Source organism: Photobacterium satsumensis, assembly GCF_050336935.1.
GTDB lineage: Bacteria > Pseudomonadota > Gammaproteobacteria > Enterobacterales > Vibrionaceae > Photobacterium > Photobacterium satsumensis.
The window spans coordinates 1,036,505-1,094,175 of record NZ_JAKJSK010000006.1 but is presented as its reverse complement, the minus strand read 5'-3'; the positions used below and the strand labels follow the sequence as shown (position 1 = coordinate 1,094,175).

The window sequence follows — 57,671 nt, the reverse complement described above, 5'->3', positions numbered from 1 at the left end:
GCCAATTAACCCCATCATTTCAACGTGGGCAGGTACAGAGGATGAGCCAGCAAACTGCGCATCGCTGTGCATTCTTCCCATAGTGTCTGTCATGCCATATGAGGCTGGCCCCGCAGCCACATTATCCGGATGCAGAGTGCGCCCGGTGCCACCACCAGAAGCGACAGAGAAGTAAGGTTGGCTTTGCTCTAGTCGCTCTTTCTTATATGTGCCAGCGACAGGGTGCTGGAAGCGGGTTGGGTTGGTTGAGTTACCGGTAATGGATATATCGACGTTCTCATGGTGCATGATAGCGACGCCTTCTTGTACATCATCGGCACCATAACAATTTATCTCGCCGCGAGGTCCTTGAGAGAAACGACGTTCAGAGGCAATATCTAAAGCCCCAGTATCGTAGTCATACTGGGTTTGGACATAGTTGAAGCCATTAATGCGAGAGATTAAATATGCAGCGTCTTTGCCCAAGCCATTTAAGAYCACTCGAAGAGGCTGTTGACGGACTTTGTTGGCATTGAGGGCGATTTTAATCGCCCCTTCGGCAGCGGCATAAGATTCATGGCCAGCAAGGAAGCAGAAGCACTGGGTTTGTTCACTCAACAGGCGAGCAGCAAGTTTTCCGTGCCCCAAGCCAACTTGGCGTTGTTCCGCAACAGAACCCGGGATGCAGAACGCCTGTAAACCTTCTCCAATATGTTCTGCGGCCCGCGCGGCATTTTGGCTTTCCTCTTTTAATGCGATGGCTGCGCCAAGTACGTAGGCCCAAGCGGCATTTTCAAACGCGATGGGTTGGGTTTCTTTGACGATATCGTATGGGTTAACGTTATGCTCTTTACAGAAGCGAAAGGCGTCTTCTAATGAACTGAATCCGTACTGCTCAAGTAGAGGCTGGACTTGGTTGATGCGGCGATCATAGTTTTCGAATAAAGCAGCCATAATGATGTCCTCGGAGTTTTGTTAATGCTTTGGCTTTAAATTTATAGTGACACTGTCACTCTTCGTGCTAATACAGAGACAACAATTATTGATGGCGAGGGTCTATCGTTTTGACCGCCTCATCAAAACGGCCGTATTGACCCGTTGCTAGTTGCATTGCCTCTTCGGCAGGAGTCCCCTTACCGATTAACTCCATCATTTTTCCAATATTAACAAAACGATAGCCGATGATTTCATCGTTTTCGTCAAGGGCTAGCAGGGTCACATAGCCTTCGGCCATTTCCATATATCGAGGGCCTTTGGCGCGAGTGCCATAGTGTGTGCCCACTTGACTGCGAAGTCCTTTACCTAGATCTTCAAGCCCGGCACCAACTGGTAAACCATCTAGAGAAAACGCCGTTTGGGTGCGGCCATACACATATTGCAAAAAGATCTCGCGCATTGCGACGTTGATGGCATCACATACAAGGTCGGTATTCAGTGCTTCAAGAATGGTTTTCCCCGTGATGAGCTCAGAGGCCATTGCCGCGGAATGGGTCATGCCCGAGCAGCCAATTGTTTCAATGAGCGCTTCTTCGATGATGCCATCTTTGACATTGAGGGTGAGTTTGGCTGCACCTTGCTGTGGAGCACAGGTACCTACGCCGTGACTGACACCAGAAATGGCGATGACATCTTTAGGGTGCACCCAACGGCCTTCGACAGGGATAGGGGATGACGCATGCTGTGGTCCCCTTTGAATTGGGCACATGTTTTGAATTTCGCTTGAATATTGCATATTTCTTGCTCACTGCTAACGGTTAAACGCTTGAGCAAAGAATGGAGGAGGAGTGATAAACACTAACAACATAGGTCTAGGACTATGCACAACATAGTTATCCTAGGCAATACCTCGGCCATTCATTGCCGTTGTTGTTAGACGCCATCATCCCAAAAGGGCAGTTAAAGGAGGGTCATCATCTCCCATCAACAAGAGTCTCTCGTTGATGGGATTACTATACGCTTCTGGTGATGAATTGAACGATCTTAATTACCAATCCTAGTTTTCATTTTTGGTTAGCTATTTTTACAATAGTGAAATGTAAACGGATTTTTCGATGTTTACTAACAGATCAATGAGTTAATTAATATCATTAATATCTTCGTGGTTTTTGACTGTCCGCTTGACGTAATTTTACAGAAATCGAACATTGTTTTTCATTGGGGGAGGTAATCTAGCGCCATAAAAGAGTGGAGTATAACCATGAAATTACAAATTAGAGCGGAATCAAAGCAATCAACAGTGGCAATAAAGCCTTGGAAAAAAACAATCGTTACCAGTATGGTCGCTGTAGCTATTATGTCTTTTGGCTTAGCTACACCTAGTGTGGCAGAAGCGAAAGGGCATAAGCATGGGCATCACCACCACAAGCACCATAAACATAAACACTATAAACACAAGCATCACAAACACCATGTTGTAGTTGTGAAGAAAAAGCCTAAAAAACATAAGAAGGTTGTGGTAGTACATAAGTACCCTAAGCACCGCCATTACCACCGTAGTCGCCTACCAGAAATTGCTACATTTGCAGTTATCGCTGGTGCTACCTATGCAATTATTGATAATCATTATTACAAACGTCGTGGTGATGGTTATGAGTATGTGACTAAGCCAAGATAAATAAGATAGGAGCCCTGACCCTCAGGGCTTCTTGGACTAGAATGGATTTTAAACGGTGTTCATAATTTTTTAGAGTGTGTTAACAACATTTTGTTTTTAATCTGTTATAGTCCACCCATCAAGCATTGAATTGCTCGCTATGTATAACCACTCGCTAAGAGTTGTGTTAGATAGCAAGGATAACAAAAATTTCGCCCATAAATCGAACGGTGTTTTATTGTGGGTGATGAAGAATAACTTTAAATTATTGGTGAAAGGATGAAAAAAATAGCGTTAATGGCTGTTGCTTCGATGTTCCTTTATGGTTGTGTAAACTCAAATGTTGATGAGCCTTCTTCTGTGATCCCTGTTGATCTGAAGAAGAGCGACTTGCTGCAAGTCCTGAGTGAGAAAGCGACAACGGATGTATTGGATATCCAGTACCTGCTTTCAGAAGCTGAGATGAACAATGAAGATATGGTTGAATTTAAAGAACAGCTAATTTTAGCGCTAGGGCAGGAGCAAATTAACAATAGCTTTATCTCGCAAGCTGAAATTGAGAATCTTTCAGCTATCGCGAAAGAAAAGCCTGATAACTGCTACGTTAAAGAAAATTATGAATACTATAGCCCTCAGTTGCAGGAGGATGTCATTTTCGTGGTAGAACACATGCGCTTGTGTTGGAAGGGTGATTATGTGGCATTAGATACCAGTATTGGCGATTATCAGATAGATGTTAAATATGGCGATACGGTGATGACAACGACACGCGACGCGTCTTATTACCATAGTTCTATCAAAGTTGGCGCTCACTCTTATGCTTCTCGTTCAGTCGGTAAGCTAACGTTGACCGAAGATGCACTGTCGTTTGAAACGCCAGCGGGAATGACTTATGACGTCGATAAGAAAGGTGTTGTAACCCGCAGTGATATTGGGTTGATTGGCGTTATTCATTAACCAGTGTTAGAAAAGGGAGGCGAAATGCCTCCCTATTCAGTATTGAACAGCTTTTACGCTTTATGAATTTGACGGTGCCAAGTTCTCACTATTCTTCTTCTCATATGACTTTATGAACAGATAACATCCACCAAGTACCAACAGTGGTAGCAATGGATCGATGAGAGAACCTTGAGAGCCGAATGCAAGGTTCAATACCATGACAAGAGTTCCACCTATAGCCCAAGCAATGGTTGTTGGAATGGTCCAGATAACAAGCTGCTTCTTGACTTCAGTGACCCCCATCAAGCGATTGACAATGTGGAACAAGGAGTCATTGAAGTAGCCTGCAAATAAGCTCCCCATGGTAGCTGCGGTTGCGGCGAAGAGTAGATTAACGTCCGGGATCTCCACCAGTACAGGTGCTGAAATAGAAGCCGCTGTGATCATAGAGACTGTTCCGCTACCTTGGATAATACGTACCAGCGTCGCAATAATGAATGGGATCATTACTGGCGATATCGGCAACGATGCAACTTGGTTGGCGATTTCAGCACCAGCCCCAGTTTCACGAAGTACAGCACCTAGTGCACCACCGGCACCTGTTACCAGTAAGATAATCCCACAGGTTGAAATCCCTTCTTCCATCTTGTCTGTTACATGCTCCTTACTTAGGTGATCACCTAATGTGTAAATAGCAAGTAATGTTGCAATTGAAAGAGCGATAACAGGACTACCGACGAAATCAATAAACTGGCCAATGACGCTTTGTGAGAGCCCTTCAAAGCCGAAATTACTTTCAAATAAAGCCATTAGAGATTTAAACAGGATCAGAACGATTGGAACAACAATTGGTGAAATTGAGCGAATTAGTGAAGGTAGATTTTTCTCTTCCTTGCTGGTCAGATAGTCTTTGTGATCTAGCTCAAGCTGTGCGCTAGATTTATTTAATTGTTCAACAGGTATGAATTCTGGGAAGTGCTTTTCAAGCCAGCGTGCGTACCAAACGATGCCAATGATACAAGGTGCTGCTACGGCAAGGCCTAAACCTAACATTGAAGCCAAATCAACACCGAAAATACTAGCGACACCCAGCGGACCTGGTGTTGGTGGGATAGCATGGTGCGCGACCACAAGGCCACCAGCAAGTGCAACAGTTAAGGTTAGAATTGAACGCTGGGACGTTTTCGATAAAGACTTAGCGATAGGGTAAAGGATAATCAGTGCGCTATCGACAAATACTGGGATAGACACGATATAGCCCGTAACAGCCAACGCCGTTTCTTCTTTCTTTTTACCGAGCCATTTTATGAAGTGGTAGGCAATGGATTCACCGGCGCCTGTTGTTTCTAAAATGGCGCCCATCATCACACCGAGGCCGATAACAATACCAATACTACCCAAGGTGCCACCAAAGCCTGCACTAATGGTCGACATAGTATCATTGACACTCAGCCCGCCGATAATACCGGCAATACACGCAGCAGCAATCATAGCGATAAGTACGTGTACTTTTGTTCGAAGCACTAGATATACCAGAACAGCAACGGCAATAATCAAGCCGATGACAGAAGTAGGAAGAATCATGATGTGGCCTCCGCTTGTTTTTGCTCTGAATGAATAAAGTGGGTGAGAACGTCAGTGAAGCTGCTGTCTGCTACAAAGCCCAAGCTAAGTTCGATATCGTTGTTGATGCTCTGTGGCCAACTGCTGACAATTCGATCGATCTGTAGATCGATATCAAACGAAATGTAATCAGATAAGTCCTTACCTGTTATCGCATTCATTGTTGCGATCATCTCTGACGGGGTGACTTGGATTCCCGGTAGGTTAAGCGTACGGAAACTAAGCTTGGCGAGTTTGTCTGCTGTAATGAGGCCGGCTTTTAGGATGTTTTCAACCACTTTATTTGGGCTAGAGATCCATAGTTTCAAGTTCGGGTCGACAGGGCAATTTGACTCTAGACCATTGAGTGGTTCTCGAATAATTCCACTGACAAATGAACTCGCGGCTTTATTAGGTTTTCCTGGTCGAATACAGATAGTTGGTAGTCTGACTGTTACTGCGTCGACATAACCTTTGCGAGAATAATCATTTACTAACAGCTCACCAATGGCTTTCTGGGTGCCATAACTTGATACTGGCTGCATGGCAGTCATTGGAAGTATTTCGTCTGGGAGTTTGCCCCCGAACACGGCGAGTGAGCTTGAGAAAACAAATCGGATATCAGGGTTGGTATGGCGGCATTTTTCAAGCAGTAATTGGGTGATGTTTAAGTTAACTGACATTCCGAGATCAAAGTCTGCCTCGGCATGGCTAGAAACAATCGCGGCCAAGTGAAAAACGTGTGTCACGTCATTGGTGATGATTTTGTCGATATTCTGTGGAAGGGTCATATCTATATTGATAGATTCGACCCTGGAATCACTGCCAGTTAACCGAGATTCTTGGATGTCGACAAGGGTGACTTTTTTAACATCATTGTTTTTAAGCAGAGATTCGGCAAGTAGGGTACCGATAAATCCAGCTCCGCCAGTAATCACTATATTCATTTTCATTCCCTGTTTTTTATTCACGTCGTTAGCATGGGTAGCCAATAAGTGGCTACCGATTATTTTTTATTGATTTAGAGATAAGGCTGAACCCATTTCAGACCTGTTTTAGTGCCGTTTTTAGGGTTATATTCGCAACCGATCCATCCGGTATAGCCTGACTCATCCAGCGCATTGAACAGGTGCGGGTAGTTCAATTCGCCTTCGCTTGGCTCGTGACGATCAGGTACTGAAGCAATTTGGATATGACCGGTGTAGTCAGCCAAATCGCGGATAAGTACCGTAAGATCACCGTCCATTATCTGGGCGTGGTAGAGGTCGAGTTGCAGTTTCACATTTGGGCGATCAACTTGTTTGATAAGTTCTACCGCATCTCGTTGGCCTGAGATAAAGTAGCCTGGTACATCGCGGTTGTTCAGAGGCTCAATCATCAGATCAATACCGTGCTCAGCAAACACATCTGCGGCGAAGCGAATATTGCTAATGAAAGTGTCTACGTGTTCTTGGTAGCCGAAGGTGTTATCAACAATGCCTGACATCGCATGGACTTTCTTACAGCCCAAGGTGAGGGCATAGTTCAGTGCAGTATCAACACTGGCACGAAACTTATCTTCACGGCCTGGGATTGCGGCAAAGCCACGCTCGCCAGCATCCCAATCACCCGGAGGCATATTAAATAGTGCTTGTTCGAAGCCATATTTCTCAAGCTCGGCAGCCAGTACTTCTGCGTCATAAGCATATGGGAAAAGGTATTCCACCGCTTTGAAACCGGCTTGGTGAGCTTGCGCGAAGCGCTCTAAAAACGGCACTTCAGTAAAAAGCATGGTGAGATTTGCTGCGAACTTAGCCATTATTTACCTCTCCCTTGTAGGTCTGTGATTTCTTCTTCGCTTAGGTATCGGATTGATTTGCCATCCAGCATCAGTGCGAGCTTTGCGGTTTCTTCAAGTTCCTCGGCATTGTCGACCGCATCGACCAAGTCACTACCTGTCACAACTGGACCGTGGTTAGCCAGCAAGAAGGCACGGTAGTCTGCGGCTCGCTTAGCTAATTCTTTGGCAATACGCGGATCGCCTGGGCGAAGGTACGGGATCACCGGTAGCTTACCTATACGCATAACGAAGTAAGGCGTGAACGGTCTAATCGCGTTGTCGGTATCCAGACCTTCCAAGCAGGACAGCGCCGTTAGGTAAGTTGAGTGCAAGTGGACGATTGCATTACAGTCACTGTTGTTACGGTAAATGGCCAAATGGAAGGCCACTTCTTTTGATGGGCGGTCTCCAGAAATATGGTTGCCATCGATATCCACGACAGATAAACGCTGTGCATCCAGTCGGCCAAACGAGGAGCCGGTCGGTGTGGCGAGAAAGTGCCCGCTAGGCAGTTTGAGAGAGAGGTTGCCCGCACCGCCGGTGGCGTAACCTCGCTCGAACATGGAGCGGGCAAGCGTTACCATTTGATCTCTGAGTTGTTGTTCAGTCATGGTAAAACCCTTGTGCCGTTTCGAAGAAGTTAACGTCACCAAAGTTGCCTGATTTCAGCGCCAATGACAGTTTGCTGTCGACGGCTTTTACCCAAGGCACACCCGGTGCGATCTGAGGGCCGATATGGAAACCTTTGACTCCAAGGCTTTGGGTAACAACCCCGGATGTTTCGCCGCCAGCCACAATGAAATTCTGTACGCCATTTTCTTTTAGCTGGTGTGCTAGCTGGCTGAAGAACTGCTCTACGGCATGGCTTGATGCTTGGGCGCCGTATTGTTCTTGGATCGCTTTCAGCACTTTCGGCTCGGCAGTGGCGTAAACCATAGGAGCGAAATCAGCATCTAGGTTCTCTACTACCCATTGGAATACGGATTCACAGTAATCGTCTTGCTCAAGGCAGGCTTTAACATCCAGTGCCAAGTGCGGTGCTTTTGTGGTGTAGTTAGCAACTTGCTGGTTGGTCATGACTGAGCATGAACCGGACAGCACAACGGTTTTGGCTTGTTGTGGCTTTCCTGATTCTTTCGCCAAAGACTGGTCGCTTAAATGTTCTGTCCAGTTTTTGGCAATACCCGAGGCTAGACCAGAACCGCCGGTTACCAGCTTGAGTGATTTCACCGCTGCACCCAATGTCTCAAGGTGTGACTGGTTGAATGCATCTACGACTGTGTATCGCTTACCTTCTTGAGCAATGGCGGTGAATCGCTCCGTTATTGCCTGGGCACCTTGTTCGATAGTTTGGTAGTTCACCAACCCCGTCGTGCCTTTTGATTGCGCATCCATAAGGCGCACAAGGCTCGAATCTGTCATTGGCGTAACAGGGTGGTTTCGCATGCCGGAATCAGAGAGCAGCTCACCCATCACAAACAGGTGACCATTGAACACAGTCCGGCCATTAACTGGCAGAGCAGGGCAGACGATAGTGAAATCTTCGTTTAGGGCTTCAAGTAGTGCATCTGTTACAGGGCCGATGTTGCCCTCGTTGGTACTGTCGAAGGTCGAGCAATATTTAAAGTAGAACTGCTGGCAACCTTGCTGCTGTAGCCAGTTAAGGGCTGCAACAGACGTATCGATTGCTTCGTCTACCGGGCAAGAGCGTGATTTCAGACTAATCACGACTGCATCGGCTTCTATATCGAGCTTGGTGGTCGGTACACCATTTAGCTGGATGGTACGCATGCCGTTCTCAACTAGAAAACCTGCAATGTCCGTTGCACCGGTAAAGTCGTCGGCGATAACTCCTAGTAGCATGATTTTTGCTCCTTGTTTGGCAGTTCGATGCCATCGAAAATCTTGATCACGGCACTGTCATCTTCTTGGCCAAAGCCAGCATTGCTTGCGCTGGTGAACATGTTTAGTGCTGTGGAGGCTAGCGGGAGTGGGAATTTAAGATCTTTGGCGGTATCGGATACCAAATTTAGATCCTTAACAAAAATGTCGACCATTGACGTTGGTGTGTAGTCACCATCTACAACATGTTTCATGCGGTTTTCGAACATCCACGAGTTACCTGCTGCATTGGTGACAACGTCGTACATCAAATCCAGTGGAATGTTGGCACGGGCGGCCAGTGCCATGGCTTCAGCGCCAGCGGCGATGTGAACACCGGCCAGCAGCTGGTGGATGATTTTTACTGTGGCACCCAAGCCGATCTCAGTGCCAATGTTGTAGACTTTGCCTGCTGTAGCATCGAGTACTGGCTTGAGTTTGGTAAAGGCTGCTTCTGAGCCTGACGCCATAATCGTCATTTCACCGGTGTCAGCTTTTGCTGCACCACCTGAAACTGGTGCATCTAGCATGATTAACTGATGCTCGTGTAATCCCGCTTCAATGTTTTTGGCATCTTCGGCTGAGATAGTCGCAGAGACCATAACGGCTGTACCGGGCTTGAGTTGCGCTGCAAGCTGGTTATCAAAAAGTACCGCTTTAGCCTGACGGGCATTCACAACCAGCAGCAAGACAGCGTCGAGTACTTGGGCGAAGTCAGCACAGTTGTGTGAAACACCTTTTGCACCAGCTTGTTCGAGTTCTTTTAGTGCATCGGTGCTTAGGTCGATACCATAAGTATCAAGGCCAGCACGGATACAAGATTTTGCCGCGCCCATGCCCATAGAACCTAGACCAATTACGGCAACTGATTGTAATTGTTCACTTTCCATTTGCCCCTCCATGTTAACTTTTGTGAATTTGTGTTCTTGTTTGTGATTCTATGATGCTTTTTTGTAAAGGTGAAGGCGTGACTTCACATTTTTTAACGTTATTAGTGATAAAAAATGTGAAAGTCTGATGTGAATATCTGGTTTTTTTAATGAGAAATGTGGAGTTGAATGGTTAACAAACTGAAAAAAGGGAGAATAATCAAACTATGCCCTACCAAATGCTCACATATATTCACATGCGTGGCTGAGTGGTGTTAAGATGCTCGCAAGATAACTATATAGAAGAGCCATTATGATTCCGGCAGAACGACAACGAACTATCCTCTCTTTGTTGGGTAATCAGGAAGTCATTAGCATAAGTGAATTGACTCACCAACTTGATGTATCACATATGACGATCCGTCGTGATATTGCCAAGCTAGAGTCTGACGGGCGAGTAATGTCAGTATCGGGCGGGGTGCAACTGACCGAGAGTATCCATACTGAACTGTCACATGATGTGAAGATTAACCAGCATCGAAATGAAAAGGCTGACATTGGTTTCTATGCCGCCCAACTGATTAAACCGAATATGACGGTTTATCTGGATGCAGGGACGACAACACTGGAAATTGCCCACCAGCTAAATCACCGAGATGATCTTTTGGTGATTACCAATGATTTTGCCATTGCCTGTTATCTGATGAACCATTCCGAGTGCAGTATTTATCATACTGGTGGCAAGGTTGATAAGGGGAACCAGTCTTGCGTAGGGCAGCAAGCGACCCATATATTAAGAGAGATGAACATTGATTTGGCTTTTGTGTCCACCTCCTCTTGGAATCAGCGCGGGATCTCAACCCCAAGTGAAGACAAGGTGTTGGTGAAAAAAGCCATTATTGCTTCATCGCAGCAAAGTTATCTGGTTAGTGATTCATCCAAATACGGAAAGGTGGCAATATTTCATGCCGTTGATATTGAGTGCTTTGATAAAGTGATCACCGACAGTGAGTTTCCTACCAGCTGTATTGAAGACTTCTATGAACGTGGTATTACGGTTGAGGTTGTCTAATGTCATTTATTTGCATCCCTTATATGCAAAAGGGATGCAAATAAATAATTAACTATTGTTACTTGCTTCAATAAAAGGTCGCTGAGCTTCAAACCCATTCATAAATAAGCACCGGTGCGTATATGCAGAAGTAAGTAGCATATGATGATCGACTTCAGTATAGCGTTTCTTCGCACGTTCAGCAAAATACAGATATTCACTGTCTGTACGATTCACAATGGACTCTGCGGCTTTCTCCGGCACATTGAACTCTGAAACTAGAGACTTGTAACTAGAAAGATGAACATTATATCTTTCATTTTCCAAGTACTTAGCTGCTGCTAGGCAGGTTGCTTCTTCATTCAGTTCAAACATCATCTCTTCAGGTGCAAGTTGGCGAGGTTGAGCTGTTTGACTTTTTTCTGCAAGAGCTGTGGTGCTGACTAAAGCACAAGACAGCGTCATAAATAGGAGAGTTACTGATTTCATATTCATAGCATTTAAGGAAATTTGCTAGAGAATATCGATAATCAATTACAGTTTAATTGAATTCGCCCTGCAACGATTGCAGAAAGAAAAACCAAATAGTGTCATCTTTTATTTGTAGATTACCCCCTGTTTGTTCTTAGCGATAATAATAGCAGTGGTAATCATGCAAAATAATACATGGAAGCGTTCACTTGTAGCGATGTCAATTATTGCAACGTTAGCGGGTTGTAATAGTTCTTCATCAGAAGATTCTGGTAAAACATCACCCAAACCGGATACAGCACTAAAAGTTGGCCTACTACCTGACACCCAAGGAGGTGGTTGGAATGTCGCCATTCATCCGATGGAAGCGGTTCTTGCAAAGCATCAGGAAGAGGGGGTAGGTGTCGTTATTCCTGTTGGAGATTTAACCGATAACGGTTCAACTAAAGAGTGGGAGCAATGGCGCTCTGTTGCTGATAAATATCGTGAAGCGGGTATGGAGTTCCTGCCGGTCATGGGCAACCATGAAACGAGCTGGGCATATACTGTCGAGTGGATCGATAACATGCGTCACTTCATTCCTGAAGACGCGGTTCATATGCCCTCAGCTGAGTGGCTGAATTACTATGTCATTCGTGACAACGTCTTAATGATCGGTTTGGCATACTACAACCTGCCCATTGCGTTTGGTTGGATCCAGGATGTTATTGCCGAAAATGAAGACCAGTTTGATCACGTGGTGATAGCCAGTCACGATGGCCTTGTCGGTGCCAAATATGGCCAAACTCGCGAGCAAATTGTCCAAGGGGTAAAAGATGACAACCGCTTGTTTGACATTCACAAGGATATTCGTGAACTTTTTGCTGAGTATGATGTGATTTGGGTCCAAGGTCATGAACACATGTATCAGCGCTCGCAAATTCATGCACGAGTATACGGTTCGAATGATCCGGGTGGCCGCAGTAATGTCGATACGCTTGCTTCGACCCCAAGCGGCGGTAACTACCGTATGCCTTCGTACACCCAGATTGTGAGTGGTAACGCTTCCTATAAAGGCTATGAATACCGCTATGGTGAGCGCGAACTTATTCAAGATGTCATCCAGCATAAGATGGCAACAATGAAGAGTGAATATGATTCGAACCATTTTGATGCCAATGCGGCGATCCTAAGCTTCGATGGTAACCGCGTTGATTACCATGCCTACTACGCGCCTCACAGCATTGGTAAAAATGAAGAAGGCATGAAGGAGCTTGAAAACCCAAACTGGACATTGATGGATACCTTCAGCCGTACGTTGGATCGCTGTGAAGCTTTGATTTACCCTAATTCTATCCCTGACGGCCAGCGCCCAATTCTGAACCATATCGTTGAGTATAAAACCAATGACTGCTTGGGTTACGATGGTTCTTCTGCTCGATTGGTAGGTGGAACCAATAATACTTTCAACCGTGTTGATACGACGGAACGCACTATGGGCTACAACGCAGGTTTGACCCGGGCTGAAACCATGAACGACATGATGCGCCTGACCTATCAATTCTTGTTTACTCAGAACAAAGCATGGGATCCAAACCTTAATAGTGCCGAGCGCGTTTATCCGGGTGAGCAAGGCACTGATGATACTGGTGCAGAGACCGGTAATGTTGTTGTGCCTGCAACAACAATCGATATGAAAAAACATGTCACCTTGAGTTGGTTGCCGAAGACAAATGAAACCCGCTCTGACATTTTGATTGTGAGTGGTATGCAAAACCATGGTGGCGTGTACCAAAATGCCTATGGCGGTGAAAAAAACCTACGAGTCAGCCCGGGGTTACCGGGCTCTCAGCCTGATGGTAGCACGAAGCTTGGGCATCGAGATTTACCAATAACAGCTACCCAAGATTGGGATGTTGAAGAAATCATCGCTGACAAATATGGTGTGCAGTTTACGGCTGATGCTGATTTAAATGCTAAGGGAATGGCCTTGGGTGAGCAAGTTAATGGCGTGTGGAAACCGTTGGTCACTGAAAACTGTGTTATTGATGCACCTTGGGATGAGTCTTTCTTGAGCAATGAACCCGTTCGCGATGCAGACTGTGCTGGCCAGGCGGTTGTGGGCTACGATAGCCAATATGGTAACCGCTGGTGGATGATTGCTGATCGCGATTTAGAGATCGCTTTAATTAAGCAATAAGTAACAAGCATAGTTCAAAAAAGCGAATCAAAAACACCTACATTAAGCCATCAGGTTATGTCTGATGGCTTTTCTTTTCGACTATCTGGATAAATGGAGCAAATGTCAAAAAATCACCTTAAGTTACTAACATAACAAGATCATTTCCTATAATCTAACTAATAGCATTTGCGTTAATTTCCACCCGTGTCCTTTCCATCACAGTTTTCATTAACCTTTTAATCATTTTAACTTTGTCGGAGCGTAAGCTCCATTGTGTCGATTTTGAGGGGATTATTATGCTTAATTTTGCAAATAGCAGAGCCTTGAAAACTAAACAGGCTAAAGTGACCACCGCTTCTAACATCATAAAAGATGTGGTCTTGGTTGATCTTGTAGAGCTGTATTCTTCGGCTGAAATTGAACTGCTACAACAATCGTTGCAACTTATTGATAGTGGAAAAACGCGCATTCAGTGCTTGAAAGAAAAGCGGAAACAAGAAGAAAAGCAAAGAGAAAGTGCCGAAAAAGCACTTCATGATGCAGCCTATGCTAAGGCTTTATTAGCCCTTGATTCTATGTCGCTGTCAGAACTCTATTTCTTGAGTGTGTGCTTCTCATATTCGTCTGCTACGGTGGTGGAGCTGGTTCAGGATTATGATCATCAACACTATTTATCATCTGTGCAGCGGTGGTTAGATACAGGTAGTAATGATGAAGTCCATTTCGAACAATCTCCTGAAGAGGTGCGTGAAGAGTGGCAATGTGGAATAGCAAAAGCCGCGGTTGAAGCGATAAGCTGGCCATACTTGAAATTTCACCGAGATTACCAAGAGTCCAGTGTGGTTTACATTGCACCGAAAGGACTTTCCGATGACTTCCCTCAATCCATTTATACCGCTGTAATAGAAAAGAATCAGTCAAACTTAACCGCAGAGAGCCTAACCGTTATAAACGCGATTGCTGCTTATGAAAACAATGCCGAAAAAGTGAGGAAAATTTTAGAAAGACTCGCTCTCTGAATCCTACATCTTGAGGTAGTTTGGTATAAAGGCCAGCTTCGGAAGGATGTAAGCTGGCCACATCTTGCTATTGAATTTATTGAGCAGTAGACGGTGTCTTTATGCGGAAGGTGTTTTAACAACGAGGTTATTTTTATTGTCGCGGCTTTGGCGGATCAGCTCATCGCCCATAATCACATCCTCTGATTTTGCCAAGCGATCGTAAAGTAACACGTTCACCGTTGCTGCAAGGTTCATACAGCCTACAGTCGGTACATATACAACCGCGTGTGCTTGATCGACAACCTCTTGAGCAATAGTGCCATCTTCTGGGCCAAACACATATAAAGCATTCTCGGGGTGTTGGAAGGCAGGCAGAGCAACAGCACCTTCTGCTAGCTCTACACAGACTATCTTGGTATCGGAAGGGAGATCATCAAGCAGTGATTGCACATTTGTCAGCGGGATTTTACTCGATACGCTTTTGGTGTCTGTTTGAAACTTCGCAGCCTTATCGTAACGCTGGCCGGTGTATGTTACTGAGTCGACACGATAACAACCTGCAGCGCGCATTACTGCACCAACATTTGTTGGGCTTTTAGGGTTACTTAGTCCAATACTGACTCGGGTGTTTTTCATTGATGATTTCCGCTGACCTTATAGTAAGCGCGGTATATTACCAGAGAGGTTGAATGAGGGGTAGGTGGGCGTATTTCGGTGTTTCCAGGTAACTCGTAGAAATACTCTATAACGTAAGGGTATTGTACATAAATACAGCAAACGATACCTTTTAGTATGGCTTAGCAGTAGTAAACGTTGGCTAAGTCACTAAATCATAATAATTTACTGTCTACACTGGATGTAACTGATTGTTTATGGAGGGAGCCATATGACTATTCAACCGCTAAGCAGTGATAAACTGTATCGCGCCTCAGAGCTGAATGGCTTGCCTGAAGATTGTAAGTCGACCAAGAACCTTACTCCGCTTGATGAAATTGTTGGACAAGAACGCGCCCAGAAGGCCGTTGAATTTGCCATGTCGATCAAGGAAAAGGGGTATAACATCTATGCCATCGGTCGTAATGGCCTAGGTAAGCGCACCATGGTTCTGCGCTACCTCAACCGCCACGACCCTAATGGCAACGGTAACCCACTGTATGATTGGTGTTACGTTGCTAATTTCGAGGAAACTCGTATCCCGAAGGTACTTAAACTGCCAGCGGGGAGCGGCCATGCATTCAAAAAAGATATCGAAAAATTGATGACGCGTCTTGTCAAGGCGTTGCCTTTGGCATTCGATAATGAAATGTATTATAGCCGCTCGGAAAAACTGAAAAATCAGCTTACTCAGAAGCAAGAGAGTGCATTACTGACGTTAACCCAAGAGGCCAAAGAACACAGTGTTAGCTTGTCTGTCACGACGACGGGTGAGTATCAATTAATTGCTCTAAATGGTGAAGAGCCCCATACCGAAGAAACATTTGCGCAGCTATCAGAAGAAGATCAACAGGTGTTTGAAGATACGATCAACGAGCTGGAGCGCCAGTTGCGTGGTATTGTTCGCCAACTTACTGAATTGGAAGAAGAGTTTTCCGATAAGATCCAAAAGCTCAATGAAGAAGTGGCCCTTGATGTCGTTTCGCATTTCATCAAAACATTGAAAGAAGAATATAAGCCCCTTCCTGAAGTGACGGCCTATCTAAAAGCAATGCAAGCAGACATCCTCGAGAATCTTGATATTTTCTTGGAAGAGAGCGAAGAGCAAGTGGCCCTTGCATATGCCGCGTTAGATAAAAAAATGCCACGTCGCTATCAAGTCAATGTGCTGGTCAACCAAGATGAATCGAAGTTTCCTATTGTGGTTGAGGAAAGCCCAAACTACCACTCGATCTTCGGTTATGTCGAAAACGCGACATACAAAGGTACCGTTTTTACCGACTTCTCGCTGATCCGCCCGGGTAGTTTGCACCGTGCCAACGGTGGGGTATTACTGATGGATGCGGTTAAAGTGCTGGAGCGACCTTATGTGTGGGACGGCCTGAAACGTGCATTGCGGTCTCGTAAACTGAGCGTAAGCTCGCTGGAGAAAGAAGTGACACTATCAGGAACGATTTCACTCGATCCTGAAGCGATCCCGCTTAATGTTAAGCTTATCTTATTTGGTGATTACCAAACGTACCAGTTGCTCCAGCATTATGATCCCGAGTTCAGTGAGCTGTTCCGTGTTACCGCTGATTTTGAAGATGAAATGAACCGTACCGATGAATCGGAAGCACAGTACGCCAAGTTTATCTCAAGCATTGTTAACGATAACAAGATGCTGCACTGTGATCGTAAAGCCATTGGCCGGATCATTGAATACAGCTCTCGCCAAGCGGATGATCAGAACAAGTTGTCTTTGCACTCGGCCGACATTGCTAATCTGCTTCGTGAGTCCAATTATGTGGCGAAGTCGTCCAATGCCACAATGATCAGGGCGAATCATGTTGAGCTAGCGCTGAGCAATCAGGAAATGCGGGTCAGCAGGCTCAAAGATCACGTGATGCAGACGTTTACCAATGGCACAACGCTGATCGACACTGATGGTGAAGCGGTCGGACAGATTAATGCTTTGTCGGTGATTTCAACCTCGGACTACCAGTTTGGTTCTCCTAACCGGATCACTGCGACGACATCTTATGGTGACGGTGGTGTGTTTGATATTGAGCGCAGCGTTGATTTGGGTGGCCGCATTCACTCAAAAGGGGTGATGATTTTATCGGCATATCTTGCATCCGTGTTTGGTCGCAATAAGCGTATCCCGTTAACCACCCACCTGACTTTTGAGCAATCCTACGGTGGTGTTGATGGTGATAGCGCATCAATGGCCGAGCTGTGTGCCATTGTTTCGGCTTTCTCGCAAATTCCACTGCGTCAGGATGTGGCAATTACCGGTTCGATGAATCAGTTTGGTGCAGCCCAGCCGATCGGTGGCGTGAATGAGAAAATTGAGGGCTTCTTCGATGTTTGTGGCATCAAAGGGCGAGCGCCGAACCAAGGTGTGATTATTCCTCAATCCAATGTTCATAACTTGATGCTGCGAAAAGATATTGTCGATGCCGTTGAAAAAGGTGACTTTAAGATCTGGGCAATTCGTCATGTAACAGAAGCGATTGAAATTTTGATGGGGCAGGCTGCCGGACAAGCAGGCTTGGATGGTATTTACCCTGTTGATAGTGTATTGGGCCAAGCACAGCTTAAACTCAATGCATTGAGATAGTTACCAGATCATGACGACTAAAAAAGACCGCCATTGGCGGTCTTTTTTATTGGTGTCGCTTAGTGTTTGCTTTACGATTTGCTTGGCGTGGCGCGTTGGCTGCCGAAGATGTTTATCAGTGTACCGATAATGATCAGGCTTCCGCCGATTAGTGTCCAAACCGATGGTAGTTCGTTAAATAGGAATGCCCCGAGCAGGATTGAAAATACCACTTGAATGTAAGAGTAGGCCGTTGCCTTGCTCGCGGCTTCTGTTTGCATCGCTTTGGTTAGGCACACTTGCCCAATCTGAGTGAAGATACCCACTAATAGCAGCAACCCAGCTTCAAACAGCGTTGGCATTTGGATATCACTACCAAGCAGGATGAGTGATAACGGAAGAGCAATGAACGGGAAGTAAAACACGATAACCGAACTGTCTTCACTTTTGCTCAAGCGTTTCACAATGGTATAAGCCACGGCACTGAAAAATGCCCCCATCATCGCGATGCCCACGGCAAAGGTCGGTAGTTCGGTGGCGTTGCTGGCGAGCATGTTGGGTTTCACAGTAATGACTAGCCCAAGGATACTCAGAGCAATGCAGATGATAGTCGAAAGCTGAATCCGCTCTTTGAGAAACAGCAGAGCGAGTACTGCTGTAAATACAGGGTGCAGGTATTGCAAGATAGTTGCTTCGGCCAAAGGCAGATGGGCAATGGCGTAGTACACACAAATCAGGCCTAAGGTACCGACGGTTCCCCTGGCGATGAGTAACGGTTTGTTATTTCCCCATACCGGAATTTTCTTGCGCTTAATGTCGAGGTAGCTGAGTACTAGAGAGATAAGTGCCCTTGCCGCAACGATTTGGAATACCGGCATACCAGAAGCACTGACTAATTTTACGCATGCCGCCATGAGCGAGAAACCCAATGCGGATAACAACATATACCGTAAACCGACAGGAAGTTGGTTAAAAATGGAGTTTTTAAGGAAAGAGGGGTATAGGGTTTTAAGCATTGATGGAATTGAAACCTCAGCGTTTGTAATGCAGCAAAAAAATGTTATCCCAAATGATAATGGGAATCGATGGCGCAATTCTGCCTGAAAATCATGCATAACGCATTAGATATGTGTGATGAATATTGTGAAATATAAATCAAGCAGTGTAAGCTCAGTTCGCCATTGAATACCTCAAAGCCTAATGTAAAAAGCCAGTTGTGAATATCAACTGGCTTTCTGGAACATTAACAGAGCGTGGTGTTATTTATGATAACTAGCTGTCATCGTTATTGTATTGTGCGAATGATTTCTTATTTTGGGCGTTAATGTACTCAGCGGTGATCACCGGTTCATATCGGACTTCATCTGAGTTGTTCAAGCCCATGTCACGAGGGTCAATAACCGCATCAGGTGTTGGGTCGAAGAAGATGGCGATCGAATGGCGCTCGTTGCCGGAGCGGTTAATAACTCGGTGCAGGTTTGAACTAAAACGATCATTCGACCAACGGTGCAACAAGTCACCTACGTTGCATACCAAGGTGCCAGGTATAGGTACAGCTGTTACCCATTCGTTATCTTTGGTCAGCACCTCCAGCCCGCCGTTCATGTCTTGCAGCAGCAAGGTTAAAACGCCGTAGTCGGTATGTGGGGCAGAGCCATAGCGCTCTTCGGCCTCGTCTTGTGCTGTTGATACTGGATAATAAACCAATTGACCACGCGCAAGCGGTGTTTGGTATCGCTTGGCGAAGAAGTCCTTCTCTAGACCAAGGGCGATAGCAACGGCTGAGAGAATTTTATGACCGACCTGGCATGCAGCGTCATAGTAGGGAAGCAAATCGGATTTCAACTCAGGTGCAGAGTTATCAGGCCATAAATTATCTGCAATAAGGGGGAGTTCAGCTCGTTTCTGGTTGAGCGCTTCGGTCCATTGTTCTGGGCCCCAGAAGAATATTTCTTTTAAGTCATGGGTCTTATTACCTTCCAGTGTCGCCATGCCTGGTGCGAGCCAACCGCGCTGGCTGGTATTGACCGGAATTTCGTTCTTGGCTGCTTGCGGTTTGGCAAAAAAGCCGCGCATTGCAACCCCAGCATCATCGATGATTTGCAGAGGAATACCATGGTTTGCGATATAGAAAAAACCCTTATGAGTGACAGCATCGAGGATTTGCTTGGCAACGGCGTCGACATTATCACCTTCGATAAGCGGTGCGATATCAATGACTGGAATATCGTCAGTGGTGATAGTTTTGGCTAAACCATATTCGGCATTTCGAATGGCTTCAATCTGGGCTTCTTTATTCATTGGCACGGCTGGTACAAGGGTATCGGTAGTCATAGTCTTCCTCTCGACTGAGTTAATCCGTTATCTCGCTGAATTAATTTTGTATTCTTAACTTTATTCAAAGATGTATACAGTTTATCGGGTGTAAAGAAAAAGTGTAGCCATCTTGTTATGAAAGTGTGATCGAGTGAGGTTTTGAATGCGTGATTTTGCTTTGGCTAAAACTTGCGAATATTCTTCATTTTCATAATCCAGCACTAACTTTTGATGCTCTGCTTGGGATAGAACTTGACTCGGGTTAAGCAAACTGAATACAGTTCATCGAGAATCTATGAAAAAAGAAAAATAAAAATGCCTAGCTCAGTCACTGATAAGCCTATGAAAAAAACAACAAAATCAAATGATGACATTAATGTGTACCAAACCGTTCGTGATATGGCGATTTCGTTTCACTTTAAGCCAGGGGAGCGGATAAACGAAGGTAAGCTTGCTGCCTATCTCGGCATAAGCCGCACACCCCTACGTGAGGCAATGCAAAAGCTGGTATCGGACAAACTATTACGCTGGGAAAGAAATAAGGGCTTCTTTTGTCATATGCTGGACGAGAAAGAGGTCTTCGATTTGTATGAGTTTCGCAAAATCATAGAACAACAGGCGACTTACCTTGCGGCTGAGCGTGCAACTGACGAGGAGTTGCAGGCGCTAAAGGCGGCGGCAATTGAATATTCACAACTAGGTGATGATACACCCAAAGAAGTATTGCTCGACTTTGACCAAAAGTTACACCAACAATTAGTGATGTTATCTGGCAATCAGGAGTTAGCGGAAGCGTTGAAGAAAATCAATCAACGAATCTATTTTATCCGCTGGGTTAACCTGACCGATCGACCAACCGGCAATGAATCTGAACATATTCATATTATTGAAGCTTTGATTGCACGTGATGCAGCCAAAGCAATGGCCATCATGGGGAACCACGTCGAAAAGCGAAAAGAGCAAATTTCCAATTATATCCGAGAAGGCTATGGTCATATTTACACAGGTAACACACCTAATATTGTTTAGCCGCTCAAAACCTTATTAGCTGGTTGCCTCTTTAATCGGTCTGATCCTGTAAAGGTCAGGCCGTTTTTGTTTATGTTGATTTTACATTTTCATCACATTTTAATCACTCGTAATTGACCTTTTATATTCGGTTCTGTATACAGTTTAGAATACAGAAAAGAATGCGGCCTGCGTGACATAAATATTACAGCGCAAGGAATTCGTTTAGAAAGTGAGGGAAAACAATGAAAATGCTCAATAAAGTCGTACTTTTATCCGCTGCAATGCTTGTTCCTGTTGCTAGTCATGCAGAGACCATTGAATGGACATCAGGCCAGTTGGGTGGTGGTTGGTATAGCATGTCATCCGGTTTGGCGAACCTGATCAAGAAAGACAACCCAGAATTTAACCTCAAAGTAGTTCCAGGTGGTGGTACGGCTAATCCAACTAAGGTGAATCGTGGCCGAAGTCAGATTGGCTGGGGGCTAGATACTTTTACGTATCAGGCCTATACAGGTACGGTACTGTTCAACGGTAAACCACACGACGATCTGCAAACTATTGGTATGAGCTTTTCGGATGTGTATAGCCACTTTATTCGCGCAAAAGATGCGCAATACCAGTCGTTAGAGGAAATCCTTCAGGGCAAGAATGTGAAGCTCGGCATTATTCAGCGTGGTTCGTCTGGCGAACAAGCATTCCGCTGGATCATGGAAGCGAATGATACGGATTACAATACGCTTCGGAAAAAGCAGGGCTTTAAGATCAATCATGGTAGTTTTGCTGAGCTAAGCTCGCAGTTCAAAGATGGTCAGATTGATTATGTCTTCGGTAACCTAGGTTTGCCGGGAGCTGTCGTAATAGAAATGGGGCAGTCACGTGATCTGGCGTTTGTTGAGTTTTCCGAGCAACAGCTTGAGAAGCTGAATAAAAACTACGGTCTACTGCCAACGGCTATTCCTGGTAAAACGTACCAAGGGGTGGCCGAGGATTCCCATACCATCAAGATGGCAACAACCTTGATGGTAAATAAATCGGTTTCAAACGAGACGGTGTACAAGATCACCAAGTCATTGTGTGATAACCAAGCTCAATTGCCATCGATTCACGATAGCATGTCAGTATTCGATTGCGCGACTTCAATGCAAGATGCACCCGCTCCAATCCATCCCGGAGCTGAGCAGTACTTTAAGGAAAAGGGCTACCTGTAATCCTTCGTTTTACGCCGTAATGATAAGCACAAGCAAGTTTGCTTGTGCTTATTCATGATCGTATTCATTAGCCCGAAATGGAGTTTTGTCATGGCTACTGATGTTAAGGGATCTCAACCACAGCAGACTGACTTTCAGCGTCTGCTGATGCTATTTATCATGGGCTGGGCTGTGGTCAGTACTTGCTTCCACTTCTACAGCGCATTCATTGGTTATCTAGAGCCGCGAACCCAACGCTCAATTCATTTACTATTTTTACTTCCTCTTATATTCCTTGTGACACCTGGGCGTAAAACGTCAGTCGGTCAGGGCCATTTTTATTTACCGGGCTGGTCTGGTTTTTTACTGTTTTTTATCGCCATTATTCCTTTTGCTTATTCATGGTTGGAAGCGGAGAGGATCAACTATCGCCTTGAAGGCGTCGATGAGATCCTTCCCGTAGAAATGGTGATGGGGACTGTCGCGACTTTATTGATTGTTGAAGCGATCCGCCGAGCTGTGTCTCCTGTGCTTGCGGGCTTGGTTGCTATTAGTATTGGCTACTTGTTTGTCACTGATTATATGCCGGGAGTGCTGCACTATCGTCCGATTGGCTATGATGAAATTGTAGAAACCTTATTCTTGATGAGCGGGCAGGGGATTTTAGGTTCGATAACCGGTATCGCTGCTACTATGGTTGCTATTTTCATCGCTTTTGGTGCATTTATGGAAGCTAGCGGTACAGGTCGTCTGTTCACCAATGGTGGTGAGATGATTGCTGGGCGCTATGCGGGTGGGCCAGCGAAGGTGTCGGTCGTAACATCGGCTTTCTTTGGCACCATGAGTGGCTCCGCGTCATCGAATGTGTTCACCACTGGCTCATTTACGATCCCGATGATGAAGCGTATTGGCTATCGTCCGCAGGTCGCAGCAGGCATTGAGACCGCAGCGAGTGTCGGGGGGCAGAGTGCTCCACCAATTATGGGGGCTGGTGCTTTCATTATGGCCGAGATGACCAATACACCTTACTCCGATATCATTGTTGCGGCAGTGCTGGGATCGTTTTGTTTCTTTACGTTGGTGTTTATCTCGGTTCACCTTGAAGCGAAAAAGAATAACCTAAAAGGCATGGATCCTGCTGATCTGCCAACCTTTAAAGATATCGCTAAAGATCTTCATCTGCTTATCCCAATTGTTGTCTTGATTGCCTTGCTGATGATGCGTTATTCGCCGCATACCGCGGCATTGTATTCGGTCGTCGCAACACTGGTGATTACATCACTTAAACGCAGTAGCCGATTTGATCTTAAGAAGCTTCTGAATGTGATGTATAAAGCGGGCGTAAACACTGCACCGATCGCCATCGCCTGTGCGGGGGCTGGGATCATTGTTGGCGTACTGACCAAAACGGGGTTAGTCGTATCAATTGGCAGCATTATTTCTGATGTATCTGGTGGAAGCCTGTGGTTAGCCGCATTGATTTTGATGTTTGTCACCTTGGTGATGGGTATGGGTGTACCAACCACCGCCGCGTATGTCATCACCTCGGCGATTGGCGCACCCATGCTGATCAATGAGTTTGGTGTACCGGTACTGGCTGCTCATATGTTTGTGTTTTACTTTGCGATATTGGCTGATGCAACACCTCCGGTATCCATTGCATCATATGCGGCGGCATCCATCGCCCGTTGCAATCCGTTGGTCACGGGCTTGCATGCGTCAAGGATGGCAATAGCAGGTTATATCGTTGGCTTGAGTTATCTGTTCGTGCCGGAAATGCGGATGGAAGGAGAAGTGCAAAATATTGTTGGGCACCTTATCGCCATCATTGGCGGGTTGACCCTGGTTGCTGGTGCAATCACTGGGTATTTAGGCAGCAAGCTCAATGTCTTGATGAGAGCTGTGTTGATCGTCACAGGCCTGTTCTTGGCTTTGTATTCAGACTTAAGCTTGATAGTCCGAGTTGGTTCGGTTATCTGTATCCTAACCGGATTGGTCTATGTGCCTAAGATAATGCGAAAGGATCTGAATCAAGAAAAGGAGATCGCTCAATAAGGGTAATATTGCGCTCTTAATGGAGAGACACCCGACGAGGAGCTGGCAGTAGCCGGCTCCTTTAAGTTTAGGGATACAGACCGCTCCTCCAGAACGACTGTTTCTAAGGGACTAAAAAGATGAAAAGGTTAAACGAGCTCAGCCAACTCTTTGCTGCGCTTTGAGGCGGCATTAACTGCTTTGCTTACCAATTGATTGAGCTCTTGTTGTGCCATGAAGATGTTCAACGCTGCCTCAGTTGTCCCTTTGGGGCTTGTCACATCCTGACGAAGTTCTGAAACTTCTTTCTCCTCTACCGATACAAGGTGTGCAGCCCCGGTAACGGTATTGATCGCGAGTGCTTTGGCAAGATCTTCTGGTAAACCGACTTTCTTGGCGGCATCAATTAGACACTCGGTAAAGTGGAATAGATAGGCTGGACCACTGCCGCTAACGGCGGTTACAGCGTCCATTAATGATTCATCTTCCACCCAATAGAAATTACCCAGTAAAGAGAATAGCTTTTTACAGACGCTTCTTTGTTGCTCTGAAACGTGTTGATTGGCGCAACCAACCATCACCCCGCGTTGGACTAAAGCTGGGGTGTTGGGCATGACACGAATGATACTCCTTATGTTGGGGATCAGTTCACCGAGTGATGCGTTGGTAACGCCAGCAGCAACAGAAATCAGTGTGGCATCGGAGTGAATGAAGTCTCGATATAGCGGCAGTATTTTTTGTACCATCTGCGGTTTTATAGCCACCATGACAAAATCAAACCTGATTGCGGGCAGTGCAGTTGGTGTTGCGTAAGCCTTCACCTCTCCTGCTTGGACAAGAGGTTGTAATGCGTCGATATTGGGATCGACGATATAGATATTGCGACCGTCAATACTGTCATTTAACCACCCTTGAATGATTGCGCTGCCCATCTTTCCACAGCCGATGACAAGAATGGACGATGGGCCGGTATGCTTCATGGTGTGACGAGTAGATGTTGAGTTCATTGCTATCTCCGTTGCTGTATACAGTTGAGAATACAGGTTATCATCTCGCCAAATGTGCCAACAATATCTTAACATCTTCATTGTGATCTAATGCAGCATATCATTGTTGATTAAGTTGTTGTTTAGATATGGTTAATCATTTATTTAGAGCTTTTATGAAAGCATTTCTTCCGGAAATATGAATGCCTACAATATAAATTCGATATGATTCCGGAATGTGGAATTAATTGTTTCGATTCTTTGTTTTTGGTGATTGTGTTCACAATAATGATATTTGTTGTGATTAGTTTCATATGTAACCTTGTGCCTTGGGACTCTTTACCCTAATAATTGTGTTAATGAAATGTAAATGCGGTTGTCAGGGAGAGCTTATGCTGAAGTCAGTTCGTTTAAATAAAGAGATTCATCGTACTGTGACAGCCCAAGAAATGCAGTTATTCGGCGAGCTCACATGGCTACTTCTTCAATCACCGATACATACCGATTACCCATTGAGTGTTTTAAATGATCGTTTCATACATGCATGCCATATAGGCCAGTGTCAGTTGTATTATGATCAATCAGGTCCTATCGGCGTGGTTACCTGGGCTAAGGTTTCCAAAGAGTGGCATGAGCAAATGCTGAATGACGATATCTGGCCGCCGACAAGCGAATGGAACAAAGGCGATTACCTCTGGTTTATGGACTTTATTGCCCCATTCGGCCACTGTCGGCAAATACGTCGTGAGCTAAGTAAGCAATTCGGTAAAACAGATAAAGCTTGGTGTCGAAGAATTAAAACAAATAGAAAGCAAAGTCATATTTGCCAGCATCACCGCGGCTACTTACTCCAGCATTAAATAATCTCAGAATTGATGCTTAATTTGTCCGCAGTGGGTGCGGTCAATAACTTTATTGCATCGATATCAAGTAACTGACACGCAACGAAAGGAATTGTTCATGGCAACGAGAAAGTACCAGGGCGGCAATGGCGCCGATCGCCTCCATGCAGGACATGCAACACATAAAAGTATTATTTCTGGTGGTGGTGGGAATGATAATTTAAGTGCAGGACATACAACATGGGAATCATTTATTTATGGTGGTAGTGGTAACGATGTTATAGGTAACTACAATAAAGCCCTTAATAAAATCCATATTTGGGATGGATCAGGAGATGACTATGTCAATGTTGGAGCCGTTAATGTCAATATATATGCAAGTTCGGGAAATGATACCTATAAAGTGACTTCAGGTTCTAATGTATATATCGAATTAGGCACTGGAGAAAAAGATGTCACGGTTAATTATGTTGGTTCACAAGCAACAGTGGTAGAAAAAGGGTATTGGTATGACCGAGATATTAATGTTAGTTCGGCGAACACTAATATTACAACGGGGTACGGCAACGATACGATTTATGCATGGGGGACTTTTAGTAGTAAGGTCACCTGTATGGGCGGGAACAATAATGTGGTGGCCAAAGGGGCTGGCGTTGTTGTTCGTACCGGTAGTGGTCATGACACTATTTATACCAGCTCGGTGAAATCTGATGTGCATAGTGGTGATGGTGACGATTGGATCGTATCCCATGGGGCTGGTGTTAAGGTTTACACCGGCTGGAACGGAAACAATTATGTCTATGCTGGTGGCGCCGATGCCAATATTTGGACGGGTAACGGCCATGATGAGATAGAGGCTCGTGGCATCAATGCCTATATTCGCTCTGAAGGTGGTAATGACATCATCAATGTTCGCGCGGCGGGTGCGACTGTTCATGCGGGAAGTGGAAACAATCGAATCGACGTAAGAGCTGCCGGCGCCAATGTAACAGCAGGAAATGGGCATGACTATGCCTATATTGGTGCGGCAGTCGGTAATGTCAATTTAGGTTCAGGCAATAACACTGTTGATTACTATGCTGTTGGTGGCACCGTCACTGTGGGGTCGGGTAACGATCGGATAAATGTTCGGGCTGTTGGCGTCAATATGAATGCTGGTAGTGGTAACAATTACATTGATGTACGAGCCGCTGGCGCGCGAATAACCGCTGGTAACGGTAATGATACTGCCTATATTGGTGCAGCCGTTGGTCTTGTTGACTTAGGTGGTGGCCATAATACCGTCAATTATCATGCGGTTGGCGGTGAGGTTAGGGTTGGTAGCGGCAATGACCGAATTAATGTGCGGGCGGTAGGGGTCAATATGAATGCTGGCCACGGCAATAATCATATTGATGTCAGATCTGCCGGCGCTCGAATTACAGCAGGTAATGGTAATGATTATGCCTATATTGGGGCTGCCGTTGGTTTAATTGATTTAGGCAGTGGGCATAATACGGTGGATTTTCATGCTGTTGGCGGTAGTGTTCGTGTCGGGGATGGTAATGACCGAATAAATGTTAGGGCTGTTGGCGTCGAGGTTGATGCTAAAAATGGTAATAACCATATCGATATTCGTGCTGCTGGAGCGCGAGTGACTGCCGGTAATGGCAACGATTACGCCTATGTTGGAGCGGGAGTTGGGTTGCTCGACTTGGGGCATGGTAATAACCATGTGGTATTGCACGCAGCTGGCGGTAATGTTTTTGTCGGGGATGGAAACGATAGGATAGAAGTTAAAGCCGTTGGGGTGAAAATAGATGCCAAAAATGGTGATAATACTATTCTTGTTAGCTCTGCAGGTGCTGAAATTAAGTCGGGAAGTGGTCGGGATTATATTGAATCTCTTGCTGTTGGAGGACAGTTAATAGATTCCGGTAATGGCAATGATCATATTAAAGCTCATGGTGGAGCTAATATCATTTCGGCTGGATGGGGAAATAATACTATTGAAGCGATTGGTGGTTTAAATATCGTTCAAGTTGCCCATGATGATAATGATATATCAGCTTATGGTGGACTTAATGTTGTATTGGCTGGTCATGGAAGAAACGCTATCGATGCATTCGGTGGTGGTAATTTTGTCTTTACTGGTAATGGAAGAAATAATATTCATGCCGTGGGTGGCTTGAATATCGTTTTTGCAGGAGATGGTAAAAACATTATCCGTGCTGAAGGTGGCTTTAACATTATCGGTACTGGAAACGGTGGTGGCAATGGCGCCTCGTCTGTTGGGCAGGTGACTTACGGCGAAGTTGCCGGCAATGAAATACGCGCTTATAGTTTTGGCAATTTTATATTAACCGGCGATGGCGACGACAAGGTACGTGCGGGTGGTTTACTTTCAATCGTCACTGAAGACGGTGATGACTTCGGCAAGGACACAGGTATTGATCATCTCAAAAATCTGGCCAATGTCACTAGCGCGGGTAATATCGTGCTGGCCGGTGAAGGAAACAATGTCGTTAAAGCTTATGGCGGCGGTAATTTAATCCAAACGGGCTCGGGTGACGATCTTATCGTTGCATTCGGATACGCCAACATCGTTATTGCAGGTGATGGTAGTAACGATATCACGACACTGGGTGCTTACAATATTGTCTGGGGTGGGCGAGGGGATGACTCGCTATGCTCGATGGGTGACACCAACGCTTTCCTTGCTGGGGATGGCAATAATGTAATGACTGCTATCGGGTTGAATAATCTGTTTGTGAGCGCTGGCGGCAACGATGATGTCATGGTTGCTGGCTCTAACAATATTATGGTTATGGGCGGAGGGGATAATGTCGGTGTTGCTATCGGCGCAAACAACCTATTCCAGGGGGCAAGTGGCAATGATAGTTTCTTTGGGTTAGGTAACAACAACGTCATGCTGGCCGGTAATGGCGAAAACTTCTTGGTGGGTGTCGGCGCTAAGAATGTATTCTGGTCGGGCGATGGTGACGATACATTACTTGCTATCGGCCAAACGAATATCATGCTGGCCGGTAATGGTGAAAACAGCGTTATGGCTGCAGGTATGGATAACATCATCCTAACCGGTAGCCAGCAAGATTCAGTTGCCGCATTAGGCTCAAAGAATATCATCTCAACGGCATCGGGTGCCGACACCATCTATGCATTCGGCTATTCCAATTTTGTCCATGCTGGCGGAGACAACGATGTTGCCTTTATGGGCGGGCGTGCCAATGTCGCGTTAATGGGGTGGGGCGATGACATAGTTGCAGCCGCTGGACAGCATAACATTTTGCTCACCGAAGGCGGTGACGATGTGGTGTTATCTATCGGGCAAAATAATGTTGTTATGGCAGGGAGTGGCGATGACACCATCATGTCTTTCGGAAAAGAAAATTGGATAGCCGCTGGTGGAGGGGCCGATATTATTTTTGCTATCGGTAAAAATAATATGATAGCGGCTGACAACGAGATTTCTTTTTCCACCGAAGAGTTTGGAGAAATCAAAAAGAGTTCGGGCAATCTGCTGAATGACAAAGATGAAAAAGGTCAGAGAAGTGATGATGCGCTGGAAGGAACATTAGGTTCGGCAAGCTTTAATGCTGAATTTAATATGAGCGCTAACCTTAACCTGCTATTCCCCGAGTTAGATTTCTCCGACCCTACGGTTCCTGACTGGCAGACTCCTTCTTTTACTCTTCCACAGTACGACTTGGAAATTCCGGCTATTCCAGAGCTCAAGTCTGCGCCTGAGTACAAATATGGCAATTTGGGTAACTATGGTCTGCCCTCAATTCATCTCCCGACTCTCAGTACTCCTGAAATTGAGATCCCGAGTATTACATTACCGTCGTTAGCCATGCCATCACTGAGTGATTTCGGAGTAGAGGTTGATCGGGTTGATCTCGAATTAACCTATGAGTTTGATGTGAGCTCAGGACTGTTTGGCTCTGCTGATGCGATGCTCGGCGATCTCTTCGGCTACACCTCAAGTGACGCATCCAGCAAGAGCCTGTTTAACTCGCAAGCAGAGTTTAAGCCAAGGCTTACTGAAGACGGTGCGTTTCTTAATGTCTACTCTTTCCATTCTGCTGATGCAGGCGCTGCTGAAGCCGCAGCCAAAGGTGGCAGTGATAGTTATTACTACTATGACGAGACTAGAGAAGACCAAGCAGGGAGTGCTGGTGGTGGCAATGCTACTGCTTCCGCCGGCAAGTGGGCTACAGGGGCTGATGGTAGCTATACTACAGAACCTGAAAGCGCAGAGGAAACAGAGGTTGTGGCTGAACCTACGTATACCACTGTCTCTTTGCCAACCATTCACCTTCCTGAACTTCATGTTCCAGAGTTCAACCTAAACGGTTTCGATTTATCTGGCTTTAGCGTCTTAGGCAGTACGATTGGCGGACGTGAATTCTACGGGTTCGAAATTCCTGATTTTGAGGTACCTGAATTTGGCGTGCCTGATTTCAGCCTCGGTGATTACGTTGAAATGGAGTCTTTAGCCATACCTGGGCAGACTATCAATATCCCTTCATTCTCTATTCCAAATGTCGCGGGTATTGATTGGTCCGAAAGGTTGCCTTCGTTTGATCATGAATATTTCCTCCTACAAGAAAATGCAGAAGGGGTTTGGGGCGATGTCATGCTGGCTATTGGCGAAACCAATCGCTTGATGGGAGGGCGAGGAGACGATATTGCCATCGGTATCGGCAAGGAAAATCTCGTTTATACCGGACGTGGAAACGATATCGCGCTCATGGTTGGTGCCAAGAATACGTGGAGAGATGATTATGGGGCGAATGTTGCCGTGGCGATTGGGGCGGAAAACACCTTAGCAGGTGGTTTTGATAATGATGTCATGCTTGCGGTGGGTAATGAAAATACCTTAAGCGGCGGGATTGGCGATAACCTATTGGCCGCCATCGGCAACAAAAACACTATCAAGGGGGATGATAAGCCGGGTGAGCCAGGGGCGACGGCCAAAAATGTGGTGTTTGCATTTGGTAATGAGAACACGGTCAAGGGTGGTTTTGCCGCGACAACAGCATTGGTAGTAGGGCGTAAAAACACTGTGAAAACCACTTTCCTCGATGACTATGTGGTGGCGGTTGGTGTTGAAAACAACATTGCGCTGCACAAAGGCAAAGACATGGCCTTCGTGATGGGGATTGATAACAACATCGAAGGGGATACGACTGATCCATTCGGGGCTGATGCTGACATCATCGTCAGTGCCGGGCTGAGAAATCGTGTTGATGGCTCTGGGGGGGATGATGGACTTTTCGTTGGCGGTCTCTATAACCATGTGATTGGTGGTAATGGTGATGATCTTGTCGCAGCAATGGGGGGCTTTTCTATTGTCAACGGGGGAGACGGCAATGACGTTATTGCTACTATCGGCGCATCCAACAATGTAACGGGTGGATTGGGCGATGACTTCGTGATCAACCTGGGGATGGCGAACTTGACCAGCTTGGGTAAGGGGGATGACACCATAATAAACGTCGGTCTGGCGGGTGTGGCATCGGGTGGTGAAGGGAATGACGTGTTCCTTGATTTGGGTTGGGAAACCATAGGGCTGCTAGCAGAAAGCGGAGCCAATATTGTTAATCATGTTTTGTCGGCGATTACAGACTTTATTGGCAGCACAGTAGAAACATTCGGCGGTGATAAGCAAGCGGCTCTCACGTCGTTCTTGAGCTTTGAAGACAAATCAATTGGGTTCGGTAACTCGGGTAATGATGTGTTTTTGTCCGGTTTTGGCGGCTCACAAGCCCATGGCGGAGAGGGTAGCGATGCGTATCGGTTTACATTAGGCAGTGGTCGGTTCGATATTTACGAAGCGGATAACCTGAATGAGACCAACACATTAAACATTGCCACCAACAGTAGTCAAAGTGGCTTGGATTTGTCTTTCGATAATCTTGTTTTGTCCAGTGATTATAGCCAGCTTGATATTGTGGTTAGTGGGCAATCACTAGGGGAAATTGGATTATCTGGCTGGACAGATAAAGACGTGTTCGAAATGTCTGATGTCGCATCGATGACATTTTCAGAGTTAAAGCAGTATTGGGACAATTTGGACTCGGCGGTGGCTGAAGAGCGACGCAGCTTTGCAGCGTTCGACTCTTCGAAAGCGCTTGAAGCAGGGGCTTCAGCTACACTGGCCTGGCTAAATGATCAGCAATCCAGCTCGGTTGACTTTGGTGATCTGGATGGTGGCCTGTTCAATATGGTCGAGTCTGTGGTTGGAGACATGCAAGCAGCGAAGAAACATATCGATAGTGCGGTCGGTATCGCATAGGGATAGAGCCTAGCTCAGTGTGAGTTAGGCTTTTTTATTGGCGTAAAAAGGATAAATCACATGGCAGAGCAACACTTTATCGATGGAATTGAAAATGTAGCAATCATTGCAGGAAATGTTCGGATGGACTTCTATACCTTTGGTGTCGATCCCGATACCAGTGGAAAAGAGCCCCCTCGCGAACATAATTTACGGCTAGTGATGTCACCCGATGCATTTTTGCGTAGTTGGCAGACCCACACTCAATTGCTGGAGGAATTGAAGAAGCGTGGGCTAGTCACTCAGCGAGGGGATGGTGAGTTAGAAAATACCCTTTCTAGCCAAGAGCAAGAGCCTTCTCAAGAAGCGGTATCGCCAAGTTTTAGCTGATTAGGAGCTTGCTATGAACACTGCATTGGAAGCGTATGTTCTTATCGCAAGGTATTATCATGTATACCATTCAGTACATAATTTAAAGCGTGATCATGGTGTTAAGGATGGCACCATGACACAGCCAGAACTGTGTCACCTAATTAACAACAGCGGCCTGCAAGCTAAGCAACTGAGTCTCAGCTGGCTGCAATTTAAACGCCTCGGCAGCAGCTTTCCTATTCTCATCCAATTGGAGAATAAAGACTATGTCATTGCTGCAGGAGTAAAATCGGCGCAAAACGGCTCATTGAAGGTCCTGATCCAAGACCCTCAGGCCAGTAGCCTTGAGCTAATCACCATCAGTGAAGAGAAGTTTCTGGCGAACTGGAAGGGGGCCGCGGTTATGGTGCGGCCGCTGGGGGAGGAATTAGTTGTCGAGCAGCCTTTCGGTTTCTCATGGCTCTTTGGTGAGATACTGAAACAGCCATCGTTAATTACTCAAGTTGGTGTTATTTCCTTGTTTCTGCATGTCATTGCTTTTGTCGTGCCGTTTTTTTCTATGGTCGTCTTCGACAAAGTCATTGGCTACCAAGGCTACTCAACCTTGCATGTGTTGTTTGTGGGGGCAATGACAGCACTGGTTGTCAGTGGCGTACTGTCCCTAGTCCGCAATATTTTAATCTTACATACCGTGGCGCGGTTGGATATCGAGATCGCCCACCTAACTTGCCGGCGGTTATTTTCGTTGCCTCTGGCTTTTTTCCACAAGGTCGCAGCCGGCAAACTTGCTAAGCAGGTACAAGAAGCGAGTAGTATTCGCGAATTTATCACCGGCAACCTCCTTTTCACTCTGATTGAGTTGACCTCTGTTGTCGTGATTGTGCCAGTGATGTGGCTGTTTAGCCCGGCGCTAACCTGGTTGGTGGTAGGGTTTGTACTCATCATCATGGTAAGCCTTTTCTGTATTCTGAGGCCTTACCGTCGCCAACTCGAAGCCTTGTATACCGCAGAAGCCGATAGGCAATCGTTGATTGTCGAAACGGTGCGGGGTGTTGAAACCATAAAAAGTCTGGCGATTGAAAAGCGCCAGCAGCAAGAATGGCTAGATGTCACGGCAAAGGTGGTCTCTAGGCAGCACACTGTTGGAAGATGGAGCGGCTATATCAATGAAATCAGTGGCTTTCTACAAAAAGCAATGACGCTGACTATCATTTGGTTTGGTGCTCAGTTGGTGTTGGCAGGTGAGCTGACCATAGGTACGTTGATCGCATTCAATATTATGGCTGGGCGTATTGCCGGCCCTCTCGTTCAATTGGTTGGGTTAGCCAGTAAATACCAGCAGACGGCAATCAGTGTTGAAATGCTCAGTCGTGTTTTGAATAGCACGCCAGAAAGATTGCGCAGTGGAGGGATCACGCCGCCAGTGAACGGGCTGGTTTCGGCAGATAAGCTGACATTTAGTTATCACCCTAACCAACCACCGGTGTTGCAAGATCTGAGTTTTGACATTAGGTGTGGAGAAAAAATAGGGATCGTTGGCCCGAGTGGATCCGGAAAAAGTACCCTGACGCGTTTGATTTTAGGTTTTTACCAGCCCTGTCAGGGCTATATTCGAGTCGACGGCCATGAGCTTCGTGAATACGACCCCAGCTACTTACGCGCGCAAATTGGGGTGGTGCTGCAGGAGAGTTTTCTATTCCGAGGATCTGTGAAGGAAAACCTAGCAAAAGCGCGGCCTGACAAATCATTGGAGCAGGTCATTGCGGTGGCAAAAATGAGTGGTGCTAACGAGTTTATTGATGAGCTGCCACAGGGATATGACACCGTACTGGAAGAGAATGCGAGCAATTTGTCCGGAGGCCAAAAGCAACGCCTGAACTTCTCCAGGGCGTTACTTGATGATCCCAAAATTCTGATCTTGGATGAGGCAACAAGCGCCTTAGATGCCGATAGCGAAATGTACATCCTGGATAGGTTGAGCGCTCTTTCTCAAGGGCGGACCCTTATAAATATCTCCCACCGGTTATCATCGATGCCCCAGATGGATCGAATACTGGTGCTTGAAAAAGGCAAGTTTATCGACTTTGCCCCCCATACTGTGCTGTTAGAACGATGCCAGCTCTATCGGCAGCTATGGCAACGGCAATTCCAAGGCGTGGCGAACCCGATGAAGGAGCTAGCCGGATGAAGCCGATTATTGATAAAGAGGTATTGAGTATTGCACCGAAGTGGGAGCAGTTAAGGCATCAGCAACCTAACATGTCGCTGTACATTGGCTTGTGGACCATACTGCTTTCGGTTGCTGGGTTGATTCTTTGGGCGTGTATTTCTGAGGTTGATACCTATGTTGCGGCACGTGGCCACGTCAAGCCGATAATGCGCAATACTGTATTGGAAAGCCACGCCGAAGGTAAATTGATTGAATACACAGGAAGAGTCGGTGATCAGGTCCTTGCCGGGGAGCTGATCGCCGTACTGGATGGAAGAATATCCAAGTCGGATGTCAACGCGACGAAGTACCAACTTCAAAGTGTCGAGGCGAGAATTAAACGTTTAGAAGCTGAGTTACAGGGGGGAGCATTTGCTGATTATGCCATTGAGAGTGCGCAATACAGTTTAGAGGCTGCACTATTTTTATCGCGTCAAGCGGCGCATCAAGCAACGGTAGAGGCAAGGCTACAGCAGATCAGCAGTATAAAATTGCGGCTGGAAAGTCTAGCGAGTGAGAAGGATATTATTGCCGAGCAACTCAAGCTTTATTCCCAGTTGGTGAAAGATAAAAAAGCACGGTATGAAAAAGAAAGAGAAGCCTTTCGAAGAAATGGGCCAAGAAAAGAAGAATATATGAATGCCATGGCGCAACTTCTTGAGCTATCGAGAAAAGATGCGTCGATAACCAGTAGCATGATGGAGTTGAAGACGGAGGGGGAGAACTTAAAAAAAGAATTGGACCGCTATCAAAGCCAGAGAAAGGTGGAAATTTCGGATGAACTGGTTTTAGCGACAAGAGAATATATTACCCTAAGGCAGAAGCTGGTGGTTTATGAGGAGAAAGAGAAGCTCGTCGAAATACGTTCCCCCTTTGACGCTATTATTTTTCGAGTAGCGGACACTGCAATCGGCACCCATATTACCCCTGATGAGTTCTTGTATGAGCTAGTACCAACCAATAGCCCTATGGAGGTGGTCGTTGATCTAAATCCAGCCGATATTAACCAGATTTCATTAGGTGATGCTGTGACGATTAAGTTGGACTCATTGCCTTTTACAAAGTTTGGCACGATCACGGGCCGGCTGCGCCAGGTGAGTGAGGACACATTCAATGATGACGTCAACGGGGAAAAAACCATCGCTTTTCGAGGTTGGATTGATATCAAAAGTATGGCCTCTTTGCGTGCACTACCCACGGACTTTCGTTTGCAACCAGGGCTAACGCTAGAGGCCAATATCCAAACAGACAAAAGAACGCTTATCTCATATTTAATTTACCCGATCGCCAAAGCCTTTGATGAAAGCTTTAGGGAGCCATAGGATGGTGAAACTATTATTACTGGTATGTTCACTATCGATATTGGGATGCACGGTAACGCCGAGTGCATCGACTAAAGCAGAAATAGATGCGATAGCCGCTGAGCAAAAGCAATGGGTTACTAAAACTAAACTCGATATTACGGGGCCAATTTCGCTTTCGGACGCTATTGTATTGGCGCTGAAAAATAATTTGGAATTGGAGCAGGCTCGCTATCGGGTATTAATTAATCAAACCTCGTTAGACAATACACTTTATAGTTACTTGCCGAAGTCTAATTCGACGTTTAATCGCAGTATCCGAAACAATGACGGTGGGGCAAACGACGTCTTGCCGCCGGCGCGTGACCGCAATACAGTGACGAGCTCTATATCCTGGACCTCCCTAGATTTAGGCCAAGCCTATTTACAAGCAAAGCAGTCTGGGAATGATCTACTTATTGAGCAACTACAGCAAAAGAAAGTTATCTCAAGGATTGTTCGTGAAGTGATCTCTGACTATTTAGCCTTAGCGATGATAGAAAATGAAATATTGCGAGCACGAAATATAGAGCAGTCACTAATTCTTAGCCTAGATAAAGCTAGAGCATTGGAATCGCAGCAGCTTATTGACCCCTTAAACCTACTGCGCTATCAAGAGCAGATGTTAAGCCTTCAAGTTCAGCTCCAAGATCTGGAGACTGAGTACTTACAAGCGAAGCAAATGCTGCTGACTCGGATCAGTGCCCCGGGTCTTGATCTTCAACTTTCCCATCAAGGGCTGCATACACTAGGCTTATCGCTTGAAAATGTAACCTTAGAAGAGCTCGAACAGTTTGCTTTGTATAATCGCTCAGATTTGCGCGAGACTGATTATAAGATCAAGAACGCAGGGCTAGAAATACGCAAAGCATGGTTGAACGCGTTACCAAATTTTTCGATTGGGTATACCAACAATTATGACTCGGATCCTAACCTACGGAATAACGAATGGCTGCAGGTTGACCTGAATGTCGCGATGAAAGTGATTGAGCTTATCGCATTACCAGCACAAATTAGTGAGCTGAAGCGAAAAGAAGAACTGGAAAAGTTAAGCTCACTGGCCTTTGCCGTCACCGTTTTAGGGCAAGTCAGAGAGGCGAATATTGCTTTTTTATCAGATAGGTCGCGTTTAGGGCTAGAGTTGAAGCGAGAGCAGTTGCAACAAGAAATTGTTGACTTAAAGCAACAGCGGATTGCTTACGATCTCATGGATGAACTGGATTCGTTTAAGTCTGAAGTGAATGCGGTGATAGCGAGTGTCAGAAGAGGGAAGGCGTATAGTCAGTATCAAAGTTCCATCCTCACTTTATTGGAACAGGCTGGTGTTGATTTATTTCCATCACAGGCGACCTTGGCTTCTGGCGAAGAGTTACAGCAAGACGTTGACCTTTGGTTAAAGTCATTGCCTCTCACGATTGAGAATTTGTTTCAGCAGCAGGTTTAATGCATAAAAACAGCCACGATAAGTTCGTGGCTGTGACTGCAATTTAAAGGGAAGGTTGTTAACGCGCTAGCTTATGGTGAGCGCGAGAGAAGTGTCCGGCACAGAAGGCGCCGACAATCGACAGCTCACCTGCAAGGCAAAGGGCTGCGCACACTTCTGACAACGCTTGTGAATTTCCAGCGCCGTGAAGACCTAACAAGTCAAGGCAGGCTTTTTGGCTAGGAAGTGATGTGCCACCACCCACTGTCCCTACCATTAGGTTGGGCAGGGTGACAGAAGCGTATAAACCACCGTGCTGATTGACTTCAATGCGTGTTATACCGACCGCAGATTCCGCCACACAGGCGGCGTCTTGGCCGCAGGCAATATAGAAGGCAGCGAGCGCATTGGCATAGTGGGCGTTGATACCGATACTGCCGCTGAGTGTGCCGCCGATAGTATTCATGCGGGCAAACTCAGCCATTTTCTGTGGTGTGGTATGCAGCATTTTCTCGACCAGCGCTTTTTCGATGTTGATCTCGGCTGTTACTTTCTTGCCACGTACCCCACGTAGGGTTTGCGCTGTTGCCTTTTTGTCACCCGATAGGTTGCCATCAAGGAAAGCTTCAAGCGGCTTGATTGGTGTGTGATGCAAGATATGTTCGAATACCGCATTGGTTGAAATGGTCACCATATTCTGTCCCGATGCATCCCCTGTGAGATATTCGAATACCAGATAGACGTGGTTACCTTCAATATTGACACTAATATCTGTCAGTTTACCGTGGCGGGTGGTTGATTCGGCAATGCGACGGAATTCGTCATATTGGGTGACAACCCAAGCGACAAATTGCCCTGCTTGTGCCAAGTCATAAAATGCAAAGCAAGGGGTACGAGTGACGCCTTCGTTCAGCAACATGGCGCTTGCCCCGCCAGCGAGGGTGATAAGCTGCGATCCACGGTTATAGGATGCGACAAGAGCAGCTTCGGTTGTGGCAAGTGGCACGTGGAAATCATTTTGGGCAAATAGGCCGTTGACGCGAAGGGGCCCGGCAATGCCGATCGGCATTTTCACTGTGCCAATGAAGTTCTCGATGTTTTTGTTATAGCAGAGCATTTGCTCTTGTGTGTGTCCATCAAGCAGTTGTGCTTTGGCTTCATCGTTATCCAGCATTTGCCAGCGTCGCTCTACCGCTTTGGGGGTGAGGTAAGGCGTGCGCGGTTGCTTTTTCTCCGGCTTGGCAAACGTTGAGCCAAGTCGTTGCTGAAGTTCGTCAGCAGTGAAGTCATTGACCACGGTTTTCATGTGGTCTCGTCGATGGAGGTTTAGTTTTGGCATAGCAGTGCTTCTTAGCTAATGACTGCGGCGGATTGTAACCTCCTAATATCAAAACACTACTCCTGCCAGTTTGGAAAAGCAGATGTAGACAGAAATCATTCAGGTTTTTCTTGTTTGGCGATATTGAGGAATGTTGTCATCCCGCTGATATCTAAGTAACCATCAGATTTTTTATGGGTTCGGAGGTATTGATAGCCAGTCACAATTCTTAACAGTTTATCTGCTTCAGTATTGCTGATTTTTTTACCGTTCACATGCTCAAAAGCGGAATTTAGAGCCGATTTGTCGACAACTTCGGCTTGTCGGTAGAGATATCCGCAGCCTGTGGCCAGCCACTCCAGTGAACAATTGGCCCGCATGGCGATTTGATTCGCCTTGGTTAAACTGGGCTCGCTACCTTTTAGGTACTTGCGGATCAGGGCTTCACTGATATCTACCCGGCGGGCAAACCCGCTGATACTTTCTTCGCCAATTAATGATTTAAGCCGTTCGGAAAATGACATAGTTTCGTACTCTAGTTCGAAGCTTTCGAGTTATAGCATTGCCTACTGGGTTGAACAAGCCTAGGATGGATAGCGATTTTTGAGTAAACGGAGTTAAGTCCAGATGGTGGCAAAAGTTGAACTCACCCCGAAAGGGCCGCAGTTTTCTGAGTTAGTTCAAGGGTATTGGCGTCTTGCCGATTGGAGCATGAGTCCCCAGGAGAGATTGAGCTTCCTGAAGCAGCATATTGAGTTGGGGATCACGACTGTCGATCACGCCGATATTTACGGTGGCTATAGCTGTGAGCAGCTGTTCGGTGAAGCGTTGGCGATTGACCCAAGTGTGCGTGAGCAAATTGAAATCGTGACGAAGTGCGATATCAACCTATGCTCCGACCTTGTACCTGCTCGCAAGATCAACCACTACGATACCAGCAAGCAGCATATCGTTAATTCAGTGAACAATTCCTTATCTCGACTTCAGATTGAGAACATTGATGTACTGCTGATCCACCGTCCGGATGTATTGATGGATGCTGACGAAGTAGCAGACGCTTTTGCTGAGCTTAAGCTGCAGGGCAAGGTGAACCACTTTGGTGTATCAAACTTTACCCCTTCGCAGTTTGAATTACTGCAGTCTTGTCTAGACGCGCCGTTGGTGACGAATCAGGTGGAGATAAACCCGCTTAATTTTGAAGTGGCGCACGATGGCACGCTGGATCAATTGCAGATGAAGCGCGTTAAGCCAATGGCATGGTCATGTTTGGGTGGCGGTGCGATTTTCTCAGGCCAGTCAGAGCAGCAAATCCGAGTACGTAGCGAGCTGGAAGCGATCCGTGAAGAGATTGGTGCAGACAGTATTGATCAGGTGATTTACGCGTGGGTACGCCGTCTGCCATCTAACCCGCTACCAATCATTGGTTCGGGTAAAATCGAACGGGTACAAACCGCGGTGGATGCTCTAGATATCACACTGACTCGTGAACAATGGTACCGGGTGTGGGTTGCTTCTAAAGGCCACGGGGTGCCATAGCGTTAGCTAGTATTCTGCTATCAAAGATATTTAAAAAAATTAAGCCTCTGTCCTGAAAGGACAGAGGTTTTTTCACTGGTATGTCTATTAATAGCAACGTTTGTAGCTTTTCTTCTGTGCACATTCTGCGGTTTTCAGCGCATTCTGCAGGTTATCATCGTGAGGGTAGGCATCTACCAGTTCACGGAACGTCTCTACCGCTTTAGTGTTTTGCTTTTGGTTGTAATATGCCCATCCCTTAATTTCTGCTAGCCCGACGTCCTTACCATAAGTTTGCTCAAAGGTTTCGCTGTGATCAATGACATATTGGTAATCTTGTTTTTCATAGGCATTGAGAATCGCTTTGGTTTCCTTTTGCTTGGTATAGAGCATTTTCTGGTTTGGATCAGCGAGGTTATTGGCAAGAGACTCGGCATGTTGTTCAAACCCTGCTTTGTTAAGGGCCAAGGTATAACCATACTGGGTTGAGTGGTATTGCTTGTTGTCACTATCCATTTCTTCTAGCGCCTTTTCAAAAGAACGCTTAGCCGTTAAAGGGCGATCTATTTCGTACCATTGCCAGCCAGCCAGAGCATGCTGTTCGGCACTTAAAGGTGTGTTTTGATAAAGCAGCTCAAGGCATTTCTGTGGGTCGGATTGGCATGCTTTGGCCAGCTCCGGCGACTGGTTGTTAGCATCCAGTGTTTCTAAGTTTGGGTATCGAGTTGACCATAACTGTTGATAGCGCTTTGCTTCATCGGTTTTTCCCAGCTGTTGGAGGCTAAGGATTTTTCCCTCAACTTGCTTCAGGCTTGGGGCTTCTGTCCAGCTAATAGATTTGTCAAACCAAGTAAGCGCACTGTTGTATTGCTTGTTTTTTAGATGTTGCCATCCCAAAAGTTCGGCTCCTTTAGCATCTTTCTTTTGCGAAATTATCTGGCTTGCTGATTGGGTTTGGCTTGCGCTGAGTTGTAGCTGTCCCAACTTTGCGAGATTCACTTGGTAGGCCAGCTTTTTGTAATCAGCGGCGTTGTAGCTGTTGCTATTTTTGTATTGATATAGAATATCAGAACCGGCAGAGGCGCCGGTCCAGCCGAGCGCTTTTTGGGTTGTTGATAAACCATATTTTGGACAACTAGATAAAAGATTGGATAGCTTTTGTTTCGAATTTGGCCCATAGCCAGATCGGGTTTCTTGCTTAAGGTCTAACCACGCCCATTGAATACGCGAACAACTCACCCATTGTGGGTTTTCTACTAGCAACTTATTGGCTTTTGTTGTTTGTTTACTGGTAATGGCTTTTTCGAGTTGTTCCAGTGAAGAGCGGTATTGTATTTCTTCGCTTAACGATTCTGAGATTGGCTTGTTTGCAGCCGTTTTCTGCGCGGCTTGCCAACCTTCATTTTCTAAAGTGGCCCAAATGGGGCTTTCATTAAAATTGTTGTGCTGTTGCTGCGATTTGACTTCAACTGAAACGTCACTTTCCAATAGTTGAATATAGGTTTGCTCTGAAGCGATGACAGGAGTCGTAACGAGAAGAGCTAGGGTAAAGGTTTTCATTGGCAGTACCTCTCGTGAAAAGCAATATGTGAAAAAATAATCAAGCTAGATGAGTAGTAATCATCATTGCTACCCGGGTGGGGGAGTGCACTTCGGTGCTTGTAAGTTTCTTGACTGAGTTGAACCAATGTCGCGATAGCATTGGCACCATTTGGTGGTCCATAAGGCGCCATTTGTCCGCTTTTGACATCAACCCAGGCTTTATTATGTTGGAACAACCAGCGCCTATAGTTTTCATTTACCGCATTTTCGAACCCACCCCAAATAAGGTATAGAGGTATACGGTAGCTGGAATAGCTAAATCGGCTTGGGAATTGATTAGAAGGTTGCCAGTTATTGTTTCGGTACTCCAGCCAGTCAGTGGGAAGCTGATATTGACCGTACTGGTTACTGTCTAGAATCGATAACCCACCTTGGTTAAGTGATGCCCAATCCGTATCCATTTTGGCAAAATCGTTGAAAGCCGGGTAAACCCAATACGAAGGGTTTACGGTGGTTGAATTGGTCTTTTCAAACCCATATTGAGCTGGTAGAAAAGCCTGCTTGTCACCAAGTGTGACAAAGTGAGATTTCGCTAATTCATCAATGATGGCTTTGGCTTGTTTTTGATATTGGTGCTCAGGCCAAAATTTGTGTGCCTTGAGCAGTGCCCATGCAATGAAAATATCGCCGTCACTAGCATTGTTGTTATCTGGAATATGCGGCGGTGATGGCTGCCATTTCCAAGCAAACAACGCGTCCTCTTGGTGCTGTAAATGTTTTTGTGTCCATTGCCAAAGTTGCTTGAAGGTTTGATGGTCATTGAAAAATGCTGCCATCAACATGCCATACCCTTGGCTTTCGCTATGGCTGATACTGTCGTTGCCGTTATCAATGACCCTACCGACAGGGTGAATAAATTTATTCTTATAAAAACGCCACAATTGCTGATCGGCTCGGATATCGCAGCCGTGTACCTTGGCTGCAACGTGTGAGCTTGTGAGCAGTGGAATGATGGCAATTACCCAAGGACTCCACTTCATAAAGGCTTCTCCAGTTTGCGGTGGATAAGCAGAGTCAGCGGTAGTAGGAACAAAAGCAATAGGAGTGGTAAGGAGTAGGGGTAAGCGATGAAGCCAGATCGAGCTAGCTCTTTATCGGCCGCAGTAGTGGGGCGAGCAAGTTCGATGTCGCCGCGCCTAGCTGATATCTGCTGACTGAGATAAATCGTCATTTCCTGATTCAAATCGGATTCGTTATCAGCATTGAATATGATATTTCGCCAACCGTTGCTAGCTGTTGATAGTCTAGCAAATTGACCAGCTGTACTACCGGCTTGCCAATGAGTTTTGTTTACACCGTATTGATAGTTGTTGGGGGAATCATTGGTTCCGAGTTCAGTTGTTTGTAATTGATTTGTATAAGCGGTTTGCCCGCTTTGCATTTTTGCCATGTTATTAAGTAGTGTATGGCGGATTGACGAGAATAAACTGCTTTTTTCATTATTCACTGGAGGGTTAATTCTCAAGGTATTGCCAACATCAAAAGTTAGTTTGATAGGACGCCGTTGCGAGTTGCTGTGCGTCACCAGGAGTTCGGTCATTGGACGTTGGGCTTGTAAGGTTACATGGCTAAGAAGTTGCCATATAGCTGTAAGCTGGTTGGAGTCGTTGTAATTGAGAGTCACCTGTGTGTCACGGCCATTATTATCGGTAATGAACAAGAGCTGATCGGCGGGGAGTTGCTGATCAAACTTGGTGACGTAGTTGACCCACGCACCAAGGCGGAGAACTGAGCTTTCTTCGATATGGGCAATGAATGGTGTTGGGGTTGCGTTATAGGGATCGGTTTGCTCAGGGCCGTATAACTCGACACTTACGTTATTTAGCCCTGGGCGAAGCTTGTTCATAGGAAAAGCTAAACGGTAATGCTGAGTCTCCCGCCAGCGACTGGCGCGTAATGGCATACTATTGGCGTAATCGCCATTGACTCGAATGACCATAGCGGCTTCACCTGGTCGTACTGATGGATGAGCAAGCAATAAATTGATATGGGCTGTTTCATCAGGGCTGAACAATGAATTGGCCGGAATCAACAAAGGTAACATTAAGGGTTCATGACCGAATTTTTGTTGTGAGGTAAATTGGGTAATTGTGTATTCCCCCTTACTTTGAAGCAGCTTTTTCTCAGGTTGCTGATAACGTTTTACAACTGCATATTTATAGGCGGGGAGAGGGTAGCTGGGAGTGGCGAAATAGGCGGTAGCCTCAAGCAACTCGTATTTGTTCCTGCCAGAGATGATAAATAGCAAGTTATCTGAGTCTTGCTGCTGAATCAGGCCTAGGTATGGTCCTTGTATCCCTTCTAGATGGTCACTTGGCAGTATGTTCGTGCTTGCTAATTGTTCCGGTAAACCGAACAGCAATTGTATTGGGCTGTTCGGCTTTTCTGATATGTTCTCTGAATAGGGAGTATTTTCCTTTTGTTGCTCAATGTATTGATACTGATATGACTTATTACCACTGCGCAGAGTCCAGCCCTGAATAAGCTGGCTGGCGATAGAAAGAGCAGCTTCTGTATCATCTGGTATATGGCTGACTAGCTGAATTGGTTTGTCATGTAATTGGCCACTCATGATTAATGCAGAAAAATCCGCCAATGTTGATTCTACACTCTTCGTTGTAAAGTTGAGTTCAAAGTAAGACTGTTCAGCGAGAACTTTGGTGACAGCCTCTGATGCTTCTAGGCGCTGTTCAGCAAGGCTCAACGAAGCGGGTAATTGATGACGAACAGCAATGGTCATCATATTTCCGTACCGTTTTAGTAATGCTTGCGATAATTTCACAACAATTTGCTGTGATGCTCCATTGGGTTGTAGTTGTATATTCGCAATCGGCTTGTCACCAAGGTTTACCCATAGGTGGGCTAAGTCTATGTTTCCTGAATGGGTTAGTGATAACGATACCTTGATGTCATTTACCTGCTGGTTATCCAAAATGGTTAGGGGAAAACTGAGCTTGTCCCACTGACCACGCAATGTTGAATCTTGTGCTTCAGGCAAGACAAAGCTAAGAGGTACATTGACTGTTTGTGCAAGACTCATGGCGGAGAAAAGTAGGCCACAAATTAGTATTAGATAACGTTTCATTAGCGTACATCCTGTGGTTTTCTTTCATTTTGCTCTGGTTGCTTGTCGGTAATGGGAGTATTGCGCGACACCGAGAGGGTATAGGCCAAGCTCTTAAAGCCAAGCAGAAAGAAGTGGGCAATAGCGTGTATTACCCCTCGGCGTTGCTGCTGCTCGAAGGCTCTACGTTTTGACCACTTTTCACTATCACCAAATGTCAAACTAGCTAACGTTTGCCATGCTCTAGTGCTACTTTCCAATACTTCACAATTTGCTGTTTGGCTGTTAGAGAGGTAATTCACATGACGTATACGTAATGCTATTCGTTGCGGCTTGACTTTCTTCTTTCTAGTTTCAGTTGGGCTCGGTTGCTCGACAAAACAGGTAAGCTCAATAATATCTGAGGGACTAAGGCTGTGTTTAAGTGATTTTATGGTGAGGTGTGCGCCATTCATGGAGGTGTCATTGATATTGGCTTGTGCAGTGCTATTTCCGACAGTGACAACCCCTGTGTTGCGACATGCTGAACGAGGCTCTGCGCGGCGCTGCTTTCTCTCAACTAATGCACCAAGGCAAACGAGGCACATTATCAAGTTAAAAGTATTGAATACTAAAACGACGGCCAATTGTCCCTGCTCAGCGGAATAATGATAAAAGCGATAGATACCAAGCCCTTCGGCAAAACCGATGATGGCCGTGGTAACAATGATCACAGGCATTAGGGGGGAAAAGTGGGTGTGGTTTGTCGTTTCCCCTTTAGGGGTTACCGCAAAGCTGGGCCTACGCGGATTGATAATGGCTGAGAGCACTGGAATGGCGAGGAAAATAGCCAAAATGGTTTCATAGAATTCTGAGAACAGTGTATTTCGATTTTTACCAAAAAGATGCTGGGTGACCAAAATGCTGATGACTAGGTGCGGTACTGCATAGGCAATGAAGTCATTAGCATTACCGACAAAGATCTGTAGGTCGAATAGCAAATAGCAAAGAGGGGCTATCAAATATATAACTCGGAAAATAGGGAAAAACCAAAAAAGCGTAGAGTTGAGATAGCACAGTTTCTGTGGAAAAGTCAGCCCTCGTTTCAGGAGCGGGTTGTTGAGCATTAATATCTGTAGCATACCCTGCGCCCAACGAGTTCGTTGCGTTACATAACTGCCGAAAGTATCCGGTGACAACCCGGCGATCATGGCCTTATTGATATATGCGCTGTCCCATCCTTTGGCGTGTATGTCCAGTGCTGTGTCGGCATCTTCGGTAATGGTACGCGTAGATATTCCACCGACATCCTCAAGTGCTTTACGGCGAATAATTGCAGCAGAACCACAGAAAAAACTCGCATTCCAGAAATCAAGCCCTTTGAGAATACCGTTATAAAACATCTCATTCTCTGACGGCACTTTGTCTTCAATCCCTAAATTTCGCTCGATCGGATTTGGAGTAACAAAAAAATGCGGTGTTTGGACAAAGCCTAAGTTTGGCTGTTGTTGGAATTGTCCGATGGTGTTTGTTAAAAAGTCTTTTGAAGGTACATGGTCAGCATCAAGGATGAGGATCAGCTCTCCGCTGCTATGTGGAAGTGCATGATTAATATTGCCTGCTTTGGCATGGGTGTTTTCAGGGCGAGTAAGATAGTGAACTCCTAATTGCTGGCATAATTGTTTGAGAGAGTTAGATCGAGAATATGCGGCATTGGCCTGATCTACATCCTTGTCATTGAGCTTTTGGGCCGTACCACCATCATCAAGCACCCATATATTAACAATGCCAGGGTACTGTAATTGCGTGGCTGCTGCGATGGTTGGGCCAACAACTCTAATTGATTCATTGTACGTTGGAATAAATACATCAACTGTGGGTAATGGTTTTTCTGTATTAATTGGTATTATGTCGCGATCACGATGCTTAGCATTGACAAAAATTCCTAATAAATAAATGGTGATGCCATATATTTCGGTGACAAGTAGAGCAAGGGCAAATGGCATATCTAGGCTACTTTCCCATGGCAGGGTTTGATCGTAGCGCCACCAGATATAGCGGATGGAAATAAAAGCTCCGGTTAGCAGCATGAGCAAATGCAAATAAGGCTTGTTATTGGCCGTCATACCCATGACAACGATGAAAAAGGCGCTGGCTGATAACCATAAATGGGTTTCCATCGAGACTTGTACTGTTGCTAGAGTGAATATGGCAAGGATAAGAATGCTGGCAGTGAGGCACTTCATCCATGATACTGCATTAAAAAAACGCATCGTTAAAACTCCTGCAGGTAAAAACTTGGTTTAAGCTCATCCAACCATTTGAGGCCATTTTGGTTTTCAGGTGTGCAATAGTGAATAAATACAGAAAGCCATTTATCCATTTTGCGAGTATGTTGTTGCGCGTAAGTGCATTTATCACCGTTTGGCTTTACATTGACCCAACGTTGGTAGGGACCAACGTCATTGTATTTTCGTTCTGGTGTGTGACTGGGAAGTGAGAAAGCAAATTGTGCTGGTGGTGCGTCAATGGGTTGATTGGATACGATTTGAATGAGTAAATTTTCGCCGCGCTGGTAAGTGTTATTTTCTAATTCAGACCAGTACCAGACCGTTTGGTTACGTTGCTGTCGGTAGTTTGACAGCAAATTGATACCCTCAGGATAGATAGGTAGTTGGTGGTCATGGATAGTTACAGGATCATCAAAGCTGTGGCTAACATACTCCTGATTTGTTAGCTGGCAGCCGCTTAACCATAATGTGCCTGCGGCGAGACAAGTTACTTTTAGCACCTTCATTGTAGCCTCCTTGAGTAACAATCCTCTCAGAAGTGCAAATTAATGACCAAGTTATTAATATCTCTTACCAAAAATTAAATGTGTAAAATAAATGATTGAAAGACAAAAAATTTATATGACTTTTTTGTTTGAGTGATTTTATTGATTTTGCGAAATGCAATTTACGGAATCTTTGTATATTGCATATTGATTATCAGAGTGATTGCAACTTGAGGCGTATTAATTATGAAGGTGACATCGCAACTAAAGGGGAAGGAGAGAGTGAAAGTATGGTTATAAGCGCTTTATCTTATATCAGATAAAGCGCCAATGGTAATAGCTAGCAGGCTATTACCATTTACCGGTATTTTCCATCGAAATCCAAGGTTCGGCAGGGGCTAGCGCTTCGCCTTTTTGCAGTAGCTCAATGGAAATACCGTCCGGTGAACGCACGAATGCCATATGGCCGTCACGCGGTGGGCGGTTAATCGTCACGCCGCTTGCTTGGAGGTGGGCACAGAGGTCATAGATATTATCGACACGGAAGGCCAAGTGTCCGAAGTTGCGGCCTTCTGTATATTCTTCTGGATCCCAGTTATAGGTCAGTTCAACCAGCGGCGCGCTAGTTGTTTTCGCATTTTCGGCATCACCAGGCGCAGCAAGGAAAACCAGAGTGAATCGGCCTTTTTCACTTTCTTTTCGGTTGGTTTCGATCAAGCCAAGTTTGTTGCAGTAGAAATCTAGCGATGTATCTAGATCGCTGACTCGTACCATCGTGTGTAAATATTCCATTGTTCATCCTGTTATTGTTCGATATTGCCTAGCGCCAAGTTACTATTCTAACAGTAATTCTGCAACGGCATCACCCACGCCTTTGGCCGATTGGGGGTTCTGTCCGGTGATGAGGCGACCATCGATAACAACGTTATCTGCCCAGGCTTCGGCAGCAACAAAGGTAGCATTGGTTTGTTTGAGTTTGTCTTCGAGCAAAAATGGCACGATGCCCGTTAATCCGATCGCCTCTTCTTCCTCATTAGTGAATCCAGTGACTTTCATATTGGCAATAAGGTGGTCACCGTTGGCGTAAGTCATATTGACCAGTGCGGCGGGTCCATGGCAAATGGCTGCGAGAACACCGCCTTGCTGATAAATAGCGATGGCGACACGTTTGACATGCTCATCATCTGGAAAGTCCCACATCGTGCCATGGCCACCGGCAAAGACGATAGCTTGATAGTCAGAAGGCATGGTGTTATTGAGTGAATGGCTATTCTTCAGCAGTTCAACCAGTGCAGGGTCTGCAAGGAAGCGTGCGTTGAACGCATCATCTTCATCCCAGCTCTTGGGATCCACCGGGGTTTCACCGCCAGCTATTGACACAATATCAACCTCTATCCCTTTATCGACTAAGGCATAGTAAGGATGGGTTAATTCGGATAGCCAGAATCCGGTGGTTACGCCGGTATTTCCCAGAGCAGCATGGCTGGTTAGGACAATGATTGCTTTTGCCATAATGTTACTCCCTCAAGTAAGAGATCAAACTTACAGCGAAAGCATAGTATACCCAGCTACCACTAGGTGCTGTTCTGTTTACACTTTAATGAGAGAGGGAAGGAGGCTTTAGAAATGACTGGAGAAAAGTTAACCATCTTTTACGATGGAGCGTGCCCGAGCTGTGTCGATGATCGGAATTGGTTTACGCGGCGACTGAGTCACCCAGACAATGTCAATTGGTGTGATATTACGGGAAAAGAGGATTACCTGAAGTCATTGGGGATAGATCCATATCTGGCAGTTAAAGAGCTGCATGTAATGAATGACAACGGCGCAATATATAAAGAATTGGATGCTTATATTTTGTTGTTCAAGCAGGTGTGGTACCTACGTCCTCTGGCATGGGTAATGGCTATTCCATTGGTAAAAAGGCAGTTGTCGCGTTGGTATAGAAAAACGGTTGATAGAAGATTGGCTGGGCAGGGCCGAATAGGGCAGGATAAATAACGGTCGGCGCTCTACTTTGCGCCAGCCCGTTATTATGTCTGAGGGTTATATAGCTTTTACCATTTTCTGCAATAACGTAATCAGCTGTTGTTGTTCATCGCCATCGAGGCAGCTGAGTGCCTGCTTATTGATTGCTAGCGGTATAGGTAGCAAGGTCGATTGCAATTCCCTGCCTTTGTCGGTTAGGAAAATACGGAAAGAGCGCCGGCTATGTGGATCATTTTGTCTTTCCACCAGTCCCAGCTTCTCAAGTTTATCGAGGGTTCGGGTAGTGGTTGAGTTTTCGACTTTGGATTTTTGAGAGATTTCAGTTTGGGTTACCCCTTCTTCTTCCCACAAACACATTAGTGTTGGCCAAAGCGCAATGGTTAGTCCGTGTTTCTTCAGTTCGGTATCGAAAGTCTTGGCGGCATTGTTGGCAACAACATTAATGAGCCACCCAAAACTGGACTGTCGGTCAAATTCTTGTTTCATAAGGCGGGATCAACCCTCATGGTTTATAAACTAGCAACTATTGCCATTGTAACTGATAGTGCAGCAACAAACAGTACCAACGCTTTTATATTACTGGCAAAGTGAAGAGTGACAGAAGGCATTCCTATATTGTGCTGCTGTTTTCCTGTGACCATGGCTAATACCAATGGCTTGTTACGTAACTTGTAAAAGAAAATAGCCGCGAGATGCGTGAATACAAGCCCCATCAATGCTTTGGCGGTAAAGAGATGTACGTTTTCGGCAGTACTATAAAACGGCTCATCCAAGATACTGTCAAGCATGCTGAAATTATCAAACCACCCTGTAAGCGCTAAGCCGCTTAAGCACTGCAACGTGAGTATTGTAAGCAATGCAAACACCATTAAAGCCCCAGCCGGGTTATGCCCAGGCTTAGATCTATATTTTCCTTTGAGATAGCTGATCACTATTCGTGGAGAATGAATAAATTGTGCGAAGCGGCTTGTATCACTGCCTACTATTCCCCAGCTTATCCGCCATAGTAATAGTGCAAATAAGGCGAGCCCGAAAGCGATATGTGGCCCTCCGCCATTGAATCCACTTAGTGCTAGAAGTGTAAAAAGAATAGCTTGTAGCCAATGATATAGACGCGTCGGTAAATCCCAAACCTTCATAGTTGTTCACCTTCATTTTATGTTGTTTGTAACAAGTGCCTCTGAATTTACACAGCAATAGTTGCAATTGCAACTATTGCCGTGTAAATTAATGCGGTCAGCAGTCGTCAACAGACTGGCAAGAAGGAAATGTGGGAGTATAGAAATGAAAAAGATGCACAAAAATAGTTTGATGTTGGGTCTAGCCCTAACTTTTTCAGCCGGTTCTATCGCGGTTGAAACCACTGAGCGAATAAACACTCAGGACGCCACAGTACTGACGTTCGAAGAGGCGATTTCACAGCGACAGTCAACTTTTGGGTTAATTGAACATGATGCTAAAGATATGGGGAAAGCGTTAAAAGCAAAAGAAGTGAACTGGGATCGCCTTGAACTGGCAGCCAAGAAACTGCATGAAGCCTCAACGCGTTTAGATTCATTATTTCCTGAAGGTAGCCTTGAGGGAAGCAAAGCCAAGGATAAGGTTTGGGATGATAATGTGAAGTTTGAACGCTTATTAAATGAAATGGATGACGGCTTTGAACTGCTTTACCAAGCAACGCTTGAAAAGGATAAAAGCGTTGCTCAACAGGGCCTTAAGCAGGCGCAGTCGACGTGCAAAGCTTGCCACCGTCAATACCGGTCTCGCTGGTAGCATGATTGAATTACATAGCCTTTTTTTACTAGACTGTTAAGCTAGTTGAATATTCGTTTATCAGTATATACCCGAGTACCTTGACGTTACTTGGGGATTAAGTAGGGAAGATATGTTAGCAACTCGTCAAGATCATAGCTGGAAAACACCACAGAACTTTTTGATCTTAATTTCAATTATCGTTCCGGTCGCATTTTCTAGTTGGCAGGCGTTACTCAATAATTTTGTTATTGAAGAAGCGGCTTTCACTGGAGCGGACATTGGCTTGTTGCAGAGTGTGCGAGAGATCCCTGGCTTTTTAGCATTTACCGCAGTTTTTGTTCTTATGTTCATCCGAGAGCAACGGTTCATGATTCTTTCGCTCGCAATGCTGACGTTAGGGGTCGCTATTACCGGTTTTTTCCCATCGGTATCAGGCTTGTTAATGACAACTCTATTGATGTCTACCGGCTTCCATTACTTCGAAACACTCAAGCAGTCACTCTCTCTGCAGTGGTTGAGTAAAGATGAAGCACCGGAAGTACTCGGGAAATTGATTTCGGTTGGTGCCCTCGCTTCTTTATGTACCTATGGTTCGCTGTGGCTCATGCTGGAGCAGTTTGAACTGCCATTTAAGTGGGTGTATTTAATTACCGGAGTAGCGGCTTTTGGTATCTTAATTTTTGTTGCTACGGCATTTCCGCAATTTAAAAGCGAAACAGCACAGACCAAGAAACTGGTATTTCGTAAACGTTATTGGCTCTATTACGCGCTGACGTTTATGAGCGGTGCCCGTCGCCAGATCTTTATTGTCTTCGCCGGATTCCTGATGGTTGAAAAATTCGGTTATTCCGCTGCAGATATCACCCTGCTATTTTTGATCAATTATTTGTTTAACTGGTTGTTTGCAAAAAAAATCGGACGATTTATTGGCCAAGTAGGTGAGCGCAAAGCTTTGGTGTTTGAATATGTTGGCTTGATAGTGGTGTTTGCTGGTTATGCCATCGTCGAACAAGCTGAAGTTGCGGCGATATTGTATGTTGTCGATCATTTGTTTTTCGCCTTGGCGCTAGCAATGAAAACCTACTTCCAAAAAATTGCGGACCCTGCTGATATGGCTTCTACCGCAGGTGTTGCATTCACGATTAACCATATTGCTGCGGTCGTGATCCCTGTTAGCTTTGGTTTACTTTGGTTAACTTCACCGTCTTCCGTGTTTTTGGCCGGTGCGGTAATGGCTGGGGTATCGCTATTGTTATCATTGAATATTCCCTCGAAGCCGAAGGAGGGAAACGAAGTAAGAGTGCTAGCTTGGCGATAATTCACCCAAGAAACCGGATGAATTCACATTCTATGACAAGGTCAGACTTGAGCAACACGCATAAGTTTTGCATCATAGACTCAAGTAATTTCGAAATACCATAAGGTAAAGAACATGATTTCTAAATGGGCAGTACGCTTTTTTCAAATGGCGGAGCTAGTTGGCTCATGGAGTAAAGATCCTTCTACACAAGTTGGTGCTGTTATTACCAAAGGCAACCGGATTGTTTCCGTTGGCTTCAATGGTTATCCCCACGGTGTTTCTGATAGTGCTGATACCGATGACCGTGAAATGAAGCTACTGAAAACGCTTCATGCTGAGGAAAATGCGATCTTGTTTGCCAAACGTGATTTGGCAGATTGTGATATTTGGGTAACACATTTCCCGTGCCCAAATTGTGCAGCTAAAATTATTCAAACCGGTATTTCAACCGTCCATTGTCCTGAACAGACCGAAGACTTCCTCTCTCGATGGGGAGATAAAATTCAAGTTAGTCAGGAAATGTTTGAGCAGTCCGGTGTAAAGGTGAATTGGTTGCCGCTAGATGAGCTTGATAGCAAAGTAAATTAATATTACCCCAAGTGTCTTTTGGGGATTATACCCAAGTTACCTCAAGGTGCTGGATTCAGAGGGTTGCCAGATCATTCAATGCAAGGCGAAGGTTTGCAGGAATGGCATTCCCTTTTAAAAAGCTTCAACGAAGGAGTGGATGTTCTGGCCCCCTCCCGAAGGGCGAGCTTTATAAGCTTGTATACTACGTTTTTGTTTTTTGATTTAGAGCCACTAGACCTTCAAAACAATGCCTTGTCTACAAGCTTATAAATTCTCGCTGAACCTGCATCTTGAAGTAGCTTGGGTATAGGTATATACAGAGGCTGCGAATGCAGCCTTTTTTTCATTTGTGCTATTAAAACTAGATGCAGAAATGACAGTTCTCTTCGTTTAATCCATGCCTACCCTGAAGATTAGTGATATGGTCTTCACCTGCGGTTAACCCCATCTGATACCCTTCATCCAAAATGGTTCGCTTCATCGATAATCGTTTGACGGCAAAAGACTCAGGCGGTGCAATGACTTTTACTACCGTACCTGCAGGTGGGTTTCGGATGAAATCCAACGAGGCATTATAATTTTCGGCTCTGTGCAGCATTGCATCTGCAACACTTGGATAACGAGATAATAGTTTCTTCATCAGCCAAGGGTGTTTCGTTGGGTTCATATGGTAACTCAATGGGTGCGAAAGAATGACCGTAATATCTCTCGCACCTCGGCGATAGGCTTCTTTAACCGGTATTGAATCAGCAACTCCGCCATCGGTGTAACACCCACCAGAAAAACAGGGTGGGGATTTAACCGCAATGGGTAAGGCTGATGTCGCAACCAAAGCGTCTTTAATATTTGATTCATTAATCTGATAATAATCAGCATGCCCATTGGAAACGTTAGTTACCGTGGCTAAAAAGGGAATTGAGTTAAACAGGCTCTGCTTATCAATTGGAAAACGACGATTAGATTCTTGCCACAGCCAATCTACATCAACCAGATCGCCGCCTTTTAAAAAGCGCTTGGGATTAAAGAACGTTTTAGTTGTTGCCAGCTCCGTGATCACGTTAAAGCTACGTTTGGGTTGATGAGAAAGGTATCCAACTAGGTTAGATGCCCCTGCGGAGACTCCAATAGCAAAATCATAGGGGTGAAAGTCGGAAGCCATAAAAGTATCAAGTACACCACTGGCAAAAATTCCACGCATCGCACCGCCTTCTACAATTAATGCGCGGCTGTTTTCAAAAAACATACAAACCTCAATATCTCTGTTACGCGCTAAGATTACGCTTAGATGCTCTGAAGCGATATTTGGTTTTGGTTATCGTTGCAATCAGTAATTTCTAACATTCCGATGGCAGGGGACTGTGAGGGGGCTATGTCGATCCAAATTATACAAGGGGATATCATGACTGCATGTGTTGATGCAGTCGTCAATGCAGCTAACCCAACAATGTTAGGAGGAGGTGGTGTTGACGGTGCCATTCACCGTGCAGCTGGCCCTGAGTTGTTAGAGGAGTGCCGTCAGGTACCGGATATTGACGGTGTTAGGTGTCCATTTGGCGAAGCAAGGATCACAACAGCAGGAAAATTGGCAGCAAAATACGTTATTCATACTGCGGGCCCCATTTATGCGCAGTCACCAGTCCCCGAAGATATCTTGGCTGCATCTTATCGAAATGTGCTTCGATTGGCGTTGGAAAGTGGCTGCAAAAGCATTGCTTTGCCCGCGATATCATGTGGCGTTTATGGTTACCCCATTCATGAAGCAGCAGAAATAGCGATAAGCGTTTGTTCTGAAGAGGAGTTTACTCACCTCAAAAAGACTTTTTACCTATTTAGTGAAGAAATGGTGGGGGCTTGGCAACAGGCATTATACCGAAGGGAATGAAATGGCTTGGGGATAAATGGCTATGAACAGGATTAGCAACAAACTATCCCCAGAAATTGTGGATAAGTTATTCTTGTCCAGGTGAAATCGAGAGGGTATTGATTGTTAGATCAAGAATAATAAACAATATTATATTTTATGTCTGTGTTTTAACTCTATGTTAATGGCTGGTTTGTTGTTTTGTTATAGTGTTTGATTCTGTTTCAGCCGGCGAAAACGCTTGTTTAGTCAGGTGTTCCCCATTAGTATCTACGCCGAATTTTACCTTTGTGGAGAGACTTGAATGGACTTTATCGTAGAAGTGCTTGGCTGGACCAGTGTTGCTTTTTATATATCACTGACTATTTTCAACAGTATGAAGGCGACGCGTTTTGCTGCGTTTGGTTCTGCTGCGAACGATACTGTCTGGGCTCTACTGATGGGCTGGTACCCGAAGGTAATTCTTAACTTAGCTGTGGCAAGTGTTAACTCTTATCGTTATGCGAAAGACTTCATGAAAGTCTCCAAGGTGCTGCTGATTGCACTGGGTAGCGTAATGGCTGCGGGTATTAGCTACATCCTATATGTTGCGGTCTCTTCTTTTGTTGCTGAGCCAACGTTGGCAGTGGGATTCCAGTTCCTTGATTTGGGTATAATTCTTACTGCAATTTATATGACGAGCCTGCGCAAGTACCGAGTTCTTATGCTGATGTCTGGTTTTGTCGGTATGGTGGGTTACTACGGCAATCCTCAGATGATGATCATCAAAGCATTGGTTATCGGTATCATGTCTTATAAGCTATATAAAAACCAAGATGATAGCGCTCAAACGGTAGCTGCTCAGTCTTAATCTATTTTCTTTAAAAAAGCCCCGGAACTGGTTAGGTTCCGGGGCTTTTTTTATACTCGATATGATTTAAAACTCAGCGTCGACTTGGAAGGTCATTGGCTCACTGGTGATCGGGTGGATTAACTCTAACAGCTCGGCATGTAAATGGAGACGATTGGTTTTAACACCATACAAGTCGTCGCCAAGGATCGGCATGTTTAAGCCTAAAGAGTGAGCACAATGAACACGCAGCTGGTGAGTTCGACCCGTTTTCGGGTATAGATGTACCTTAGTATGTTTGTCGCTTCGGCTGATCACTTCCCACTTGGTTTCAGCTGGCTTACCGTGCTCTTGGCACACTAACTGGCGTGGCCTGTCATCCAGATCCCCGCGTAATGGCAGGTTAATAAAGCCATGATCAGCTTCCAATACTCCGTCAATCATTGCGATGTATCGCTTCTTGACAGTTCGCTGGATGAACTGTTTCTGTAGGCTTTTATTGGCTCGCTTTGAAATAGCAATGACCATCAAGCCCGATGTCGACATATCCAAACGGTGAACAATCAATGGGCCTGTTGCATCAGGAAACTGCTGTTTCATCCGTAAATACACTGAATCTTCAATGGTTTTACCCGGTACAGATAAAAATTCAGCTGGCTTGTTGACCACTGCCATATCTTCATCTTGGTAAACAATCTCAATGCTTTTGCCTTCTGCAGGGTTATTCAGCAGCGGGTTGTCGTCAAGCGCTATACCTTCAAGCATATGAGTAAGAATTGGCAGGCATTTCCCCTGACAAGCTGGGTAATAGTGTTTGTGCCGGCGGATTTCTGATTTTGGTGAGCTGCCCCACCAAAACTCAGCCATTGCAATGGGTGTCATGTTGTTCTTGAAAGCAAACTGCAACAGTTTGGGTGCTGCGCACTCACCTGCGCCTGCTGGGGGAACACCTTGGGCTGTGCCGACGAATAGCTCACCAAGGCATTTATCTTCACCTTTACTGTTTAGGAAGCGGTATTGTTCAAAGAGCTGTTGTTGCAATGATGAAGAGAAATTACGACGCTCTTCAATTAAAGGGGTAATGACACCTTGTAATAGATCCAGCTGATCTTGCTTTTCCGCAATTTTAGCTTCCCAATAAAGCTTGAGATCGCGTAGTTGGAGTTTTTCAACCACGCTTTCTTGGCTCAGCTGGTTTTTTAGCGCGTTTCGTGTTTCTGGATCCATGTCTGCACTGTCAGCGCGTTTTGCTTTGCGTACTTTCCTTGCTTCGACCATGTTGCTGCGATGTGTCGCAAGCGCATTACTTGCAGCGACTTGGGCTTCTTTCAACGCCTGTTTAGCAGTAGCGAGGTCAGGGTTAGCTTCTAGCTTTTTAATCTTCTGACTAAGCTCATTGAGTTTATCTTGGCCGCTTAGAAAGAAGCTGCCTTCTTCGAGCATATCGAAAACGGGTGGGACAAAATTAGCCAGTAAGTTTTGATTTGCTATTTTTCCGGAGAAAGCTGACAG

General features: G+C 45.5%; 48 protein-coding genes and 1 riboswitch (2 of these 49 running past the window's edge). Of the genes, 22 read left to right on the top strand and 26 right to left on the bottom strand.

Features of this window, described 5'->3' with window-relative positions; translation table 11 throughout:
• Positions 1–933 carry the 5' portion of a GGGtGRT protein gene (locus tag L4D79_RS05130; protein ID WP_428648262.1) on the bottom strand. It extends 81 nt beyond the left edge of the window, so the window shows 933 of its 1,014 coding nt (coding positions 1–933); it begins with the start codon at positions 931–933; its stop codon lies off the left edge, out of view.
• A gap of 85 nt (positions 934–1,018) precedes the next feature.
• On the bottom strand, positions 1,019–1,711 hold the full coding sequence (locus tag L4D79_RS05125; protein WP_428648259.1) for an iron-sulfur cluster assembly scaffold protein: 693 nt from the start codon (positions 1,709–1,711) through the stop codon (positions 1,019–1,021).
• A 131-nt stretch (positions 1,712–1,842) separates the two neighbouring features.
• A riboswitch (Fluoride riboswitch) is annotated at positions 1,843–1,906 on the bottom strand.
• Between the two features lie 270 nt (positions 1,907–2,176).
• Between L4D79_RS05125 and L4D79_RS05120 the strand changes: the two genes are divergently transcribed.
• Complete coding sequence (locus L4D79_RS05120; protein WP_428648256.1) at positions 2,177–2,593, top strand: hypothetical protein; 417 nt, start codon at positions 2,177–2,179, stop codon at positions 2,591–2,593.
• A 258-nt stretch (positions 2,594–2,851) separates the two neighbouring features.
• Positions 2,852–3,529 carry a hypothetical protein gene (locus tag L4D79_RS05115; protein ID WP_428648253.1) on the top strand — a complete coding sequence of 226 codons (678 nt, stop codon included), beginning with the start codon at positions 2,852–2,854 and terminating at the stop codon, positions 3,527–3,529.
• Between the two features lie 60 nt (positions 3,530–3,589).
• Here L4D79_RS05115 and L4D79_RS05110 read toward each other — a convergent pair whose 3' ends face one another.
• The 6 genes from L4D79_RS05110 to ltnD form a co-directional block, all read right to left on the bottom strand.
• On the bottom strand, positions 3,590–5,092 hold the full coding sequence (locus L4D79_RS05110; RefSeq protein ID WP_428651710.1) for a GntP family permease: 1,503 nt from the start codon (positions 5,090–5,092) through the stop codon (positions 3,590–3,592).
• Positions 5,092–6,060 (bottom strand): D-erythronate dehydrogenase, encoded by a 969-nt coding sequence (gene denD, locus L4D79_RS05105; RefSeq protein WP_428648250.1) that lies wholly within the window; start codon positions 6,058–6,060, stop codon positions 5,092–5,094. The genes L4D79_RS05110 and denD overlap by 1 nt, the downstream gene beginning before the upstream one ends.
• 74 nt (positions 6,061–6,134) lie before the next feature.
• Positions 6,135–6,911 carry a 2-oxo-tetronate isomerase gene (otnI, locus tag L4D79_RS05100; protein WP_428648248.1) on the bottom strand — a complete coding sequence of 259 codons (777 nt, stop codon included), beginning with the start codon at positions 6,909–6,911 and terminating at the stop codon, positions 6,135–6,137.
• A complete protein-coding gene (otnC, locus tag L4D79_RS05095) occupies positions 6,911–7,543 on the bottom strand; it encodes a 3-oxo-tetronate 4-phosphate decarboxylase (protein ID WP_428648245.1) in 633 nt (210 codons plus the stop codon). The genes otnI and otnC overlap by 1 nt, the downstream gene beginning before the upstream one ends.
• Positions 7,536–8,795 (bottom strand): 3-oxo-tetronate kinase, encoded by a 1,260-nt coding sequence (gene otnK, locus L4D79_RS05090; protein WP_428648242.1) that lies wholly within the window; start codon positions 8,793–8,795, stop codon positions 7,536–7,538. The genes otnC and otnK overlap by 8 nt, the downstream gene beginning before the upstream one ends.
• The gene (ltnD, locus tag L4D79_RS05085; protein WP_428648240.1) at positions 8,786–9,703 is read right to left on the bottom strand and encodes an L-threonate dehydrogenase; all 918 of its coding nucleotides are present in this window, start codon (positions 9,701–9,703) and stop codon (positions 8,786–8,788) included. The genes otnK and ltnD overlap by 10 nt, the downstream gene beginning before the upstream one ends.
• A 292-nt stretch (positions 9,704–9,995) precedes the next feature.
• Between ltnD and L4D79_RS05080 the strand changes: the two genes are divergently transcribed.
• Positions 9,996–10,754, top strand: a complete 759-nt coding sequence (locus L4D79_RS05080; RefSeq protein ID WP_428648237.1) for a DeoR family transcriptional regulator — start codon at positions 9,996–9,998, stop codon at positions 10,752–10,754.
• 48 nt (positions 10,755–10,802) lie between these two features.
• Here the strand turns inward: L4D79_RS05080 and L4D79_RS05075 are convergent, their stop codons facing one another.
• A complete protein-coding gene (locus L4D79_RS05075; RefSeq protein ID WP_428648234.1) occupies positions 10,803–11,222 on the bottom strand; it encodes a hypothetical protein in 420 nt (139 codons plus the stop codon).
• 163 nt (positions 11,223–11,385) lie between these two features.
• Here L4D79_RS05075 and L4D79_RS05070 point away from each other — a divergent pair, with 163 nt between their 5' ends.
• Positions 11,386–13,383, top strand: a complete 1,998-nt coding sequence (locus tag L4D79_RS05070) for a metallophosphoesterase family protein (protein WP_428648232.1) — start codon at positions 11,386–11,388, stop codon at positions 13,381–13,383.
• A 278-nt stretch (positions 13,384–13,661) separates the two neighbouring features.
• Positions 13,662–14,384: a hypothetical protein gene (locus tag L4D79_RS05065; RefSeq protein ID WP_428648229.1), complete on the top strand. Its 723-nt coding sequence runs from the start codon at positions 13,662–13,664 to the stop codon at positions 14,382–14,384.
• A gap of 99 nt (positions 14,385–14,483) precedes the next feature.
• On the opposite strand, the gene L4D79_RS05060 is transcribed toward L4D79_RS05065, so the two are convergent.
• The gene (locus tag L4D79_RS05060; RefSeq protein WP_428648226.1) at positions 14,484–15,002 is read right to left on the bottom strand and encodes an RNA methyltransferase; all 519 of its coding nucleotides are present in this window, start codon (positions 15,000–15,002) and stop codon (positions 14,484–14,486) included.
• A 250-nt stretch (positions 15,003–15,252) separates the two neighbouring features.
• Here L4D79_RS05060 and L4D79_RS05055 point away from each other — a divergent pair, with 250 nt between their 5' ends.
• Entirely contained in the window at positions 15,253–17,622 is a 2,370-nt protein-coding gene (locus L4D79_RS05055) for a Lon protease family protein (protein ID WP_428648223.1), read from the top strand.
• A 71-nt stretch (positions 17,623–17,693) separates the two neighbouring features.
• On the opposite strand, the gene L4D79_RS05050 is transcribed toward L4D79_RS05055, so the two are convergent.
• Both L4D79_RS05050 and L4D79_RS05045 read right to left on the bottom strand, forming a co-directional pair.
• Positions 17,694–18,545, bottom strand: coding sequence for a DMT family transporter (locus tag L4D79_RS05050; RefSeq protein ID WP_428648220.1), 852 nt, complete (start codon positions 18,543–18,545; stop codon positions 17,694–17,696).
• Between the two features lie 328 nt (positions 18,546–18,873).
• On the bottom strand, positions 18,874–19,935 hold the full coding sequence (locus L4D79_RS05045; protein WP_428648217.1) for an isopenicillin N synthase family dioxygenase: 1,062 nt from the start codon (positions 19,933–19,935) through the stop codon (positions 18,874–18,876).
• A 324-nt stretch (positions 19,936–20,259) separates the two neighbouring features.
• Here L4D79_RS05045 and L4D79_RS05040 point away from each other — a divergent pair, with 324 nt between their 5' ends.
• From L4D79_RS05040 to L4D79_RS05030, 3 genes are all read left to right on the top strand, one after another.
• On the top strand, positions 20,260–20,946 hold the full coding sequence (locus tag L4D79_RS05040; protein WP_428648215.1) for a GntR family transcriptional regulator: 687 nt from the start codon (positions 20,260–20,262) through the stop codon (positions 20,944–20,946).
• A 224-nt stretch (positions 20,947–21,170) separates the two neighbouring features.
• Positions 21,171–22,136, top strand: coding sequence for a TAXI family TRAP transporter solute-binding subunit (locus L4D79_RS05035; protein WP_428648211.1), 966 nt, complete (start codon positions 21,171–21,173; stop codon positions 22,134–22,136).
• A 90-nt stretch (positions 22,137–22,226) separates the two neighbouring features.
• Positions 22,227–24,170 (top strand): TRAP transporter permease, encoded by a 1,944-nt coding sequence (locus L4D79_RS05030; RefSeq protein ID WP_428648208.1) that lies wholly within the window; start codon positions 22,227–22,229, stop codon positions 24,168–24,170.
• A gap of 128 nt (positions 24,171–24,298) precedes the next feature.
• On the opposite strand, the gene proC is transcribed toward L4D79_RS05030, so the two are convergent.
• On the bottom strand, positions 24,299–25,156 hold the full coding sequence (proC, locus tag L4D79_RS05025; protein WP_428648205.1) for a pyrroline-5-carboxylate reductase: 858 nt from the start codon (positions 25,154–25,156) through the stop codon (positions 24,299–24,301).
• Between the two features lie 371 nt (positions 25,157–25,527).
• Between proC and L4D79_RS05020 the strand changes: the two genes are divergently transcribed.
• The 6 genes from L4D79_RS05020 to L4D79_RS04995 all read left to right on the top strand — a co-directional run bounded on the left by L4D79_RS05020 (position 25,528) and on the right by L4D79_RS04995 (position 37,622).
• The gene (locus L4D79_RS05020; RefSeq protein ID WP_428648202.1) at positions 25,528–25,995 is read left to right on the top strand and encodes a toxin-activating lysine-acyltransferase; all 468 of its coding nucleotides are present in this window, start codon (positions 25,528–25,530) and stop codon (positions 25,993–25,995) included.
• 100 nt (positions 25,996–26,095) lie between these two features.
• The gene (locus L4D79_RS05015) at positions 26,096–32,278 is read left to right on the top strand and encodes a hypothetical protein (RefSeq protein WP_428648199.1); all 6,183 of its coding nucleotides are present in this window, start codon (positions 26,096–26,098) and stop codon (positions 32,276–32,278) included.
• A gap of 60 nt (positions 32,279–32,338) precedes the next feature.
• Positions 32,339–32,647 carry a hypothetical protein gene (locus L4D79_RS05010; RefSeq protein ID WP_428648196.1) on the top strand — a complete coding sequence of 103 codons (309 nt, stop codon included), beginning with the start codon at positions 32,339–32,341 and terminating at the stop codon, positions 32,645–32,647.
• Positions 32,648–32,660: 13 nt separating this feature from the next.
• The gene (locus tag L4D79_RS05005; RefSeq protein ID WP_428648193.1) at positions 32,661–34,817 is read left to right on the top strand and encodes a peptidase domain-containing ABC transporter; all 2,157 of its coding nucleotides are present in this window, start codon (positions 32,661–32,663) and stop codon (positions 34,815–34,817) included.
• Positions 34,814–36,160: an HlyD family type I secretion periplasmic adaptor subunit gene (locus L4D79_RS05000; RefSeq protein ID WP_428648190.1), complete on the top strand. Its 1,347-nt coding sequence runs from the start codon at positions 34,814–34,816 to the stop codon at positions 36,158–36,160. The genes L4D79_RS05005 and L4D79_RS05000 overlap by 4 nt, the downstream gene beginning before the upstream one ends.
• Position 36,161: 1 nt before the next feature.
• A complete protein-coding gene (locus tag L4D79_RS04995; protein ID WP_428648187.1) occupies positions 36,162–37,622 on the top strand; it encodes a TolC family protein in 1,461 nt (486 codons plus the stop codon).
• A 58-nt stretch (positions 37,623–37,680) separates the two neighbouring features.
• On the opposite strand, the gene L4D79_RS04990 is transcribed toward L4D79_RS04995, so the two are convergent.
• On the bottom strand, positions 37,681–38,940 hold the full coding sequence (locus tag L4D79_RS04990) for a hydroxymethylglutaryl-CoA reductase (RefSeq protein WP_428648184.1): 1,260 nt from the start codon (positions 38,938–38,940) through the stop codon (positions 37,681–37,683).
• 95 nt (positions 38,941–39,035) lie between these two features.
• The gene (locus L4D79_RS04985; RefSeq protein ID WP_428648181.1) at positions 39,036–39,443 is read right to left on the bottom strand and encodes a helix-turn-helix domain-containing protein; all 408 of its coding nucleotides are present in this window, start codon (positions 39,441–39,443) and stop codon (positions 39,036–39,038) included.
• Positions 39,444–39,546: 103 nt separating this feature from the next.
• On the opposite strand from L4D79_RS04985, the gene L4D79_RS04980 reads away from it, so the two are divergent.
• Positions 39,547–40,455 carry an aldo/keto reductase gene (locus L4D79_RS04980; RefSeq protein WP_428648178.1) on the top strand — a complete coding sequence of 303 codons (909 nt, stop codon included), beginning with the start codon at positions 39,547–39,549 and terminating at the stop codon, positions 40,453–40,455.
• An 87-nt stretch (positions 40,456–40,542) separates the two neighbouring features.
• Here the strand turns inward: L4D79_RS04980 and L4D79_RS04975 are convergent, their stop codons facing one another.
• From L4D79_RS04975 to L4D79_RS04945, 7 genes are all read right to left on the bottom strand, one after another.
• Positions 40,543–41,994, bottom strand: a complete 1,452-nt coding sequence (locus tag L4D79_RS04975) for a tetratricopeptide repeat protein (RefSeq protein WP_428648175.1) — start codon at positions 41,992–41,994, stop codon at positions 40,543–40,545.
• Positions 41,991–43,016 (bottom strand): family 8 glycosyl hydrolase, encoded by a 1,026-nt coding sequence (locus tag L4D79_RS04970; protein WP_428648172.1) that lies wholly within the window; start codon positions 43,014–43,016, stop codon positions 41,991–41,993. Before L4D79_RS04970 ends, L4D79_RS04975 begins: the two co-directional genes overlap by 4 nt.
• A complete protein-coding gene (locus L4D79_RS04965; RefSeq protein ID WP_428648169.1) occupies positions 43,013–44,779 on the bottom strand; it encodes a cellulose biosynthesis cyclic di-GMP-binding regulatory protein BcsB in 1,767 nt (588 codons plus the stop codon). The genes L4D79_RS04970 and L4D79_RS04965 overlap by 4 nt, the downstream gene beginning before the upstream one ends.
• A gap of 341 nt (positions 44,780–45,120) precedes the next feature.
• Positions 45,121–47,352, bottom strand: coding sequence for a UDP-forming cellulose synthase catalytic subunit (bcsA, locus tag L4D79_RS04960; protein ID WP_428648166.1), 2,232 nt, complete (start codon positions 47,350–47,352; stop codon positions 45,121–45,123).
• A gap of 2 nt (positions 47,353–47,354) precedes the next feature.
• The gene (locus tag L4D79_RS04955; protein WP_428648163.1) at positions 47,355–47,876 is read right to left on the bottom strand and encodes a hypothetical protein; all 522 of its coding nucleotides are present in this window, start codon (positions 47,874–47,876) and stop codon (positions 47,355–47,357) included.
• A gap of 330 nt (positions 47,877–48,206) precedes the next feature.
• Positions 48,207–48,647, bottom strand: a complete 441-nt coding sequence (locus L4D79_RS04950; protein WP_428648160.1) for a VOC family protein — start codon at positions 48,645–48,647, stop codon at positions 48,207–48,209.
• 42 nt (positions 48,648–48,689) lie between these two features.
• Positions 48,690–49,367, bottom strand: coding sequence for a type 1 glutamine amidotransferase domain-containing protein (locus L4D79_RS04945; protein WP_428648157.1), 678 nt, complete (start codon positions 49,365–49,367; stop codon positions 48,690–48,692).
• A 114-nt stretch (positions 49,368–49,481) separates the two neighbouring features.
• Between L4D79_RS04945 and L4D79_RS04940 the strand changes: the two genes are divergently transcribed.
• Complete coding sequence (locus tag L4D79_RS04940; protein ID WP_428648154.1) at positions 49,482–49,856, top strand: thiol-disulfide oxidoreductase DCC family protein; 375 nt, start codon at positions 49,482–49,484, stop codon at positions 49,854–49,856.
• A gap of 45 nt (positions 49,857–49,901) precedes the next feature.
• Here L4D79_RS04940 and L4D79_RS04935 read toward each other — a convergent pair whose 3' ends face one another.
• Positions 49,902–50,330 carry a MarR family winged helix-turn-helix transcriptional regulator gene (locus tag L4D79_RS04935; protein WP_428648151.1) on the bottom strand — a complete coding sequence of 143 codons (429 nt, stop codon included), beginning with the start codon at positions 50,328–50,330 and terminating at the stop codon, positions 49,902–49,904.
• A 23-nt stretch (positions 50,331–50,353) separates the two neighbouring features.
• Positions 50,354–50,983 (bottom strand): cytochrome b/b6 domain-containing protein, encoded by a 630-nt coding sequence (locus L4D79_RS04930; RefSeq protein ID WP_428648148.1) that lies wholly within the window; start codon positions 50,981–50,983, stop codon positions 50,354–50,356.
• 145 nt (positions 50,984–51,128) lie between these two features.
• Here L4D79_RS04930 and L4D79_RS04925 point away from each other — a divergent pair, with 145 nt between their 5' ends.
• From L4D79_RS04925 to L4D79_RS04915, 3 genes are all read left to right on the top strand, one after another.
• Positions 51,129–51,617, top strand: a complete 489-nt coding sequence (locus L4D79_RS04925; protein WP_428648145.1) for a c-type cytochrome — start codon at positions 51,129–51,131, stop codon at positions 51,615–51,617.
• 112 nt (positions 51,618–51,729) lie between these two features.
• Positions 51,730–52,917: an MFS transporter gene (locus L4D79_RS04920; RefSeq protein ID WP_428648142.1), complete on the top strand. Its 1,188-nt coding sequence runs from the start codon at positions 51,730–51,732 to the stop codon at positions 52,915–52,917.
• Between the two features lie 114 nt (positions 52,918–53,031).
• Entirely contained in the window at positions 53,032–53,487 is a 456-nt protein-coding gene (locus tag L4D79_RS04915; protein ID WP_428648139.1) for a dCMP deaminase family protein, read from the top strand.
• A 343-nt stretch (positions 53,488–53,830) separates the two neighbouring features.
• On the opposite strand, the gene L4D79_RS04910 is transcribed toward L4D79_RS04915, so the two are convergent.
• On the bottom strand, positions 53,831–54,712 hold the full coding sequence (locus L4D79_RS04910; protein WP_428648136.1) for a patatin-like phospholipase family protein: 882 nt from the start codon (positions 54,710–54,712) through the stop codon (positions 53,831–53,833).
• Positions 54,713–54,814: 102 nt separating this feature from the next.
• Here L4D79_RS04910 and L4D79_RS04905 point away from each other — a divergent pair, with 102 nt between their 5' ends.
• Both L4D79_RS04905 and L4D79_RS04900 read left to right on the top strand, forming a co-directional pair.
• On the top strand, positions 54,815–55,351 hold the full coding sequence (locus L4D79_RS04905) for an O-acetyl-ADP-ribose deacetylase (protein WP_428651708.1): 537 nt from the start codon (positions 54,815–54,817) through the stop codon (positions 55,349–55,351).
• A 283-nt stretch (positions 55,352–55,634) separates the two neighbouring features.
• Complete coding sequence (locus L4D79_RS04900) at positions 55,635–56,180, top strand: hypothetical protein (protein WP_428648134.1); 546 nt, start codon at positions 55,635–55,637, stop codon at positions 56,178–56,180.
• 66 nt (positions 56,181–56,246) lie between these two features.
• On the opposite strand, the gene L4D79_RS04895 is transcribed toward L4D79_RS04900, so the two are convergent.
• On the bottom strand, positions 56,247–57,671 hold the 3' portion of the coding sequence (locus L4D79_RS04895) for an RluA family pseudouridine synthase (protein ID WP_428648131.1). Its footprint extends 255 nt past the window's final position; only the last 1,425 of its 1,680 coding nucleotides appear in the window; its start codon lies off the right edge, out of view; its stop codon occupies positions 56,247–56,249.

Excerpts from the sequence above, each read along its gene's own strand:
- L4D79_RS05125 (WP_428648259.1), bottom strand. The coding sequence starts at position 1,711 with ATGCAATATTCAAGCGAAATTCAAAACATGTGCCCAATTCAAAGGGGA.
- L4D79_RS05120 (WP_428648256.1), top strand. The coding sequence starts at position 2,177 with ATGAAATTACAAATTAGAGCGGAATCAAAGCAATCAACAGTGGCAATA.
- L4D79_RS05115 (WP_428648253.1), top strand. The coding sequence starts at position 2,852 with ATGAAAAAAATAGCGTTAATGGCTGTTGCTTCGATGTTCCTTTATGGT.
- denD (WP_428648250.1), bottom strand. The coding sequence starts at position 6,060 with ATGAATATAGTGATTACTGGCGGAGCTGGATTTATCGGTACCCTACTT.
- otnI (WP_428648248.1), bottom strand. The coding sequence starts at position 6,911 with ATGGCTAAGTTCGCAGCAAATCTCACCATGCTTTTTACTGAAGTGCCG.
- otnC (WP_428648245.1), bottom strand. The coding sequence starts at position 7,543 with ATGACTGAACAACAACTCAGAGATCAAATGGTAACGCTTGCCCGCTCC.
- otnK (WP_428648242.1), bottom strand. The coding sequence starts at position 8,795 with ATGCTACTAGGAGTTATCGCCGACGACTTTACCGGTGCAACGGACATT.
- ltnD (WP_428648240.1), bottom strand. The coding sequence starts at position 9,703 with ATGGAAAGTGAACAATTACAATCAGTTGCCGTAATTGGTCTAGGTTCT.
- L4D79_RS05080 (WP_428648237.1), top strand. The coding sequence starts at position 9,996 with ATGATTCCGGCAGAACGACAACGAACTATCCTCTCTTTGTTGGGTAAT.
- L4D79_RS05075 (WP_428648234.1), bottom strand. The coding sequence starts at position 11,222 with ATGAAATCAGTAACTCTCCTATTTATGACGCTGTCTTGTGCTTTAGTC.
- L4D79_RS05070 (WP_428648232.1), top strand. The coding sequence starts at position 11,386 with ATGCAAAATAATACATGGAAGCGTTCACTTGTAGCGATGTCAATTATT.
- L4D79_RS05065 (WP_428648229.1), top strand. The coding sequence starts at position 13,662 with ATGCTTAATTTTGCAAATAGCAGAGCCTTGAAAACTAAACAGGCTAAA.
- L4D79_RS05060 (WP_428648226.1), bottom strand. The coding sequence starts at position 15,002 with ATGAAAAACACCCGAGTCAGTATTGGACTAAGTAACCCTAAAAGCCCA.
- L4D79_RS05055 (WP_428648223.1), top strand. The coding sequence starts at position 15,253 with ATGACTATTCAACCGCTAAGCAGTGATAAACTGTATCGCGCCTCAGAG.
- L4D79_RS05050 (WP_428648220.1), bottom strand. The coding sequence starts at position 18,545 with ATGTTGTTATCCGCATTGGGTTTCTCGCTCATGGCGGCATGCGTAAAA.
- L4D79_RS05045 (WP_428648217.1), bottom strand. The coding sequence starts at position 19,935 with ATGACTACCGATACCCTTGTACCAGCCGTGCCAATGAATAAAGAAGCC.
- L4D79_RS05040 (WP_428648215.1), top strand. The coding sequence starts at position 20,260 with ATGAAAAAAACAACAAAATCAAATGATGACATTAATGTGTACCAAACC.
- L4D79_RS05035 (WP_428648211.1), top strand. The coding sequence starts at position 21,171 with ATGAAAATGCTCAATAAAGTCGTACTTTTATCCGCTGCAATGCTTGTT.
- L4D79_RS05030 (WP_428648208.1), top strand. The coding sequence starts at position 22,227 with ATGGCTACTGATGTTAAGGGATCTCAACCACAGCAGACTGACTTTCAG.
- proC (WP_428648205.1), bottom strand. The coding sequence starts at position 25,156 with ATGAACTCAACATCTACTCGTCACACCATGAAGCATACCGGCCCATCG.
- L4D79_RS05020 (WP_428648202.1), top strand. The coding sequence starts at position 25,528 with ATGCTGAAGTCAGTTCGTTTAAATAAAGAGATTCATCGTACTGTGACA.
- L4D79_RS05015 (WP_428648199.1), top strand. The coding sequence starts at position 26,096 with ATGGCAACGAGAAAGTACCAGGGCGGCAATGGCGCCGATCGCCTCCAT.
- L4D79_RS05010 (WP_428648196.1), top strand. The coding sequence starts at position 32,339 with ATGGCAGAGCAACACTTTATCGATGGAATTGAAAATGTAGCAATCATT.
- L4D79_RS05005 (WP_428648193.1), top strand. The coding sequence starts at position 32,661 with ATGAACACTGCATTGGAAGCGTATGTTCTTATCGCAAGGTATTATCAT.
- L4D79_RS05000 (WP_428648190.1), top strand. The coding sequence starts at position 34,814 with ATGAAGCCGATTATTGATAAAGAGGTATTGAGTATTGCACCGAAGTGG.
- L4D79_RS04995 (WP_428648187.1), top strand. The coding sequence starts at position 36,162 with ATGGTGAAACTATTATTACTGGTATGTTCACTATCGATATTGGGATGC.
- L4D79_RS04990 (WP_428648184.1), bottom strand. The coding sequence starts at position 38,940 with ATGCCAAAACTAAACCTCCATCGACGAGACCACATGAAAACCGTGGTC.
- L4D79_RS04985 (WP_428648181.1), bottom strand. The coding sequence starts at position 39,443 with ATGTCATTTTCCGAACGGCTTAAATCATTAATTGGCGAAGAAAGTATC.
- L4D79_RS04980 (WP_428648178.1), top strand. The coding sequence starts at position 39,547 with ATGGTGGCAAAAGTTGAACTCACCCCGAAAGGGCCGCAGTTTTCTGAG.
- L4D79_RS04975 (WP_428648175.1), bottom strand. The coding sequence starts at position 41,994 with ATGAAAACCTTTACCCTAGCTCTTCTCGTTACGACTCCTGTCATCGCT.
- L4D79_RS04970 (WP_428648172.1), bottom strand. The coding sequence starts at position 43,016 with ATGAAGTGGAGTCCTTGGGTAATTGCCATCATTCCACTGCTCACAAGC.
- L4D79_RS04965 (WP_428648169.1), bottom strand. The coding sequence starts at position 44,779 with ATGATGACCATTGCTGTTCGTCATCAATTACCCGCTTCGTTGAGCCTT.
- bcsA (WP_428648166.1), bottom strand. The coding sequence starts at position 47,352 with ATGCGTTTTTTTAATGCAGTATCATGGATGAAGTGCCTCACTGCCAGC.
- L4D79_RS04955 (WP_428648163.1), bottom strand. The coding sequence starts at position 47,876 with ATGAAGGTGCTAAAAGTAACTTGTCTCGCCGCAGGCACATTATGGTTA.
- L4D79_RS04950 (WP_428648160.1), bottom strand. The coding sequence starts at position 48,647 with ATGGAATATTTACACACGATGGTACGAGTCAGCGATCTAGATACATCG.
- L4D79_RS04945 (WP_428648157.1), bottom strand. The coding sequence starts at position 49,367 with ATGGCAAAAGCAATCATTGTCCTAACCAGCCATGCTGCTCTGGGAAAT.
- L4D79_RS04940 (WP_428648154.1), top strand. The coding sequence starts at position 49,482 with ATGACTGGAGAAAAGTTAACCATCTTTTACGATGGAGCGTGCCCGAGC.
- L4D79_RS04935 (WP_428648151.1), bottom strand. The coding sequence starts at position 50,330 with ATGAAACAAGAATTTGACCGACAGTCCAGTTTTGGGTGGCTCATTAAT.
- L4D79_RS04930 (WP_428648148.1), bottom strand. The coding sequence starts at position 50,983 with ATGAAGGTTTGGGATTTACCGACGCGTCTATATCATTGGCTACAAGCT.
- L4D79_RS04925 (WP_428648145.1), top strand. The coding sequence starts at position 51,129 with ATGAAAAAGATGCACAAAAATAGTTTGATGTTGGGTCTAGCCCTAACT.
- L4D79_RS04920 (WP_428648142.1), top strand. The coding sequence starts at position 51,730 with ATGTTAGCAACTCGTCAAGATCATAGCTGGAAAACACCACAGAACTTT.
- L4D79_RS04915 (WP_428648139.1), top strand. The coding sequence starts at position 53,032 with ATGATTTCTAAATGGGCAGTACGCTTTTTTCAAATGGCGGAGCTAGTT.
- L4D79_RS04910 (WP_428648136.1), bottom strand. The coding sequence starts at position 54,712 with ATGTTTTTTGAAAACAGCCGCGCATTAATTGTAGAAGGCGGTGCGATG.
- L4D79_RS04905 (WP_428651708.1), top strand. The coding sequence starts at position 54,815 with ATGGCAGGGGACTGTGAGGGGGCTATGTCGATCCAAATTATACAAGGG.
- L4D79_RS04900 (WP_428648134.1), top strand. The coding sequence starts at position 55,635 with ATGGACTTTATCGTAGAAGTGCTTGGCTGGACCAGTGTTGCTTTTTAT.